Source organism: Pseudomonas sp. A, assembly GCF_056270345.1.
The window spans coordinates 5125044-5180338 of the sequence record NZ_CM149873.1 but is presented as its reverse complement, the minus strand read 5'-3'; the positions used below and the strand labels follow the sequence as shown (position 1 = coordinate 5180338).

The 55295-nt window shown below is 64.8% G+C and carries 51 protein-coding genes (1 of these 51 only partly in view); 31 read left to right on the top strand and 20 right to left on the bottom strand.

The window, feature by feature from the left end; genetic code table 11:
* Positions 1 to 52 precede the first annotated feature (52 nt).
* Both AC0MAZ_RS23035 and AC0MAZ_RS23030 read left to right on the top strand, forming a co-directional pair.
* On the top strand, positions 53 to 988 hold the full coding sequence (locus AC0MAZ_RS23035; RefSeq protein ID WP_203651369.1) for an aspartyl/asparaginyl beta-hydroxylase domain-containing protein: 936 nt from the start codon (positions 53 to 55) through the stop codon (positions 986 to 988).
* A 444-nt stretch (positions 989 to 1432) separates the two neighbouring features.
* A complete protein-coding gene (locus AC0MAZ_RS23030; RefSeq protein WP_203651370.1) occupies positions 1433 to 2314 on the top strand; it encodes a DMT family transporter in 882 nt (293 codons plus the stop codon).
* A gap of 39 nt (positions 2315 to 2353) precedes the next feature.
* On the opposite strand, the gene AC0MAZ_RS23025 is transcribed toward AC0MAZ_RS23030, so the two are convergent.
* A complete protein-coding gene (locus tag AC0MAZ_RS23025; protein ID WP_110739181.1) occupies positions 2354 to 3229 on the bottom strand; it encodes a DMT family transporter in 876 nt (291 codons plus the stop codon).
* 224 nt (positions 3230 to 3453) lie between these two features.
* Between AC0MAZ_RS23025 and aceK the strand changes: the two genes are divergently transcribed.
* Positions 3454 to 5169 carry a bifunctional isocitrate dehydrogenase kinase/phosphatase gene (aceK, locus tag AC0MAZ_RS23020; RefSeq protein ID WP_475859300.1) on the top strand — a complete coding sequence of 572 codons (1716 nt, stop codon included), beginning with the start codon at positions 3454 to 3456 and terminating at the stop codon, positions 5167 to 5169.
* 170 nt (positions 5170 to 5339) lie between these two features.
* Here aceK and AC0MAZ_RS23015 read toward each other — a convergent pair whose 3' ends face one another.
* Entirely contained in the window at positions 5340 to 6200 is an 861-nt protein-coding gene (locus AC0MAZ_RS23015; RefSeq protein ID WP_475859298.1) for a DUF6279 family lipoprotein, read from the bottom strand.
* Positions 6201 to 6330: 130 nt separating this feature from the next.
* On the opposite strand from AC0MAZ_RS23015, the gene AC0MAZ_RS23010 reads away from it, so the two are divergent.
* Positions 6331 to 7167 (top strand): CvfB family protein, encoded by an 837-nt coding sequence (locus tag AC0MAZ_RS23010; RefSeq protein ID WP_110739178.1) that lies wholly within the window; start codon positions 6331 to 6333, stop codon positions 7165 to 7167.
* Here the strand turns inward: AC0MAZ_RS23010 and AC0MAZ_RS23005 are convergent, their stop codons facing one another.
* Positions 7168 to 7548 (bottom strand): hypothetical protein, encoded by a 381-nt coding sequence (locus AC0MAZ_RS23005; RefSeq protein ID WP_050706820.1) that lies wholly within the window; start codon positions 7546 to 7548, stop codon positions 7168 to 7170.
* 212 nt (positions 7549 to 7760) lie between these two features.
* Here AC0MAZ_RS23005 and AC0MAZ_RS23000 point away from each other — a divergent pair, with 212 nt between their 5' ends.
* The 3 genes from AC0MAZ_RS23000 (at position 7761) to def (ending at position 9598) form a co-directional block, all read left to right on the top strand.
* Positions 7761 to 7940: a CsbD family protein gene (locus tag AC0MAZ_RS23000; RefSeq protein WP_050706819.1), complete on the top strand. Its 180-nt coding sequence runs from the start codon at positions 7761 to 7763 to the stop codon at positions 7938 to 7940.
* Positions 7941 to 8105: 165 nt separating this feature from the next.
* Positions 8106 to 9062 carry a YihY/virulence factor BrkB family protein gene (locus tag AC0MAZ_RS22995; RefSeq protein WP_234560267.1) on the top strand — a complete coding sequence of 319 codons (957 nt, stop codon included), beginning with the start codon at positions 8106 to 8108 and terminating at the stop codon, positions 9060 to 9062.
* Positions 9062 to 9598, top strand: a complete 537-nt coding sequence (gene def / locus AC0MAZ_RS22990) for a peptide deformylase (protein ID WP_186733041.1) — start codon at positions 9062 to 9064, stop codon at positions 9596 to 9598. Before AC0MAZ_RS22995 ends, def begins: the two co-directional genes overlap by 1 nt.
* Here def and AC0MAZ_RS22985 read toward each other — a convergent pair.
* Positions 9553 to 10002 carry a GNAT family N-acetyltransferase gene (locus AC0MAZ_RS22985; RefSeq protein ID WP_475859295.1) on the bottom strand — a complete coding sequence of 150 codons (450 nt, stop codon included), beginning with the start codon at positions 10000 to 10002 and terminating at the stop codon, positions 9553 to 9555. The two genes, def and AC0MAZ_RS22985, sit on opposite strands and share 46 nt — an antisense overlap.
* Positions 10003 to 10334: 332 nt before the next feature.
* Here AC0MAZ_RS22985 and AC0MAZ_RS22980 point away from each other — a divergent pair, with 332 nt between their 5' ends.
* On the top strand, positions 10335 to 10592 hold the full coding sequence (locus tag AC0MAZ_RS22980; RefSeq protein WP_028693053.1) for a DUF2790 domain-containing protein: 258 nt from the start codon (positions 10335 to 10337) through the stop codon (positions 10590 to 10592).
* A gap of 39 nt (positions 10593 to 10631) precedes the next feature.
* Here AC0MAZ_RS22980 and AC0MAZ_RS22975 read toward each other — a convergent pair whose 3' ends face one another.
* Entirely contained in the window at positions 10632 to 11993 is a 1362-nt protein-coding gene (locus AC0MAZ_RS22975) for an aminotransferase-like domain-containing protein (protein WP_475859293.1), read from the bottom strand.
* A gap of 75 nt (positions 11994 to 12068) precedes the next feature.
* Here AC0MAZ_RS22975 and AC0MAZ_RS22970 point away from each other — a divergent pair, with 75 nt between their 5' ends.
* The 7 genes from AC0MAZ_RS22970 (at position 12069) to AC0MAZ_RS22940 (ending at position 16694) form a co-directional block, all read left to right on the top strand.
* On the top strand, positions 12069 to 13022 hold the full coding sequence (locus AC0MAZ_RS22970) for a threonine dehydratase (RefSeq protein WP_475859291.1): 954 nt from the start codon (positions 12069 to 12071) through the stop codon (positions 13020 to 13022).
* A 91-nt stretch (positions 13023 to 13113) separates the two neighbouring features.
* On the top strand, positions 13114 to 13311 hold the full coding sequence (locus AC0MAZ_RS22965) for a hypothetical protein (protein ID WP_232857280.1): 198 nt from the start codon (positions 13114 to 13116) through the stop codon (positions 13309 to 13311).
* A 77-nt stretch (positions 13312 to 13388) separates the two neighbouring features.
* A complete protein-coding gene (locus tag AC0MAZ_RS22960; protein ID WP_232857281.1) occupies positions 13389 to 14030 on the top strand; it encodes a LysE family translocator in 642 nt (213 codons plus the stop codon).
* A gap of 24 nt (positions 14031 to 14054) precedes the next feature.
* The gene (gene aac(6'), locus AC0MAZ_RS22955) at positions 14055 to 14507 is read left to right on the top strand and encodes an aminoglycoside 6'-N-acetyltransferase (RefSeq protein WP_232857282.1); all 453 of its coding nucleotides are present in this window, start codon (positions 14055 to 14057) and stop codon (positions 14505 to 14507) included.
* 94 nt (positions 14508 to 14601) lie between these two features.
* Complete coding sequence (locus AC0MAZ_RS22950; RefSeq protein WP_254464638.1) at positions 14602 to 15027, top strand: YybH family protein; 426 nt, start codon at positions 14602 to 14604, stop codon at positions 15025 to 15027.
* Positions 15028 to 15069: 42 nt separating this feature from the next.
* Positions 15070 to 15414, top strand: coding sequence for a YciI family protein (locus AC0MAZ_RS22945; RefSeq protein WP_203651392.1), 345 nt, complete (start codon positions 15070 to 15072; stop codon positions 15412 to 15414).
* Between the two features lie 41 nt (positions 15415 to 15455).
* The gene (locus AC0MAZ_RS22940; RefSeq protein WP_475859288.1) at positions 15456 to 16694 is read left to right on the top strand and encodes an RNA polymerase sigma factor; all 1239 of its coding nucleotides are present in this window, start codon (positions 15456 to 15458) and stop codon (positions 16692 to 16694) included.
* A 150-nt stretch (positions 16695 to 16844) separates the two neighbouring features.
* On the opposite strand, the gene AC0MAZ_RS22935 is transcribed toward AC0MAZ_RS22940, so the two are convergent.
* Together AC0MAZ_RS22935 and AC0MAZ_RS22930 are read right to left on the bottom strand one after the other, a co-directional pair.
* Positions 16845 to 17315, bottom strand: a complete 471-nt coding sequence (locus AC0MAZ_RS22935) for a MaoC family dehydratase (RefSeq protein ID WP_028693061.1) — start codon at positions 17313 to 17315, stop codon at positions 16845 to 16847.
* A gap of 35 nt (positions 17316 to 17350) precedes the next feature.
* Positions 17351 to 18295, bottom strand: a complete 945-nt coding sequence (locus AC0MAZ_RS22930) for an alpha/beta hydrolase (protein WP_110739167.1) — start codon at positions 18293 to 18295, stop codon at positions 17351 to 17353.
* Positions 18296 to 18496: 201 nt separating this feature from the next.
* Here AC0MAZ_RS22930 and fadD2 point away from each other — a divergent pair, with 201 nt between their 5' ends.
* Both fadD2 and fadD1 read left to right on the top strand, forming a co-directional pair.
* Positions 18497 to 20185: a long-chain-fatty-acid--CoA ligase FadD2 gene (gene fadD2, locus AC0MAZ_RS22925; protein WP_203651398.1), complete on the top strand. Its 1689-nt coding sequence runs from the start codon at positions 18497 to 18499 to the stop codon at positions 20183 to 20185.
* A 298-nt stretch (positions 20186 to 20483) separates the two neighbouring features.
* Positions 20484 to 22181 carry a long-chain-fatty-acid--CoA ligase FadD1 gene (gene fadD1 / locus AC0MAZ_RS22920; protein ID WP_028693064.1) on the top strand — a complete coding sequence of 566 codons (1698 nt, stop codon included), beginning with the start codon at positions 20484 to 20486 and terminating at the stop codon, positions 22179 to 22181.
* Positions 22182 to 22331: 150 nt separating this feature from the next.
* Here the strand turns inward: fadD1 and AC0MAZ_RS22915 are convergent, their stop codons facing one another.
* On the bottom strand, positions 22332 to 23639 hold the full coding sequence (locus AC0MAZ_RS22915; RefSeq protein ID WP_475859285.1) for an NAD(P)/FAD-dependent oxidoreductase: 1308 nt from the start codon (positions 23637 to 23639) through the stop codon (positions 22332 to 22334).
* A 29-nt stretch (positions 23640 to 23668) separates the two neighbouring features.
* Positions 23669 to 25033, bottom strand: coding sequence for a glutamine synthetase family protein (locus AC0MAZ_RS22910; protein ID WP_254464641.1), 1365 nt, complete (start codon positions 25031 to 25033; stop codon positions 23669 to 23671).
* A gap of 456 nt (positions 25034 to 25489) precedes the next feature.
* Between AC0MAZ_RS22910 and AC0MAZ_RS22905 the strand changes: the two genes are divergently transcribed.
* The 4 genes from AC0MAZ_RS22905 to AC0MAZ_RS22890 all read left to right on the top strand — a co-directional run bounded on the left by AC0MAZ_RS22905 (position 25490) and on the right by AC0MAZ_RS22890 (position 31600).
* Positions 25490 to 25987, top strand: a complete 498-nt coding sequence (locus tag AC0MAZ_RS22905) for a hypothetical protein (RefSeq protein ID WP_203651403.1) — start codon at positions 25490 to 25492, stop codon at positions 25985 to 25987.
* A 12-nt stretch (positions 25988 to 25999) separates the two neighbouring features.
* Positions 26000 to 26248, top strand: coding sequence for a hypothetical protein (locus AC0MAZ_RS22900; protein ID WP_203651406.1), 249 nt, complete (start codon positions 26000 to 26002; stop codon positions 26246 to 26248).
* 105 nt (positions 26249 to 26353) lie between these two features.
* On the top strand, positions 26354 to 30259 hold the full coding sequence (hrpA, locus tag AC0MAZ_RS22895) for an ATP-dependent RNA helicase HrpA (RefSeq protein ID WP_475859282.1): 3906 nt from the start codon (positions 26354 to 26356) through the stop codon (positions 30257 to 30259).
* Positions 30260 to 30478: 219 nt separating this feature from the next.
* Positions 30479 to 31600 (top strand): beta-ketoacyl-ACP synthase III, encoded by a 1122-nt coding sequence (locus AC0MAZ_RS22890; RefSeq protein ID WP_475859280.1) that lies wholly within the window; start codon positions 30479 to 30481, stop codon positions 31598 to 31600.
* 181 nt (positions 31601 to 31781) lie between these two features.
* Here the strand turns inward: AC0MAZ_RS22890 and AC0MAZ_RS22885 are convergent, their stop codons facing one another.
* The gene (locus tag AC0MAZ_RS22885; RefSeq protein WP_475859278.1) at positions 31782 to 33026 is read right to left on the bottom strand and encodes a putative porin; all 1245 of its coding nucleotides are present in this window, start codon (positions 33024 to 33026) and stop codon (positions 31782 to 31784) included.
* Positions 33027 to 33265: 239 nt separating this feature from the next.
* On the opposite strand from AC0MAZ_RS22885, the gene AC0MAZ_RS22880 reads away from it, so the two are divergent.
* Entirely contained in the window at positions 33266 to 34393 is a 1128-nt protein-coding gene (locus tag AC0MAZ_RS22880; protein ID WP_475859277.1) for a GNAT family N-acetyltransferase, read from the top strand.
* 132 nt (positions 34394 to 34525) lie between these two features.
* Here the strand turns inward: AC0MAZ_RS22880 and AC0MAZ_RS22875 are convergent, their stop codons facing one another.
* The 4 genes from AC0MAZ_RS22875 to AC0MAZ_RS22860 are packed head-to-tail and all read right to left on the bottom strand — an operon-like array spanning position 34526 to position 38710.
* Positions 34526 to 36358 carry an ABC transporter ATP-binding protein gene (locus AC0MAZ_RS22875; protein WP_232857291.1) on the bottom strand — a complete coding sequence of 611 codons (1833 nt, stop codon included), beginning with the start codon at positions 36356 to 36358 and terminating at the stop codon, positions 34526 to 34528.
* 51 nt (positions 36359 to 36409) lie between these two features.
* Positions 36410 to 36967: a peptidylprolyl isomerase gene (locus AC0MAZ_RS22870; RefSeq protein WP_475859274.1), complete on the bottom strand. Its 558-nt coding sequence runs from the start codon at positions 36965 to 36967 to the stop codon at positions 36410 to 36412.
* Positions 36961 to 37773: an alpha/beta fold hydrolase gene (locus AC0MAZ_RS22865; RefSeq protein ID WP_203651430.1), complete on the bottom strand. Its 813-nt coding sequence runs from the start codon at positions 37771 to 37773 to the stop codon at positions 36961 to 36963. The genes AC0MAZ_RS22870 and AC0MAZ_RS22865 overlap by 7 nt, the downstream gene beginning before the upstream one ends.
* Before the next feature lie 13 nt (positions 37774 to 37786).
* Complete coding sequence (locus AC0MAZ_RS22860) at positions 37787 to 38710, bottom strand: LysR family transcriptional regulator (protein WP_028693074.1); 924 nt, start codon at positions 38708 to 38710, stop codon at positions 37787 to 37789.
* A gap of 50 nt (positions 38711 to 38760) precedes the next feature.
* On the opposite strand from AC0MAZ_RS22860, the gene AC0MAZ_RS22855 reads away from it, so the two are divergent.
* The 4 genes from AC0MAZ_RS22855 to AC0MAZ_RS22840 all read left to right on the top strand — a co-directional run bounded on the left by AC0MAZ_RS22855 (position 38761) and on the right by AC0MAZ_RS22840 (position 42056).
* The gene (locus AC0MAZ_RS22855) at positions 38761 to 39075 is read left to right on the top strand and encodes a 3-phosphoglycerate kinase (RefSeq protein WP_110739155.1); all 315 of its coding nucleotides are present in this window, start codon (positions 38761 to 38763) and stop codon (positions 39073 to 39075) included.
* A gap of 111 nt (positions 39076 to 39186) precedes the next feature.
* A complete protein-coding gene (locus tag AC0MAZ_RS22850) occupies positions 39187 to 39786 on the top strand; it encodes an FMN-dependent NADH-azoreductase (protein WP_203651432.1) in 600 nt (199 codons plus the stop codon).
* 337 nt (positions 39787 to 40123) lie between these two features.
* Positions 40124 to 41005, top strand: coding sequence for a carboxylate/amino acid/amine transporter (locus AC0MAZ_RS22845; RefSeq protein WP_475859271.1), 882 nt, complete (start codon positions 40124 to 40126; stop codon positions 41003 to 41005).
* Between the two features lie 166 nt (positions 41006 to 41171).
* Positions 41172 to 42056, top strand: a complete 885-nt coding sequence (locus AC0MAZ_RS22840) for a LysR family transcriptional regulator (protein ID WP_475859270.1) — start codon at positions 41172 to 41174, stop codon at positions 42054 to 42056.
* A gap of 43 nt (positions 42057 to 42099) precedes the next feature.
* Here AC0MAZ_RS22840 and aepX read toward each other — a convergent pair whose 3' ends face one another.
* The 5 genes from aepX to AC0MAZ_RS22815 all read right to left on the bottom strand — a co-directional run bounded on the left by aepX (position 42100) and on the right by AC0MAZ_RS22815 (position 47931).
* A complete protein-coding gene (gene aepX / locus AC0MAZ_RS22835) occupies positions 42100 to 42990 on the bottom strand; it encodes a phosphoenolpyruvate mutase (RefSeq protein WP_475859269.1) in 891 nt (296 codons plus the stop codon).
* A gap of 28 nt (positions 42991 to 43018) precedes the next feature.
* Positions 43019 to 43846 (bottom strand): hypothetical protein, encoded by an 828-nt coding sequence (locus AC0MAZ_RS22830; protein ID WP_475859268.1) that lies wholly within the window; start codon positions 43844 to 43846, stop codon positions 43019 to 43021.
* A gap of 33 nt (positions 43847 to 43879) precedes the next feature.
* Positions 43880 to 45082: a pyridoxal phosphate-dependent aminotransferase gene (locus tag AC0MAZ_RS22825; protein ID WP_475859266.1), complete on the bottom strand. Its 1203-nt coding sequence runs from the start codon at positions 45080 to 45082 to the stop codon at positions 43880 to 43882.
* Positions 45083 to 45125: 43 nt separating this feature from the next.
* Positions 45126 to 46346, bottom strand: coding sequence for an MFS transporter (locus tag AC0MAZ_RS22820; RefSeq protein WP_203651445.1), 1221 nt, complete (start codon positions 46344 to 46346; stop codon positions 45126 to 45128).
* A gap of 292 nt (positions 46347 to 46638) precedes the next feature.
* Positions 46639 to 47931, bottom strand: coding sequence for a mechanosensitive ion channel family protein (locus AC0MAZ_RS22815; protein WP_475859264.1), 1293 nt, complete (start codon positions 47929 to 47931; stop codon positions 46639 to 46641).
* Positions 47932 to 48035: 104 nt separating this feature from the next.
* Between AC0MAZ_RS22815 and AC0MAZ_RS22810 the strand changes: the two genes are divergently transcribed.
* From AC0MAZ_RS22810 to AC0MAZ_RS22800, 3 genes are all read left to right on the top strand, one after another.
* Positions 48036 to 49400 carry a DEAD/DEAH box helicase gene (locus tag AC0MAZ_RS22810; RefSeq protein ID WP_203651447.1) on the top strand — a complete coding sequence of 455 codons (1365 nt, stop codon included), beginning with the start codon at positions 48036 to 48038 and terminating at the stop codon, positions 49398 to 49400.
* Positions 49401 to 49585: 185 nt separating this feature from the next.
* Positions 49586 to 49867 carry a BrnT family toxin gene (locus AC0MAZ_RS22805; RefSeq protein WP_203651449.1) on the top strand — a complete coding sequence of 94 codons (282 nt, stop codon included), beginning with the start codon at positions 49586 to 49588 and terminating at the stop codon, positions 49865 to 49867.
* Positions 49842 to 50078, top strand: a complete 237-nt coding sequence (locus AC0MAZ_RS22800; RefSeq protein ID WP_023631177.1) for a BrnA antitoxin family protein — start codon at positions 49842 to 49844, stop codon at positions 50076 to 50078. Before AC0MAZ_RS22805 ends, AC0MAZ_RS22800 begins: the two co-directional genes overlap by 26 nt.
* Before the next feature lie 11 nt (positions 50079 to 50089).
* On the opposite strand, the gene AC0MAZ_RS22795 is transcribed toward AC0MAZ_RS22800, so the two are convergent.
* A complete protein-coding gene (locus AC0MAZ_RS22795; RefSeq protein WP_203651453.1) occupies positions 50090 to 50359 on the bottom strand; it encodes a hypothetical protein in 270 nt (89 codons plus the stop codon).
* Between the two features lie 248 nt (positions 50360 to 50607).
* On the opposite strand from AC0MAZ_RS22795, the gene AC0MAZ_RS22790 reads away from it, so the two are divergent.
* A complete protein-coding gene (locus AC0MAZ_RS22790; protein WP_475859261.1) occupies positions 50608 to 52254 on the top strand; it encodes a ShlB/FhaC/HecB family hemolysin secretion/activation protein in 1647 nt (548 codons plus the stop codon).
* Positions 52255 to 52286: 32 nt separating this feature from the next.
* A protein-coding gene (locus AC0MAZ_RS22785) for a hemagglutinin repeat-containing protein (RefSeq protein WP_475859259.1) crosses the window boundary here: on the top strand, positions 52287 to 55295 show its 5' end (the start). 10338 nt of this gene lie beyond the right edge of the window; the window shows 3009 of its 13347 coding nt (coding positions 1-3009); its start codon is at positions 52287 to 52289; its stop codon lies off the right edge, out of view.

The window sequence follows — 55295 nt, the reverse complement described above, 5'->3', positions numbered from 1 at the left end:
ATGATGTCCGGCTATCTGGGGATGGCCAGATTTCCCCTCCAAGGAGTGTTGCATGACCTTTTCCTTCGTCGCCAAGGCAGGTGTCCTGCTGGTGTTCTTCGCCAGCGTGCTGTTCGTGCACCTGCGCGGCAAGGCACGCCTGCCGGTGTTGCGCCAGTTCGTCAACCATTCGGCGCTGTTCGCCCCCTACAACAGCCTGATGTACCTGTTCTCCGGCGTGCCTTCCAAGCCCTACCTGGACCGCCAGCGCTTCCCCGAACTGGACGTGCTCAAGGACAACTGGGAAGTGATCCGCGAAGAGGCCATGCGCCTGTTCGACGAGGGTTACATCCGTGCTGCCGAGAAAGACAACGACGCCGGCTTCGGTTCGTTCTTCAAGAAAGGCTGGAAGCGTTTCTACCTGAAGTGGTACGACAAGCCGCTGCCTTCGGCCGAGGCGCTGTGCCCGAAGACTGTCGAACTGGTCAGCAGCATCCCCAACGTCAAGGGCGCGATGTTCGCCCTGTTGCCCGGTGGCAGCCACCTGAACCCGCACCGCGACCCGTTTGCCGGCTCCCTGCGCTACCACCTGGGCCTGTCCACGCCGAACTCGGACAACTGCCGCATCTACGTCGATGGCCAACCCTACGCCTGGCGTGACGGCGAGGACGTGATGTTCGACGAGACCTTCGTGCACTGGGTCAAGAATGAGACCGAGGTCACCCGCGTGATCCTGTTCTGCGACGTCGAGCGCCCGCTCAACAGCCCGCTGATGACCCGCATCAACCGCAAGGTCAGCGCCTTCCTCGGCCGCGCCACTGCGCCGCAGAACACCGATGACGAGCGCGTCGGCGGGATCAACCAGGCCTACGCCTGGAGCAAGCGCTTCAGCAATGTCATCAGCACCCGGGTCAAGCAGTTCAAGCGCGCCAACCCCAAGGCCTACCGCGTGCTGCGGCCGGTGCTGGCGGTTGTCGTCGCCTATGCGCTGTACCGCTGGCTGTTCTGATCGGGGCAGGCATCTTCCCGGGCAGGTCCGGCCTTTTCGCGGGTAAACCCGCTCCAACAAGTACTCCATGGCAGCTAATCCAGCGAGATACTTGTGGGAGCGGGTTTACCCGCGAAGAATCCACCGCTATAGTCCATTCCATTCACTTTCCAGAAGACCTGTTCATGCCCGCCATCCCTTCCACCACCGCTTACGTTCTCGCGCCTGTCGCGGGCGTGGTCGTGCGTGGCAGCCAGCAGCCGGCCATGATCAGTCACTACCCACCACCTGTCAGTGGCGTCGTAGGCGGCGTAGCTCCGCCTCCTTGCGCAGTCGTGGTGCTGGGCTGATCGGCCGCAGGCCGCTCCCCACCGCACTCGCAACCTACTGAACACGGTCGGCTATCCCCGCAAGACGCGATAGGCCCTCCGTACGGCTCATTTGCCCGTATACAGGTGGCAATACATGTCTGTTTTCAACAAAGCATCCGTGGCCTCGGCGGCCACCACCAGCCTGTTCGTCCTGCTGTGGAGCAGCGGGGCGATCGTTTCCAAGCTCGGCCTGGCCCAGGCCAGTCCCTTCGCCTTCCTGCTGCTGCGCTCGGCCCTCGCGCTTTTCGGTCTGTTGTTGATCGGACCGCTGCTCGGCTTGCGCTGGCCACGTACCCGGGGCGGCATTGTTCGCGCTTTGGGGACCGGCTGCGTGTTGCTGGGCGCCTACCAGATCTTCTACCTGCTGGCACTCAATACCCATGTCACCCCCGGCGTCATGGCCACGGTCATGGGCGTGCAACCGATCCTTACCGTGGTGCTGATGGAGCGCCAACGCTCCTGGAGCCGGCTGTTCGGCCTGGGCCTGGGGCTTGGCGGCCTGGTGATGGTGGTCTACCAGGGCATCAACCTTGGCGGGGTATCCCTGACGGGCATGCTGTTCGCCCTGCTGGCGTTGGCCAGCATGACCTTCGGCTCGATCCTGCAGAAGCGCATCACCGACAACCCGATGGGCACCTTGCCGCTGCAGTACCTGGCCGGTTTTGCCCTGTGCGCGCTGTTCGCGCCGTTCCAGCCGCTGCAGGTCGAGTGGAACGCCAGCTTCGTCGGCGCGCTGCTGTGGATGGGGCTAGTGGTTTCGCTGCTGGCCACGCTGCTGCTGTACCGGCTGATCGCCCGTGGCAACCTGGTCAATGTCACCAGCCTGTTCTACCTGGTGCCGGCGGTGACGGCGGTGATGGACTTCGCCATTTTCGGTAACCGCCTGGCGCCGCTCAGCCTGCTGGGAATGGGGTTGATCGTGGTCGGGTTGCTGTTCGTGTTCCGCAAGCCGGCGTTGCGCGCGGCCGAGGCCTGAGTAAAGAAATGCTGGGAGCGGGGCAAGCCCGCTCCCACATCACGACCGTGCAGGGCGCAGCACCAGCCAGAGCGCCGCGGCGATCAGCAGGCCGCCGTACAGGTGCGCCATCGACAGCGGCTCATCCAGCAGCCACGCCCCCCACAGTACGCCGAACACCGGGATCAGGAAGGTCACGGTGCTGGCCTTGACCGGCCCGATTTCGTTCAGCAGGCGGAAGTACAAGATGTAGGCGAACGCCGTGCACAGTAGCCCCAGGCCCAAGAGCGACAGCCATACCTGCCAGCCGCCCCAGCTGGCAGGCGGCTGGGTCAGCGCGCTCCAGGCGAACAGCGGGCTCAGCAGCAGGGTGGCGCCGAGCATGCTGCCCAGGGCAGACAGACGGCTGTCCAGCGTTCCCACCCAGCGCCGCGCGAGGAAACCCGCGAAACCGTAGCAGGTGGTCGCCGCCAGGCACGCCAGGGCGCCTTGCACCAGGGCCATGTCCAGCGCCACCGGGCCGGCGCCGCTGAGGATGCCTACGCCGAACAGGCCGAGGAAGATCCCGCAGAGCTTGGGCAGGGTCATCGCCTCGCGGAAGAACAAGGTACCGATCAGCACGCCCATCAGCGGCGTGGTGGCGTTGAAGATCGCCGAGTAGCCCGCCGGCAGCACCTGCGCCGCCACGGAATAGAACGTGGCCGGAATGCCGGAGTTGATCATGCCCAGCACCAGGCAGGCACCCAGCTTGCCCTCGAAATTCCAGCGCACCCGGGCGGCGGCGAGGATGGCGATCAGCCCCAGGCAGGCGATCGACACGCGGAAAAAGGCGGTCGGCACGGTGCCGAGCTCGGGAGCGATGATGCGCATGAACAGGAAGCTGGCACCCCAGACGGCGGCAAGGGTCAACAGACGGGCAAGGGCGATGGGGCTCACGGGTGGTCTCCGGCGGTGGGGCAGGGGCGCGAGTGTACGTCAGTGGGCAAGCGGGATTCTTGTGCTTTCTTGCTGTGTAAGCCGTATCGCGGGGCAAGCCCGCTCCCACGTGTGGAACACTGGCGGCGTGGGAGCGGGCTTGCCCCGCGATAAGGTCCACACTGCCTGCGAGCCGCTTACGGACGACTAAGCTATCTAACTCAACTTGCCATGAGATCCCGCGCATGACCCAACCCTGGCCCGCCGCCGACATCGCCCGGATGATCCTCGATGGCTTCGACGACTACCGCGAGCATTTTCGCCGCATCACCCTCGGTGCCCGCGAGCGTTTCGAGCAGGCGCGCTGGCAGGACATCCAGCGTGCCGCGGCGGCGCGGATCAACCTCTATGAAGAGAAGGTCGCCGAGGTCAACGGCTGGCTGCGCCAAGGCTTCGAGACCTCCCAACTGCTGGACGTCGAGCAGTGGCCATTGGTGAAGAACGCCTACATCCGCCTGATCGACCCGCGGCTGGACGATGAGCTGTCCGAGACCTGGTACAACTCGCTGTTCTGCAGCCTGTTCAGCCATGACCAGATCAGCGACGGCTGCATGTTCATCCACACCACTCGCCCGTCCATGCGCGGCCACGAGCGCGCGGCGCAGACCCGCACCTATGCGCTGGACGGTGGACTGAAGGGGCTGTTGCGGGCAATCTTCGCCGATTACCGCTTCAACGTGCCCTACGGGGACCTGGAGGGCGACCTGTCGCGGTTGCAGGACCAGCTGCGTGAATGCCTGCCCGACTGGGTGTGCAAGGACCCGGCGCTGGCAGTGGAGCTGTTCACCCCGGTGCTCTACCGCAACAAGGGCGCCTACCTGGTCGGGCGCCTGTACACCCCCGACGAGCAGTGGCCGCTGGTGATCCCGCTGCTGCACCGCGAAGGCCATGGCATCGAGGCCGATACGCTGATCACCGATGAGGCGGAGGTGTCGATCATCTTCTCCTTCACCCGTTCGTACTTCATGGTCGATGTGCCGGTGCCGGCGGAGTTCGTCAACTTCCTCAAGCGCATCCTGCCGGGCAAGCACATCGCCGAGCTGTACACCTCGATCGGCTTCTACAAACACGGCAAGTCGGAGTTCTACCGCGCACTGATCAACCACCTGGCCAACAGCGACGACCGCTTCATCATGGCGCCGGGGGTGCGCGGGATGGTGATGAGCGTGTTCACCCTGCCGGGCTTCAACACGGTGTTCAAGATCATCAAGGATCGTTTCTCGCCGTCCAAGACTGTTGATCGCGCCACGGTGATTGAGAAATATCGCCTGGTGAAGAGCGTGGATCGCGTCGGACGCATGGCCGACACCCAGGAGTTCGCCGATTTTCGCTTCCCCCGCGCCAAGTTCGACCCCGACTGCCTTGCCGAGCTGCTGGAAGTGGCGCCCTCCACCGTGGCGCTGGATGGGGACACGGTACTCATTCGTCACTGCTGGACCGAGCGACGCATGACCCCGCTCAATCTCTACCTTGAACAGGCCAGCGAAGCCCAGGTGCTGGAAGCGCTGGAGGACTACGGGCTGGCGATCAAGCAGCTGGCGGCGGCCAACATCTTCCCCGGTGACATGCTGCTGAAGAACTTCGGCGTTACTCGCCATGGCCGGGTGGTGTTCTACGATTACGACGAGATCAGCTACCTCACCGAGGTCAACTTCCGCCATATCCCGCCGCCGCGCTACCCCGAGGACGAGATGTCGGGCGAACCGTGGTACTCGATCGGGCCGCACGACGTGTTCCCCGAGGAGTTTCCGCCGTTCCTGTTCGCCGATATCGGCCAGCGCCGCTTGTTCAGCCGACTGCATGGCGAGTTGTATGACGCCGATTACTGGAAAGGGCTGCAGGAGGCGATCCGCGCCGGGAAGGTGATCGATGTTTTTCCGTATCGGCGCAAGGGGCGCTGAATGGCGCCCAAACATGTAACCCTGTAGGAGCGGCCTTGTGCCGCGAAAGGGCCGCAACGCGGCCCCGGCATTTTCGCTGCGAAGCTGAAATCCTGGGGCTGCTTTGCAGCCCTTTCGCGGCACAAGGCCGCTCCTACATGGGGGGTATGGCTTGAGCAGCCCAGCTAACTTCAACCTCTCAGGCACTTGAGCTCACTGAAATCCGCCCGCACCTTGCCCAGGCGCTGCTGCAGGAACTGCTTCTGCGCAAGGCTGCTTTGCTTCATCAAGTCGACCAGCAGGCTGCGCGCCTGCTGTTCACTGTTCTCATAGGCCTGGCGGTACTCCGCCGTCCACAAACTTTCCTTGCGCTGCAGCAGTTGCGCCAGGCGCGGTTCGAAGCCGGGCGTGGCGCGCTGGTCCATTGCCAGCACCAGCTGCTGCTGCCAGTGCGCGCGATTGGCGATCGACTGGCGGTTCTGGTCGCCCAGGGCATGGGACCAGCTCATCACCCGCAAGCGTTGCTGGGCGCTGAGTTCACCCAGCCAGGGTTCCAGGCGCTTCTGCATGCGTGCGGCGCGTTGTTCGATCTGTTTGGGCAGCGGGGTTTCGTCGTAGGTTTTGCGGCGCTTGTCGATGTCGGCGCGAAACGCCTGGCGCATCTCGGCGACCTGGGTGTCGCTCATCCCGCGCAGCAGTTCGGTGGCCGAGGGGGTGATCGCCGTGGCCACCCGGCCGATGGCCTGGCGGGCTTCGAGGGTGCGTTGCTCCAGGGCCTGGTCGGTGACTGCGTCTTCGGCCACCATCAGCCGCACCCGGTCGAGCCAGTCGAGGTAGCCGGGCAGCTGCGTCTTGCAGTGCCAGGCCAGTTGTTCTCTGAGCCGTTCGTCGAGCAGCTGTTTCTGCTCGCGGTTCATGTCCAGGTAGTCGTCCAGCGACCAGGGCACCAGGCGGTCAAGGTTGCGGTAGGCCAGGTCGATGCGGCTGCAGGCCACAAGGGCCAGGGCGAAGCCGATGACGAGCAGCAGGGTTTGGGGCAGGCGTCGGGGCATGAGCGAATCCTTGCACAGGCTGGCCAGGCGGTGGACGCAAGGTGGGCCCGAGGGTTCCGGCGCATGCGCGCTCGGGCGGACGGGCGGGTCAAGTGTTAGAATAGCCGCCTTGTCTTGAGGATCTTCGGAAATGGCTCTGCTTGGGCGTTACAACAGTTTGCAAATCGTGAAACACGTGGAATTCGGCCTGTACCTGGACGGCGGTGCCGACGGCGAGATCCTCCTGCCACGGCGCTACTTCCCCAAGGATGCCGAACTCGAGCTGGACGACTGGCTCAACGTGTTCATCTACCTCGACAGCGAGGACCAGCTGATCGCCACCACCGAGAAGCCGAAGATGCAGGTGGGCGAGTTCGCCAGCCTCAAGGTCAAGGACATCAACGGCGCGGGCATCTTCCTCGACTGGGGCCTGTCCAAGGACCTGCTGATGCCCTACTCGGAAGAGTCCCGGCCACTGAAGATCGGTGACTACTGCGTGGTCCACGCCTACCTGGACAAACGCACCCGGCGCATCACCGCCACCGCCAAGCTGGACCGTTACCTGGACCGCACCCCGGTGGACTACCAGGTCGGCCAGCCGGTCGAGCTGCTGGTGGCCGGCGAGACGCCGATGGGCTTCAAGGCAATCATCAACAACCGCCACTGGGGCCTGATCCACAAGAACGAAGTGTTCAAGTTCCTGCGTTCGGGCATGCACGAGAAGGGCTTCATCAAGGAAGTGCGCGCCGATGGCAAGATCGCCCTGAGCCTGCAGCCGGTGGGCCAGGCCCTGGCCGACGGCTTGTCCGAGCAGATCATGCAGCGCCTTGAAGCCAATGGCGGCGTGCTGGCGGTGTGCGACAAGAGCGATCCGGCGCTGATCAGCCAGATGTTCAATGTCAGCAAGGGCAACTTCAAGAAAGCTATCGGCGCACTGTTCAAGCAGGGCCGGATCGTCATCCATGACGATCGCATCGAGCGGGCCTGATCAGGCCTGCACGAAGGTGCTGAAGTCCAGCTGCTCGCCACCCGGGCGGCTGTCGCGCAGCAGCGAGTCGCGGTCGGCGCTCAGGGCCAGGCTGATGGTCGAGCGGCGTTTACCGGCGTTGCGCACTTCCATCTGCTCCTGGTGAGCGCGCAGGAAGTTGGTCGGTACCTTCAGGTGCTGCAGTTCATCGGTTTCCGGGGTGTGCAGCAGCAGGTTGACCCAGTCTGGCTGGCCTTTGCGCAGCAGCGCCACCGGCACCTCGAACCACCACAGGTTGCGCTTCTTGTCGAGGATGGCGAACAGGGTGTTGTCGCGGTTGAGCACCGGCCGGGTCAGTGCTTCGTTGCGCCGGGCGATGGCGGTGGGTTTGTCGAGTTTCATGCAGGTTCCTGCGGGTTGACGCTAGATTGGCCTGATATTGTGCGGGTGGGCTCATCGCGGGGCAAGTCGCATCGGCACGCCGCCGCTCCCACGGGGAAAACGCGAGGCCGTTGGGCTGGGACCAGGCAAACTAATTGAAACTCCTGCGAGCGGCCGTGGGTCGATCAGGTGTCGACACGATTTCCCGTGTCTTTCCGGCAAGGAGACATCCCATGAGCGGCACCAAGGATAAAGCGAAAGGCCTGGCCAACGAGGCCGTGGGCAACATCAAGCAGGGCGTCGGCAAGGTGACCGACAACGACAGGCTGCGCGCCGAGGGCAAGGCCCAGGAGTTGAAGGGCGAGGCGCAGCAGGCCGTGGGCAAGGTCAAGGATGCCGTGAAGAAACCTTGATCGCAGTGGCATAGTCGCGGGGCAGTGCGCTCTCACGCGGTGGGAGTGGGCTTGCCCCGCGATTGCATTGTGCGTTCGGCAACGCGCCAGCGAACAGCACGCTCGCCGCCTGGTCTATTAGACTGGTTGCATTGCCACCCCGATCAAGCGGCGAAAGGAGACGCTATGATTTTCCCCGACCTGCGCGGCCTGCCCCTGCACCGCGTGCTGGTGCGCACCGTCAAGGAGTTCCTCGACGACGAGATGTCCACCTATGCCTCCGCGCTGGCCTACCAGATGCTGTTCTCGCTGTTCCCGTTCCTGCTGTTCCTGATCGCCCTGATCGGTTTTTTGCACCTGCCCGACTTCTTCTCCTGGCTGCGCCTGCAGTCCGAGCTGGTGCTGCCGCCCCAGGCCCTGGAGCAGGTCAACCCGGTGATCGACCAGTTGCAGCAGTCCAAGGGCGGATTGCTGTCGGTGGGTATCGTGATCGCCCTGTGGACCGCCTCGGCGGGCGTGCGCCTGATGATGAGCGCGATGAATGCCGCCTACGACGTACCCGAAGGGCGGCCGGTATGGAAGCGCATCCCGCTGTCGATCATCTATACCGTCGGCGTCGCCGGCATGCTCCTGGCGGCCGCCGCGCTGATGGTGCTGGGGCCGCAGGTCATGGGCTGGATCGCCTCCCAGGTGGGGCTGGAGGAGGCGGTGGTCATCGTCTGGACCATCCTGCGCTGGCCGGCGATCATCATCCTGATGATGGTGGCGGTGGCGCTGATCTACTACGTGATGCCCGATGTGAAGCAGAAATTCCGCTTCATCACCCCAGGCTCGGTGCTGGCGGTAGTGGTGTGGATCGTCGCGTCGCTGGGCTTTGCCTACTACGTGAAGACCTTTGCCGACTACAACGCCATGTATGGCAGTATCGGGGCGATCATCGTGCTGTTGCTGTACTTCTACATCTCTGCCGCGGTGCTGCTGCTGGGGGCCGAGATGAACGCGGTGATCGAGCATATGTCCGCCGAGGGCAAGAACCCCGGCGAGAAGGAGTTCGCCCAGGATAATCCACAACAGACCGTCACCGTGCTCGGCCATGAGCACCCGGTGACACCCGAACCCCAGACCCGCGAGCCGAATACCTGATGATCCGCGACATTCTCAAGATGGGCGATGAACGCCTGCTGCGCATCGCCCCGCCGGTGCCGGAGCACATGCTCGGCAGCCCTGAGCTCAAGCAACTGATCGACGACATGTTCGAGACCATGGCCCATGTCGGTGGCGTCGGCCTGGCCGCGCCGCAGATCGGCATCGACCTGCAACTGGTGATCTTCGGCTTCGAGCGCAGCGAGCGCTACCCGGACGCCGAGCCGGTGCCGCGGACCATCCTGCTCAACCCGGTGATCACGCCGCTGGCCACGGAAGTCGAGGACGGCTGGGAAGGCTGCCTGTCGGTGCCGGGCCTGCGCGGCGTGGTGCCGCGCTACAAGCACATCAGCTATTCGGGCATCGACCCCCAGGGCAACCCGATCAACCGCTTTGCCGATGGCTTTCATGCGCGGGTGGTGCAGCATGAGTGCGATCACCTGATCGGCCGGTTGTACCCCTCACGCATCCAGGACTTCAGCAAGTTCGGCTACACCGACGTGCTGTTCCCCGGGCTCGATGTGGCCGACGACTGATCCCGCACCAGCGCCACCAAGGGCTTGCTGCGCTGGTAACGGGCCAGGCGCGAGGCCAGGGCTTCGGGCAGTGTGGTGGCGGGCGTGAAGGCCAGGCGCTGGTAGAAGGGCGTCAGGTCCGGATGGCAGAACAGCCAGGTCGCGCAGGTGCTGTCGGCCAGCGCGGCCTCTACCAGTTGCGAGGCGATCTGCCGGCCACGCCATTGCGGGGCGACGAACAGGCCGGTCAGCCAGTAGCCGCCCTCTACGGGTGTCAGGTTCATTCCGCCGACGATTCCACCGCTGCGCGCGACCCACTGCTCGCCATCACCGGCGGCGCGCATGCGCGAGCCGTGCTGGCGATAGAACTGCTCCAGCAGGCGGCGCTGGATAGGGGGCAGAAGGGTGCAGGTCAGGGGCGGCATGCGTGGCTCACGCTGTAGGGCTCATCGCGGGGCAAGCCCGCTCCCACAAGGTCGCATACAGCCTGTAGGAGCGGGCTTGTCCCGCGACAGGGCCCGTGCAGGAAAAATGACGGTTCTTTGTCGCAGATTGTTGCAAATCCGGCAAGGGTGAATAACCGACCCAGGGGTTCAACTATTCTGACTGCGGAGTAGACTTTCACTCATCCCCCCGGCAGTACGATAAAGCGGGATCGGTACTTCGTGTCATCTTCGCAGTCGATGACAACTTCTCCGCGCCATTGACGGCATCAGAAGTCACGCGATCAGCTTGATAGCCATCAAGGTCGTTATCCATGAAAGCCTTACTGATTCTTGCATTGGTCGGTATGTCCTCGCTCGCCTTCGCGGACCAGGTCAAGACCGCAGACACCCAACCCGTGGTCGAGCAGTACGACTATTCCACCAACCTCGACATCAAGCGCGTGATCAGCCTGTCGACGATCCCCAACGTCTGTGAAGTGGTGCCCGCCACCATGACCTACGAGGACCATCAGGGACAGGTGCACACCCTTCAGTACCGTGCCCTGGGTGAGGGTTGCCGGCTGAACTGAGCCGCGCACAATCCCTGTAGGAGCGGCACAAGGCCGCTCCTACAGGGGCAGGTGTAAATCCCGGACGAGCTCCAGCCCCTGCTTCAACTGCGCGCGGCTGTGCGCCGCCGACAGGCTGACCCGCACTGCCCGCACACGCTCCGTGCCCACCGCGAACACACTGGCCGGCACGATCTCCACTCCTTGCGCCCGACACCGGGCAACCAGCGTCTCGGCTTCTGCAGACGTGGTCAGCCAGGCATGGGGCGAAGGCACGCTGTCCACCTGCAGTGCATTACCCAGCAACGCCCGCGCCAGGCGCCAACGCTCGGCCAGTTCCTCCCGCTGCCAGGCCAGTCGCCGTGCGGCGGTCCCGTCCGAAATCCACTGGCAAGCGATGTGCAGGTTCAATGGCGACACCGACCAATGGGTGGCCTGGGCATAGGGGTCGATCTGCTCCAGCAACGCTGGCCGCGCCACGATCCAGCCCAGGCGCAGGCCGGCGGCCACGGTCTTGGACAAACTGCTGATCAGCACCCCGCGGCCTTCGAGCAAAGGGTACAGCGGCGGCCGGTCGGTCAAGGCGCCGTACACGTCATCCTCGATCACCAGCAAGTCGTGGCGCCTGGCGACTGCCGCCAGCGCCTGGCGCCGGGCCTCGCCCATGCAGGCCCCGGTCGGGTTGTGCAGGGTCGGGGTGGTCACCAGTACCCGCGCGCCACTGGCCCGCACGACGCGGTCCAGTTCGTCCGGGCGCAAACCCTGTTCATCCAGAGCCACCCCCTGCACCGGCAGGCGCAGCTGTCGACAGGCCGCCTTGATGCCCGGGGCGGTCAACGCTTCGACCATCACCGGCTCGCCTGCCTGGCACAGTGACTGCAGCACCAGGATCAAGGCCTGTTGGGCGCCACCGCAGAGCAGCACCTCCTCGGGTCTCAGGTCCAGGCCGCGATTGGCCAGCCAGCGGGCGCCCTGGATCCGCCCCAGTAGCAATTGCTCCGGCCCCAGGTAATGGTCGAGCAGGGTGGTTTCACCCTGTTCGAGCAGTCTGCGCAGGCTGTGTTCGAGGTCAAGATTGTGCGGATCGGCCACTGGCACGTTGGTCGACAGGTCGATCACCGGGTGCTGGCGGTCGGGCTGCTTGAGGCGGAATAGTGTCGCCTCCTTGCTGCTGGCCAGCACGTAGGTGCCGCGCCCCACTTCACCGGACACCAGGTGCCGCGCCGCAGCCTCGCGGTACGCCTGTTGCGTGGTGCTTGGGTTCAGGCCCAGCGTCCAGGCCAGGCGACGCTGGGGCGGCAGGCGTTCGCCGGCTTTCAGCTCGCCCTGTTCGATGGCGCCGGCAATGGCTTCGACCAGCGCCAGGTAGCGCGGCTGGTCGTTGTCTGGCAGGGAGGGAATCCACACGAAATTGCTACCCATGCAATATATGTTTGGACCCATACAATGACCGGCGCTTAGGATCGGATCAAGCCCTACCGATGAAGGAAGATCGCCATGTTCGACTTGCCCGCCCTGCGTGAAGCCGCCGACTTTGTTCACCAGCACGTTCCGCCGACCCCGCAGCATGCCTGGCCGCTGCTGGCCGAGCGGCTGGGTTGCCAGCTCTGGGTCAAGCATGAGAACCATGCCCCCACCGGTGCCTTCAAGGTGCGTGGTGGGCTGGTCTACGTGCGTTCCCTGCAGGCAGCTGGCGAAGTCCCCCGCGGGCTGGTCACCGCCACCCGCGGCAACCATGGCCAGAGCATGGCCCTGGCGGCGCGCCAGGCGGGCTTGCCGCTGGTGATCGTGGTGCCTGAAGGCAACTCGCGAGAGAAGAATGCCGCCATGCGCGCCCTGGGCGCGGAACTGGTGGAGCACGGCGTGGACTTCGACGTTGCCCGTGAAGAGGCGGCGCGCCTGGCCGAGGAACGCGGCTACCAGATGGTCCCATCGTTCCACCCAGAGCTGGTGCGCGGTGTGGCCACCTACGCCTTGGAGCTGTTCGAGGCGGTGGCCGAGCTGGATTGCGTGTATGTGCCGATCGGCATGGGCTCGGGCATCTGCGGGCTGATCCAGGCGCGCAATCTGCTGGGGCTGTCCACCGAGATCGTCGGCGTGGTATCCGCTGCGGCAGACGCTCATGCCCAGAGCTTCGAGCAGGGTCGCATCATCACCACCGCCAGCGCCAACACCTTCGCCGACGGCATGGCCTGTCGCGTGCCGCACCCCGATGCCTTCGCCCTGGTGCGCGAGCATGCCGCACGCATCGTGCGGGTGAGCGACGACGAGATCGGCGAGGCCATGCGGCTCTACCACGAGACCACCCACAACACCGCCGAAGGTGCCGGTGCCGCTGCCCTGGCCGCATTGATGCAGGAACGTGGGCGTCAGGCCGGCAAGCGTGTGGCGGTGGTGCTCAGTGGCGCCAATGTGGATCGTGGGCGTTATGCGCAGGTGTTGGCGGGGTGATGAAAAATTCTGAATGAATGTCGAGGCAGAAGAGCTTCCCCGGTCTTGGTAGCATTTTTGTCTACCTGCGAGGCATTTCTGGGGATCGACGATGAATCACATTCACTACAGGGGCTACGAGGCCAGTGTCGAATACGATGCGCATGACCAGATCTTCGTCGGACGTGTACTTGGCATGATCGGTATCATCAGTTTTCACGCCAGCACTCTGCATGGGTTGCACGAAGCGTTTCAACAAGCCGTGGAAGACTATGTTTCCGACTGCACAGGCCAGTCGGAATCTGTCTGAGCGAGTGAACTTTCTTTCTGTACGGCAAGCGCACCCTCGGGTTCAATGTGCACCCCTGATTACGTCCAGAGTGCGCCATGCCTTTCTCCAACGGTTTTCTCCTCAGCCTTTCCCTGTGCCTGGACATCGGCATGGCCAATATCGCCATGATCACCCTGGCCATGCAGCGCGGCTTTCTCCAAGGGTTCTGGCTGGGACTGGGTACCTGCGTCGGCGACCTGGTCTATGCAATTGCTGCTCTGGCCGGGATGACCGTGCTGTTGCAGTTCGAAAGCGTGCGCTGGGCCCTGTGGCTGGGCGGTTCGGCACTGCTGGTGTGGTTTGCCGTGAAGATGCTGCTGGCGGCCTGGCGCGGCGGGCACCTGGAGTCGCGGGGCGAAGTGGTGGTGGAGTCTGGCTGGCGCGAGTTCCTGCGCGGGATCTTCCTGGCCATGTCCTCGCCCAGCGCGATCCTCTGGTTCGCGGCGGTGGGTGGGGTGCTGATCTCCAGGTCTGGTGGCGGCAGCCTGCTCGACGCGGGTCTGTTCCTCGGGGGCTTCTTCGCCGCCGGGTTGGTCTGGTGCGTGTCGCTCTGCGCCATCGCCAGCCATGGTGGGCGCTTGCTCGGTGATCGGCTGCTGACGTGGTCCTACCTGCTGTCGGCGGCCATTTTCTGTTATTTCGCGGTGTATGTGATTCTCTCCGGTTATCGTGAGTTCATCTTGTCTACACCCGTTTGAGTCATGGAGTTCCCAGAAGTGGCAATGATCCAACCCTGCACTGACCCGGGCAGCCCGGCCTGGCTGCACTTGCGCAGCGCCTTGTGGCCCGACAGTGCGGCGACTGACCACCTGGCGGAAATGGCCGATATCGCCGGCCGCCCCGCAACCTTCGTGGCCCTGCTGGCGTATGACGAGCAGGGCAGGGCGCAAGGGCTGGCCGAGGCGTCGGTGCGTCATGACTATGTCAATGGCAGCAATACTTCGCCGGTGGCGTACCTCGAAGGCGTCTTTGTTGAACAGGCCTCGCGCGGCCAGGGCGTCGCCCGCCAGCTGATCGCGGCTGTCGAACGGTGGGCCGATGGCAAAGGTTGCCGCGAACTGGCCTCGGACGCCGCGCTGGACAACCTTGGCAGCCAGCGCATGCACGCGGCCCTGGGCTTTGCCGAGACCGAGCGTGTCGTGTACTTCCTCAAGCCAGTCGCGCCCCTCGACTGAAAATTTCCGGGCAGTTGTCGATTTGCCGTTTTCCCGTTCGACCAGTGTTGAAAGCGTCACCACCAACCCTGATGAGTCTTCGGAGGAAACACCGATGAACACTGCAGCCGAGCATGAACTGAAGCAACTGATCGAACAGTGGATGCAAGCCGTGCGCGAGCGTGACGTCGACCGTATCGTCGCCCCCTACGCCGACGACATTGTCGCCTTCGACGCCATCCAGGCCCTGCAATTCAAGGGCAAGGCCGCCTACCGCGCCCACTGGGAAATGTGCATGGGCATGTGCACCGGGCCGATGGTGTTCGAATTGGCGCAGCTGACCGTGCACGCCGACGGCGACCTGGGCCTGGCCCACTGGCTCAACCGCTGTGGCCCGGGCGACGATGAGAGCCAGTGCGGCTTCATGCGCGCCACTGTCGGCTACCGGCGCAGCGGCGGCCAATGGCAGGTCATCCACGAACACTGGTCGGCACCGTTCGACATGGAAACGCAAAAAGCGCTGTTCGATCTCAAACCTTGAACGCCCTCGACCGCCTATCGCCACCTCGCCCCGGAGACGATCATGAAATACCTGTGCCTGGTCTATTGTGATGAAGCGCTGTTGCACAGCCTGCCCGACAGCCCCGAGGACGCCGAATGCATGGCCTACGCCGAGTCCATCCAGGGCTCCGGGCGGATGATCGCCGCCGAGGCGCTCAAGCCCGTGCAGACGGCCACCACGGTACGCGTGCGCGCCGGACACATGAGCCTGACCGACGGTCCGTTCGCCGAGACCAAGGAGCAGTTGGCCGGGTTCTACCTGGTCGATGCCCGCGACCTCAATGAAGCGTTGAACATCGCCAGGGGCATTCCGGCGGCGCGGGTCGGCAGCGTCGAGGTGCGTCCGGTGCGTGAGTTGCAACCCTGACCCAATAAGGAGAGCACGATGACCCAGGTATCGCCGGGCTGATGAATAGCGAAGGGCAAATCCGGGATGAAGTGGCGGCGGTCTACCGCCGCGACTCCCGGCGCATCCTGGCCACCCTGATCCGCCTGCTGGGAGACTTCGACCTGGCCGAGGAGGCCCTGCATGACGCCTTCTTCATTGCCGTCGAGCGCTGGCAGCGCGATGGCATCCCGGACAATCCGCGGGCCTGGCTGGTCTCCGCTGGCCGCTTCAAGGCCATCGACGCCTTGCGTCGGCGTGCCCGTTTCGACCGCTCCCAGGCGGACCTGATCATGCTGCTGGAGGGCGAGGCCCAGGACCCGGGCGAGCAGGAGCTGCTGGTCGACGATCGGCTGCGCCTGATCTTCACCTGCTGCCACCCAGCCCTGGCCTTCGATGCCCAGGTGCCGCTGACACTGCGCGAGGTCTGCGACCTGACCACCGAGCAGATCGCCCGCGCCTTCCTGCAGAGCCCGGCGACCATCGCCCAGCGCATCGTGCGCGCCAAGGCCAAGATTCGCGATGCGCAGATCCCCTACCAGGTGCCGGAGCTGGGCGAGTTGCCGGAGCGGCTGGAGAGTGTGCTGCGGGTGATCTACCTGGTGTTCAACGAGGGCTATTCGGCGTCTTCGGGCGAGGATGTCACCACACGCGCGCTGACCGACGAGGCCATCCGCCTGGGCCGGTTGCTCGCGCAGTTGCTGCCGGATGCCGAGGTGCTGGGGCTGTTGGCGCTGATGCTGTTGCAGGCCTCGCGGCAGAACGCGCGCAGCGATACCAACGGCGAGCTGGTGCTGCTCGACGAACAGGACCGGAGCCTGTGGGACCGGGCACAGATAGAGGAGGGCAGCCAGTTGGTGCGCCAGGCCCTGAGCGGCCGGGAGTTCGGCCCCTACAGCGTGCAGGCGGCGATTGCCGCGCTGCATGCTGAAGCACCCAGCGCCGAGGCCACCGATTGGGACGAGATCGTCGGTCTGTACGATGTGCTGCAGCGTCACTGGCCGTCACCGGTGGTGGAGCTGAACTGGGCGGCGGCACTGGCCCGGCGCGATGGCGCGCAGGTCGGGTTGCGGGCGGTCGAAGCAATTCTCGAGCGGGGCGAACTGGGCGAATACCACCTGGCCCATGCCGCGCGCGCCGAACTGCATCGGCAGCTGGGCAATACCGAACAGGCCCGCGAGGCCTGGCAGCAGGCATTGACGCTGACCCGGCAGGGGCCGGAACGCCGCCATATCGAGCGGCGCTTGCGCGAGCTGGGGTGAGGTCATACCTGTAGGAGCGGCCTCGTGCCGCGAAAGGGCTGCGTAGCAGCCCCGGCGATCTATGCATGGACGCTGAAATCCAGGGACTGCTGCGCAGCCCTTTCGCGGCACAAGGCCGCTCCTACAGTGACCGTGAGAGCCGCAGTGCTTTCAGCTGGCAACGAATTCCGGCGGGCTCACCAGCTCGACGGTCTGCTGTTTGCGCGGCGCGAGGATCTCGGCTTCGCCGGCGACCACCAGCTCGTCGTTCTGGTTGTACACGTTGGTGGCGATACGCACCTTGAACTTGGGCAGCTTCTCGAGGATTTCCAGGCGCACGGTCAGCTCGTCGCCGATCTTCACCGGCTTCTGGAAGCTCATCTGCTGGCCCAGGTAGATGGTGCCCGGGCCAGGCAGGGTGCAGGCCACTGCGGCGCTGATCAGCGCGCCGCTGAACATGCCGTGGGCGATGCGTTCCTTGAACATGCTCTTGGCGGCGAACTCGGCATCCAGGTGCACCGGGTTGTGGTCGCCGGACATGGCGGCGAACAGCTGGATGTCGCGTTCTGCCACGGACTTCTTGTATTCAGCTTTCTGGCCGACTTCGAGGGCTTCGTAAGGCGTGTTGGTGACCTGGGTCATCAGGGGCTTCCTTGTGGAACGGACGAGGCTGCCGATCATTCACTGCGGGCAGGGCGGCCAAGGGCCAGCGCCTGCTCCAGCCAGCCGATGATCTCGGCGGTGACCTCGTCGCGATGGGTTTCGTTGAGCACTTCGTGGCGTGCGCCGGGGTAGATGCGCAACTGTACATGACGGTTGCCGGTCGCGCGCAGGGCGTCGGCCAGGTGGGTGAGACGCTTGCCGGCACTCACCGGATCACATTCGCCGCCCAGCACGAAGATCGGCAGGTTCGGATCGATCTGCGCCAGGTTCTTCTTCTGACTGATCTGCGCCAACCCCTGCAGCAGGTCGAGCCACAGCTGGTTACTGCAGCGAAAGCCGCACAGCGGATCGGCGATGTACTTGTCCACCTCCGCGGCATCACGGCTGAGCCAGTCGAAAGCGGTGCGGTTGGGCTTGAACGCCTTGTTGAACGAGCCGAACGACAGCCAGTCGATCAGCGCGCTCTTGCCCAGCGGGCCCTGGCGCCAGGCCTCGAGACGGGCAATCAGGCGCGCCGCGCGGTACAGCGCCACCGGCTGGAAGTTCGAACCGCTGAGGATCGCGCCCTGCAGGCTGGCGCTGTGGTGCAGCAGGTAGGCCTGGCCGATGTAGCTGCCCATGCTGTGGCCGAACAGGAACAGCGGGGTTCCCGGAAACTGCTGGCCGATGTGCTGGGCCAGCAGGCCCAGGTCGTTGAGCACGGCATTCCAGCCATTTTGCCGGGCGAACAGGCCCAGGCTGCCCAGTTCAGCGGTGCGGCCGTGGCCGCGCAGGTCGGGGGCGAGCAGCCCGTAGCCGGCCGCGTTGAGCGCATGGCCCAGGCGCTGGTAGCGCCCGGCATGCTCGGCCATGCCATGGGCCAGCAGCACCACGGCCTTGACCGGTGTGGCCGGCAGCCATTGGTGGACATAAAGGCTGCAATGCTCGCTGGCGGGGAGCCAGAAGGCGTCGTGGGGCATGGCGGGTCCTTGCGCGCGGAGGTTGCCCAACAGTGTATGCGCAAAGCCATCGATTGCAGGAAGGGCGGAAAAGAGATTCACAATGTTAATGGCGGCACTTGGCGTATTTGCCACCTTCGACAGAGCTGCTAACGTCGGCTGAACACCTTTTTGCCAGCAGGCGAACAGGTCAGGAATGTCCCGGTAGAGGAACAACAATAAATGCAAGCCGATTTCTGGAACGACAAGCGCGCCGCGGGCGTACCTTCCACCATTGACATGAATGTCTACACGTCCGTCGTCGACGTCTTCGAGCGCTGCTGCAAACGCTTCGCCGACCGCCCGGCGTACAGCAACCTCGGGGTCACCCTTAGCTATGCCGACCTCGAGCGTCATTCGGCCGCCTTCGCCGCCTGGCTGCAACAGCACACCGAACTGGTGCCGGGCGACCGCATCGCGGTGCAGATGCCCAATGTCCTGCAATACCCCATTGCGGTGTTCGGCGCCATGCGCGCCGGCCTGATCGTGGTCAACACCAACCCGCTGTACACCGAGCGCGAGATGCGCCATCAGTTCAAGGACTCCGGCGCCCGAGCCCTGGTGTACCTGAACATGTTCGGCAAGCGCGTGCAGGAGGTGCTGCCCGATACCGGCATCGAGTACCTGATCGAGGCGAAGATGGGCGACCTGCTGCCGACGGCCAAGGGCTGGCTGGTCAACACCGTGGTCGACAAGCTGAAGAAGATGGTGCCGGCCTACCAGTTGCCCCAGGCCGTGTCGTTCAAGCAGGTGCTGCGCCAGGGGCGCGGGCTCACTCACAGGCCGGTGGCACAAACCCTGGAGAACATCGCGGTGCTGCAGTACACCGGCGGCACCACCGGGCTGGCCAAGGGCGCCATGCTCACCCACGGCAACCTGGTGGCCAACATGCTCCAGGTGCTAGCCTGCTTCGGTCAGCACGGCCCCGATGGCCAGCCGCTGATCAAGGAAGGGCAGGAGGTGATGATCGCGCCGCTGCCGCTGTACCACATCTATGCCTTCACCGCGAACTGCATGTGCATGATGGTGACCGGTAACCACAACGTACTGATCACCAACCCCCGGGATATTCCCGGTTTCATCAAGGAGCTGGGCAAGTGGCGGTTCTCGGCGCTGGTGGGCCTGAACACGCTGTTCGTCGCGCTGATGGACAACCCGGGCTTCAAGTCGCTGGATTTCTCCGCGCTGAAGATCACCAACTCCGGTGGCACCGCGCTGGTCAAGGCCACCGCCGAACGCTGGGAGGCCCTCACCGGTTGCCGCATTGTCGAAGGCTACGGCCTGACCGAAACCTCGCCGGCGGCCAGCACCAACCCCTATGGCCAGCTGGCGCGCCTGGGCACCGTGGGGCTGCCGGTGCCCGGCACGGCGTTCAAGGTGATCGACGATGAAGGCCACGAGCAGCCGCTGGGCGAGCGTGGCGAGTTGTGCATCAAGGGGCCGCAGGTGATGAAGGGTTACTGGCAGCAGGTTGAGGCCACCACCCAGGTCCTGGATGCCGAAGGCTGGCTGAAGACCGGCGATATCGCCGTCATCGATCCGGACGGTTTCACCCGCATCGTCGACCGCAAGAAGGACATGATCATCGTCTCGGGCTTCAACGTGTATCCCAACGAGATCGAGGATGTGGTGATGGGCCATCCGCAGGTGGCCAGCTGCGCGGTGATTGGCGTGCCGGACGAGCGCACCGGCGAGGCGGTGAAGCTGTTCGTGGTGCCGCGTGCGGGTGGGGTGAGCGTCGATGAGCTCAAGGCGTTCTGCAAGACCAACTTCACCGGCTACAAGGTGCCCAAGCACATCGTGTTGCGCGAATCGCTGCCGATGACTCCAGTGGGCAAGATCCTGCGCCGGGAGTTGCGCGACATCGCCTAACGGTGGCTAATCCAATCCTGTGGGATCAGCGCAACGCCGTTCCCGCAGGCCCTCTCTAGGGCAGGGCTTTCAGGCGGATTCGCGACATTTTGTATAATTACTCTAAAAATGACCTGTATTGTTCATTGAGTCATTTTTGTGACCTGTCGGCCCATTTCGACCTCTAGGCGACCCCTTGCAAAGCTGTTACTCTCGGCGCGCTTTCAGAGGATCCGGTTTGCAATGAGCCGGCCTCTCATATCAATAATAAGCGCATCGACGCGTACCGAATTCGCTGTTGCTGAAGGAGCGGGCTTCCATGATCGAACATTTTTGGAAGGATAAGTACCCAGCCGGGGTCACGGCGGACATCAATCCTGACGAATTCCCCAATATCCAGGCGGTACTCAAGCAATCCTGCCAACGCTTTGCCGACAAACCTGCCTTTAGCAACCTGGGCAAGACCATCACCTACGGCGAGCTATACACCCTGTCCGGCGCCTTCGCCGCCTGGCTGCAGCAGCACACCGACCTGAAGCCGGGTGATCGCATCGCGGTCCAGCTGCCCAACGTCTTGCAGTACCCCGTCGCCGTGTTCGGCGCCATGCGCGCCGGCCTGATCGTGGTCAACACCAACCCGCTGTACACCGCGCGGGAGTTGGAGCACCAGTTCAACGATTCCGGAGCCAAGGCCCTGGTGTGCCTGGCCAACATGGCGCACCTGGCGGAAAAGGTGGTGCCCAAGACCCAGGTCAAACACGTCATTGTCACCGAAGTGGCCGACCTGTTGCCACCTCTCAAGCGCCTGTTGATCAACAGCGTCATCAAGTACGTGAAGAAAATGGTGCCGGCCTACCACCTGCCGGGCGCCGTGCGCTTCAACGACGCGCTGGCGCTGGGCAAGGGCGGCGCGGTGACCGAGGCCAACCCGCAGTCCGGCGATGTCGCCGTGCTGCAGTACACCGGCGGTACCACCGGCGTGGCCAAGGGGGCGATGCTCACCCACCGCAACCTGGTCGCCAACATGCTGCAGTGCCGCGCGCTGATGGGCTCGAACCTGCACGAAGGCTGCGAGATCCTCATCACCCCGCTGCCGCTTTACCACATCTACGCCTTCACCTTCCATTGCATGGCCATGATGCTCATCGGCAACCACAACGTGCTGATCAGCAACCCGCGCGACCTGCCGGCCATGGTCAAGGAACTGGGCAAGTGGAAGTTCAGCGGCTTCGTCGGCCTCAACACGCTGTTCGTCGCCCTGTGCAACAACGAGACGTTCCGCAACCTCGACTTCTCGGCGCTGAAGATCACCCTGTCCGGCGGCATGGCCCTGCAACAGAGCGTGGCCGAGCGCTGGAAGACGGTGACCGGCTGCGCCATCTGCGAAGGCTACGGCATGACCGAGACCAGCCCGGTGGCGGCGGTCAACCCGACTTCGGCCAACCAGCTGGGGACCATCGGCATCCCGGTGCCGTCCACCCTGTGCAAGATCATCGACGACAACGGCCAGGAACTGCCCCTGGGCGAGGTGGGCGAGCTGTGCATCAAGGGGCCGCAGGTGATGAAGGGCTACTGGCAGCGTGAAGACGCCACCGCCGAAATCATCGACAGCAATGGCTGGCTGAAGACCGGCGACATCGCCCTGATCCAGCCGGACGGCTACATGCGCATCGTCGACCGCAAGAAGGACATGATCCTGGTGTCAGGCTTCAATGTGTACCCCAACGAGCTCGAAGATGTGCTCGCCGCGCTGCCGGGCGTGCTGCAGTGCGCGGCCATCGGCATCCCGGACGAGAAGTCCGGCGAGGTGATCAAGGTGTTCATCGTGGTCAAGCCGGGCATGACCCTGACCAAGGAGCAGGTGATGGAGCACATGCGCGCCAACGTCACCGGCTACAAGGTGCCCAAGGCCATCGAGTTCCGCGACGCGCTGCCGACCACCAACGTCGGCAAGATCCTGCGCCGCGAGCTGCGCGACGAAGAGCTGAAGAAGCAGGGTCTGAAGAAGATCGCCTGATCCGCAGCGTGCGCGATCGATGTAGGAGCGGCCTTGTGCCGCGAAAGGGGTGCGAAGCACCCCCATCGATTGATGCATTGTCGCTGAAATCCCGGGGCTGCTTTGCAGCCCTTTCGCGGCGCAAGGCCGCTCCTACAGAGAGGTTGCGGCTCAGCGCAGCTTTTCCAGCATCTGGTAGTACCACATCCCCGCCGCCAGCAGCGGATTGCCCAGCAGGTCGCCCATCGGCACCTTGATGTGCCTGCACCCGGCAAAGGTATCGAACTTCTCCAGCGTCCCGGTCAGCGCCTCGGCCATGATCTCCCCCATGATATGGCTGGTGGCGATGCCGTGCCCGGAATACCCCTGGCAGTACCAGACGTTGTCCGACAGCTTGCCCAGCTGCGGGATGCGGTTGACCACGATGCCCATGGCGCAGCTCCACTGGAACTCGATCGGCACGCCCTTGAGCGCCGGGAAGGTGCGCTCGATGCACGGGCGCAGCTCGCCTTCGATGTCCCGTGAATCACGCCCGGAGTAGTTGGCGCCGCCGCCGAACAGCAGGCGCTTGTCGGCGGTCAGGCGGTAGTAGTCGAGGACGAAACGGCAGTCGTACACCGCCAGGTCCTGCGGGTTGATCTGCTCGGCCAGCTCGCCCAGCGGCGCGGTGGCGACGATGCCGCCCATGGCCGGGAAGATCTTGCCCTTGAGCTGGCGCTTTTCCAGCTTGTGATAGACATCGCCGGCCAGCATCACCTGGCGTGCCTCGATCCGTCCCTGGGCGGTGACCACTGCCGGGCGCGGGCCGTGGACGATCTCCAGCACCTCGGAGTTTTCGAACACCAGCGCGCCCAGCCCGTGGGCGGCGCGAGCCTCGCCCAGGCACAGGTTGAGCGGGTGCAGGTGCAGGTTGCGGCGGTTCTTCAGCGCGCCAAGGTACAACGGGCTCTGCAGGTGGCGCTGCATGGCGCTGCGGTCGAGCAGTTGCACCTGGTCGCCCATGCCGCGGCGCTGGGCCTCGGCCTCGAAGGCGCGCAGCTCGTTCATGTGCGACGGTTTCATTGCCGCGTGCAGATGGCCGTGCTTGAGGTCGCACTGGATGCCGTAGCGCTCGACGCGCTGCTCGATGATCTGGTGGCCGCGCCAGCGCAGATGCCAGATGAAATCGTCCACCTCGGCGCCCAGCCGGTCGCGCATCTGCGTGCGCATGGCCTCGTCGCCCGACAGGCTGCCGGTGACCTGGCCGCCGTTGCGCCCGCTGGCGCCCCAGCCGATGCGGTTGGTCTCGACGATGGCCACTTTCAGGCCGCGCTCGGCCAGTTCCACGGCGGTGGCCACGCCGGTGAAGCCGCCGCCGATGATCGCCACGTCGACCTGCACCGTGCCCTTTAGCGTGGGGTATTCGGTGGTGTCGTTGAGGGTGGCGCTGTAATAGGACGGCGCGCGCTGGGCCGGGCCGTTGTTCACTGCTGCGTTCATGCTTGTTCCTTCTTGTAATCTCGTGGGCATCAGGCCTGGTGCAGGTACCAACGCCAGTCCTGCTCGCCGACCTCGGCCATGAACTGGCGGTACTCGGCGCGCTTGACCTTCAGGTAGACGCCGAGGAAGGTTTCGCCCAGCGTCTCCCGGGCCCAGGTCGAACGCTCCAGGGCCTCGAGGGCGGTCAGCCAGTCGGTGGGCAGGTGTTCGGTGGCCTGGGCGTAGCCGTTGCCTTCGACCGGGGCGCCGGGATCGAGTTGTTCACGGATGCCCTGGTGGGTGGCGGCGAGGATCGCGGCGGCGGCCAGGTAGGGGTTGGCGTCGGCGCCACAGATGCGGTGCTCGATATGCCGGCTGGCTGCCGGGCCGCCGGGCACGCGCAGGCTGACGGTGCGGTTGTCCACGCCCCAGGTCGGCGCCAGCGGTGCATAGCTGTTGGCCTGGAAGCGGCGGAACGAGTTGGCGTTGGGGCAGAACAGCAGCAGCGATTCGCGCAGGTGACGCAGCATGCCGGCCACCGCCTTGCGCAGCAGCGGGGTGCCCGCCTTGTCCTCGCTGGCGAACAGGTTGTTGCCGGCGGCGTCCGCCAGGCTCAGGTGCATGTGCATGCCGGTGCCGGCCAGCTGGGCGAACGGCTTGGCCATGAAGCAGGCCTGCATGCCATGGGCGTTGGCGATGCCCTTGACCAGGCGCTTGTAGCGCACGGCCTGGTCCATGGCCTGGAGCGCGTCGCCGTGCTCCAGGGTGATCTCCACCTGGCCGGGCGCGTACTCGGAGATCGCCGTGCGGGCCGGAATGCCCTGGGCCTTGCAGGCGGCATAGAGGTCTGCGAGGAAGGGTTCGATCTGCTCCAGCTCGCGCAAGCCGTAGACCTGGGTACCGCGTGGGCGGCCGCCGTCGCTGTCCAACGCCGGCTGCGGCCGGCCATGGGCATCACGCTGCTGGTCGAGCAGGTAGAACTCCAGTTCGCAGGCCATCACCGGGTGGAAGCCATCGGCCTTGAGTGCGTCGATCACCCGCAGCAGCACATGGCGCGGATCGGCCACGCTGGCCGGCAGGCCTTCGCTGGGGTGCATGCTGACCTGCACGGCGGCGGTCGGCACCCGGCGCCAGGGTAGGCGCACCAAGCTGCCGTCCAGCGGGTAGGCGCGGCAGTCGATGTCGCCGACGTCCCAGACCAGGCCCGAGTTTTCCACGTCGTCGCCATTGAGGGTCAGGCCGAGGATGGTGCTGGGCAGCGGGCGGCCGCTTTCGAACACCGCCAGCAGCTCCTCGCGGTGCAGCAGCTTGCCGCGGGGGACGCCGTTGGCGTCGAGGATGAACAGCTCGATCAGGTCTATATCGGGGTTGTCGGCCAGGAAACGCCTGGCTTGCTCTGCGGGGGCAAAGTGCATGGTGGATTCGCTCTGGGGCACACGTGACCGCCGCGCAGGCGAGCGGTCAGGCTGAGTCAATCGGCCAGAGGATGGCCGGGTCGGGTCAGGAGTGCGTGAGCGACGTGTCCGGTGGGCGCGCGTGACGGCAATGCCACAGCGCCCAGAACGCCAGGATGATATGGACCAGCGGATTTTCACCGGCACGGGCCCGGGCCTTCGGCAGCGAAGGGTAGGGCAGCGGGCGGGCAATCATCGGGTCGAGAAGCATCCCTGGATACTCACATGGCCTGTAAGGTTGATTAAAGCAGTGAATGGCGACGTTCATTCCGGTGGCAGCTAAACATTGGCAAGGTCTGCCCGCCGCGTTGCAGCAGCTTAGGAAGCTTCCCACAGTTTTATCGGACCTAGGCTAGTTGGCAGGTGGCGCGCCAGCGGTGAAAGTCCCTTTCTTTGTAAGAATGGTCAGGGATCGCCATGCAAGCGCAAAGGACTTATCAGGTAATCGCCCATCACGCGATCGTCTTCGATGTCAGCGAGTTCATCATCCAGCCAGGAGAATGTTGCCAAATCCGGCAAACGGGCCTGCCATGGGTGCATGCCGGGCACTATCGGGTCGTTGAAAAAATGGCGGAGCTTTACGACCGGATGCTGGCAGGGCAGCGGCCTTGCCTGATGACGGTTGCGGTATCGCGGCCGTTAACTCGCCAGCAGGGGGACAGCCTCAATCAGCAGAGGTACAGGGTTTCGGGCATTTTCAGTACCGCAGCGGGTAAAGCGACGGCGGATGTCGCGCTAGCAATGGCAGGTGGGCCTGCGGCGGCGGTCGCAGGGATCGCCGCCACCGGAGCTGTGGCGTGGTTGATTCAGAATAAGATTCCTACTTTTCATGCTGGGGATGTACTGGCATCGCTGTCAGCAACCGTGAAAGGCGGTATTGGTCCCCAATCCAGCAGCCTGATGTTGATTATCTGAAGGGGAGCGGATATGTGGGTACTTTATGGTATTTGCTATGCCCTCGTGGTCGGCACGTTGGTCGACTGGGCATGCCGGTCAAGGTGCATCAGGTTTCTTCTCTATATCGTCTTCAACGTCACGGGGATTACCGCCTGTAATCAACTGGGTGAAGAGCAGTTCCTGCAACTTGATGGTATTGGCTGGTCAGCTTTTTTCGTGGCAATTGCTACCCCGTTGTTGTTCAAGCGCTCCCGCTATTTCGAGCGTGACCGCGACTGAACGGCGGGCACAGGCAGCATCGATTTCGCAAATCTGCGACAATCCCGCCTCTTACGCCTGCCGATCATGAAAAAGCAGCACTCGCCTGCATCATTAAAAAGCCCCATGACAGACCACGCCATCGACCAACTGCTGAAGAACCTCGACCACGCCATGATCGCCGACCGCCATCGGTTGCGCCGGCAATTGCACGAGCTGCGCAAGCGCCCCGACGAGGGCAAGCTCGCGCAGTGGGTGGAAAAGGTCCAGGCCTCCTGCGCCCAGGTCACCGCGCGCCAGCAGAGCGTGCCGAGCATTCGCTACGACGACAGCCTGCCGATCGCCGCCAAGCGCGACGAGATCAAGAAGGCCCTGGCCGAGCACCAGGTGCTGGTGATCGCCGGCGAGACAGGTTCCGGCAAGACCACCCAGCTGCCGAAGATCTGCCTGGAGCTGGGCCGCGGCAGCCATGGCCTGATCGCCCACACCCAGCCCCGGCGGATCGCCGCGCGCAGCGTGGCGGCGCGGGTCGCGGAGGAGCTGGGCACGCCGTTGGGGGCGCTGGTCGGCTACCAGGTGCGTTTCGAGGACCAGAGCGATTCGAACACCCTGGTCAAGCTGATGACCGACGGTATCCTGCTGGCCGAAACCCAGCACGACCGTTTCCTCGAGCGCTACGACACGATCATCGTCGACGAGGCTCATGAGCGCAGCCTGAACATCGACTTCCTGCTCGGCTACCTCAAGACCCTGCTGCACCGCCGCCCGGACCTGAAGTTGATCATCACCTCGGCGACCATCGACCTGGAGCGCTTCTCCAAGCACTTCGACGGCGCGCCGATCATCGAAGTGTCCGGGCGCACCTACCCGGTGGAAACCTGGTACCGGCCGCTGACCAGCGAGCACGACGAGGAGGGCAACCAGGTCGAGGAGGACCTGTCCGTCGACCAGGCGATCCTCGCCAGCCTCGACGAGATCGCCCAGCATGAGCGCAGCCAGGGCAAGGGTCCGGGCGATGTGCTGGTGTTCCTGCCCGGTGAGCGCGAGATCCGCGACGCCGCCGAGATCCTGCGCAAGGCGCAGCTGCGCCACACCGAGATCCTGCCGCTGTATGCGCGGCTGTCGCCGGCCGAGCAGCAGCGAATCTTCCAGTCCCACAGCGGCCGGCGCGTGGTGCTGGCGACCAACGTCGCCGAAACCTCGCTGACCGTGCCGGGCATCCGCTACGTGATCGACAGCGGCACCGCGCGCATCAGCCGCTACAGCTACCGCGCCAAGGTCCAGCGCCTGCCCATCGAGGCGGTGTCCCAGGCCAGCGCCAACCAGCGTAAAGGCCGCTGCGGGCGTGTCGAGCCGGGCATCTGCATCCGCCTGTACAGCGAGGACGACTTCAACGGCCGCCCGGCGTTCACCGATCCGGAGATCCTGCGCACCAACCTGGCCGCGGTGATCCTGCAGATGCTGCACCTGCGCCTGGGCGCGATCGACGCCTTCCCGTTCATCGAGCCGCCGGATGGCAAGGCCATCAGCGACGGCTTCAACCTGTTGCAGGAGCTGTCGGCGGTCAACCGCGAGAACCAGCTGACACCACTGGGCCGCCAGCTGGCGCGCCTGCCGATCGATCCACGGTTGGGTCGCATGCTGCTCGAAGGCGCCCGTCAGGGCAGCCTGCAGGAAGTGCTGATCGTCGCCAGCGCGCTGTCGGTGCAGGACCCGCGCGAGCGCCCGCCGGAGCGCCAGCAGGCTGCCGACCAGGCGCACGCGCAGTGGAAGGATGTCGATTCCGACTTCGCCGCGCTGGTCAACCTGTGGCGCGGTTTCGAGGAGCAGCGCCAGGCGCTGACCGCCAGCCCGCTGCGCAACTGGTGCCGCAAGAACTTCCTCAACTACCTGCGCCTGCGCGAGTGGCGCGACGCCCATCGCCAGCTGGCGCTGATCTGCCGTGATCTGCAATTGGCGGTCAACAAGGACGCCTGCGACTACCAGCCCCTGCACAAGGCGATTCTCAGCGGCCTGCTCAGCCAGATCGGCCAGAAGACCGAGGAGGGCGACTACCAGGGCGCGCGTCAGCGGCGTTTCTGGGTTCACCCCTCGTCGGGCATCGGCCGCAAGCGCCCGCAGTGGGTGATGGCCGCGGAACTGGTGGAGACCACCAAGCTGTACGCGCGCATGGTGGCCAAGATCGAGCCGGACTGGATCGAGCCGCTGGCCACCCACCTGATCAAGAAGAACCACTTCGAACCGCACTGGGAGAAGAAGCGCGGCCAGGTGGTGGCCTACGAGCAGATCACCCTCTACGGGCTGATCCTGGTCGGCCGTCGGCCGGTGCATTTCGGCCCGATCGACCCGGTCACTTCCCGCGAGCTGTTCATCCGCGACGGCCTGGTCGGTGGCGAGATCCAGTCCCGGGCCAAGTGCCTGGCGGCCAACAAGCGCCTGCTCGAGCAGCTCGACGAGCTGGAGGCCAAGGCCCGACGGCGCGATATTCTGGCCGACGAGGAGACGCTGTACGCCTTCTACGAGGCGCGCCTGCCCGAAGAGATTCACCAGACCGCGACCTTCGACAGCTGGTACCGGATGAACAGCCAGAAGGATCCGAACCTGCTGATCATGCGCGAAGGGGACGTGCTCGCCCGCGAGGCCAGCGAGGTCACCGCCGCGCAGTATCCGGACCACCTGCAGGTGGGCGATCTGCGCCTGTCGCTGAGCTATCACTTCGAACCGAACCACCCGCGTGACGGCGTGACCGTGCGGGTGCCGGCGCCGTTGTTGCCGAACCTGCCGGGCGAGCGCCTGGAATGGTTGGTGCCCGGCCTGCTGGAGGCCAAGTGCATCGCCCTGGTGCGCAACCTGCCCAAGGCCCTGCGCAAGAACTTCGTGCCGGTGCCCGACTTCGTCAAGGCGGCCCTGTCGCGCCTGGCGTTCGGCCAGGGGGCATTGCCGCAGGCCCTGGGCCAGGAGTTGCTGCGCATGACCGGGGCGCGGGTGTCGGACGAGGCCTGGGCGGAAGCGGCCGGGCTGGTCGAGGGCCATTTGCGCATGAACATCGAAGTGGTCGATGCCCAGGGCAAGTTCCTTGGCGAAGGCCGCGACCTCGCCGAGCTGACCGCCCGCTTCGCCGCCGCCAGCCAGGCGGCGCTGGCCCTGCCGCGCAGCGAGAAGGCCGAGCAGCCGGTACAGGCCAAGGCCTTCGCGCAGGTGGCGCAGACCGCCCAGCAGAAGATCGCCGGGCTGTCGATGACGGTCTACCCGGCGCTGGTCGAGGACAACGGCACGGTACGCGAAGGGCGTTTCTCGACCCAGGCCGAAGCCGAGTTCCAGCACCGTCGCGCCTTGCAGCGCCTGTTGCTGCAACAGCTGGCGGAACCGGCCAAGTTCCTGCGTGGCAAGCTGCCGGGGCTGACCGAGCTGGGGCTGCTGTACCGTGAACTGGGCCGGGGCGAGGCGCTGGTCGAGGATATCCTCCTGGCCAGCCTCGACAGCTGTGTGCTGGAAGGCGAAGACCCACTGCCGCGCGATGGCGCGGGCCTGGCCTCGCTGGCCGAACGCAAGCGCGGCAACTGGACCGAACACGCCGAACGCCTGGCCCGCCTGACCCTGGAGGTGCTGAAGCTGTGGCATGGCCTGCAGAAGCGCTTCAAGGGCAAGATCGACCTGAGCCAGGCGGTGGCGCTCAACGACATCAAGCAGCAGCTGGCCAACCTGGTGTACCCGGGCTTCGTGCGGGAGACGCCGGGTGCCTGGTTCAAGGAGTTGCCGCGTTATCTCAAGGCGGTGGAACTGCGTCTGGAGAAGCTGGGTTCGCAGGTGCAGAAGGACCGGGTGTGGAGCGCCGAGCTGGCCAATTGCTGGGCGCAGTACCAGGCCCGCGCCGACAAGCATGCCCAGGAAGGCAAGCGCGATGAGCAGTTGACCCTGTACCGCTGGCTGCTGGAGGAATACCGGGTGTCGTTGTTCGCCCAGCAACTGGGGACGAAGGTGGCGGTTTCCGACAAGCGACTGAGCAAACAGTGGAGTCAGGTGGAAGCCTAAGCTCCCCAAGTTGTGGCAAACTTGGTGGAATTTGCGGTCGCTGTGCGGCCGATCGCGGCACAAGGCCGCTCCTACAGGCGAACGCCGATTCTGTAGGAGCGGCCTTGCGCCGCGAACGAGGGCTCAGCCCTCGCCTCAAAATTGGTACCAAGGTGCCATTAAGTTGCCCTTATTCCGGCCAGCGCCTTGTGGCGATGGCCCCAGACCAGAGGAACGACCGTGCACAACGTCGTCATCAGCGGCACCGGCCTGTACACCCCGGCCCAAAGCATTTCCAACGAAGAACTGGTGGAATCCTTCAACGCCTGGGCACAGCGTTTCAACCGTGACAACGCCGCCGCCATCGAGCGTGGCGAGGTCGAGGCGGCGCCGCTGTCCGATGCCGCCTTCATCGAGAAGGCCTCGGGTATCAAGAGCCGCTTCGTCATGGACAAGGACGGCATTCTCGACCCGCAGCGCATGAAGCCGCGCTTGCCCGAGCGCGCCAACGACGAACAATCGATCCTCTGCGAAATGGGCGTGGCCGCCGCCCGCCAGGCCCTGGAGCGTGCCGGGCGCACCGCCGCCGATGTCGACGGGGTGATCGTCGCCTGTTCCAATCTGCAGCGCCCATACCCGGCCATCGCCATCGAAGTGCAGCAGGCACTGGGTATCCAGGGCTTCGCCTTCGACATGAACGTGGCCTGCTCGTCGGCCACCTTCGGTATCCAGACCGCCGCCAACAGCGTGCAGCTGGGCCAGTCGCGCGCCGTGCTGGTGGTCAACCCGGAAATCTGCACCGGCCACCTGAACTTCCGTGACCGCGACAGCCACTTCATCTTCGGCGATGCCGCCACCGCCGTGCTGGTCGAGCGTGCCGACCTGGCCACCTCCGAACACCAGTTCGACATCGTCAGCACCAAGCTGCTGACGGCGTTCTCCAACAACATCCGCAACAACTTCGGCTTCCTCAACCGCGCGGCGGAAGAGGGCATCGGTGCTCGCGACAAGCTGTTCGTGCAGGAAGGCCGCAAGGTGTTCAAGGAAGTCTGCCCGATGGTCGCCGAGCTGATCGGCAAGCACCTGGCCGAGAACGATCTGCAACCGTCGGACGTCAAGCGCTTCTGGCTGCACCAGGCCAACCTGAGCATGAACCACCTGATCGTCAAGAAACTGCTGGGGCGTGAAGTGGCCGAGGAAGATGCGCCGGTGATCCTGGATCGTTATGCCAATACCAGTTCGGCGGGGTCGGTGATTGCCTTCCACCTGTATCAGGATGACCTGGTCAAAGGATCGCTGGGCGTACTGAGTTCGTTTGGTGCGGGGTATTCGATCGGTAGCGTGGTTTTGCGTAAACGCTGATTCCTGTAGTACCTGCACTGGCTTCTTCGCGGGTAAACCCGCTCCCACAGGTACCGCGGTGCCTGTGGGAGCGGGTTTACCCGCGAAGAGGCCAGGTGGCATTTCCGGCAGGCAAAAAAAGCGGGAAATGCCGGATGGGGTCGGCATTTCCCGCTCAGGGTGGAGCAAGGGAGCGTAGCGCTTAGAACTTGGCTTCCAGGTCGACCTGCAGGGTGTCGACGTCAGCATTGTTGTTCGGCAGCTGCGACAGGTCGGTCTTGGCCATCAGGTAGGCCGCGCCCAGCGAGAAGTTCTTGTCGATCTCGTAGCCGACCTTGAACTTGTGGCCACGGGACCCGGTGAAGCCGGCACCGAAGTCGGAGTCGGTGAACAGGCTGACCACGGCGTTGCGCTGCACGTCGCGGTAGTTGTAGTCCAGGCTCCAGGCGCCCAGCTTGGTCTTCAGACCCGCCAGCCAGGCCTTGTCCTCGCCGTCGGTGCTGTCGGTGTTCTTGACGAACTGGCCATAGGCCGACAGCGGGATGGCGAAGCCGGTGAAGTCCACCTGGCCAAAGCCTTCAGCCAGGTTGAACTCGGTGGTGGTGTTGCCGAAGCTGCGCAGCACGGCCGACTTCTTGTCGTTGTCGAAGCCGTAGAGGCTGCCGCCGACGGTGACCTTGACTCTGTCAGCCAGGTTGAACTTGGTGCCCAACTGGCCGTGGTACAGCTGCGCGTCGTGCTTGAACTGCACGCCGTCGCCGTCGACGTTGTCCTTGAGGGTGTAGTGACCGGCGCTGCCGAACACTTCGGCGCCGCCCAGGTTGGTCTTGTAGGTGACGGCCACGCCTTCCGGGTTGATGTCGCTGTCCCAGATGATGTCGCCCATGCTCACCCACGGCTGCAGCATCTTGCCGCCGATCAGGTGCAGGTTCGGCACGGCGGTCGGGTGCCAGTCGAGGTAGGCAAGGTCCACCCACAGCGATTTCTTGTCGAAGTAGTTGTCCAGGCTCTGGTTGGTCGAGCGGGCGTCCGAGCTGCTGCCGGTGGCCACGCGAATGCCGGCGTCGACCTGCGGGTTGATCTCGCTGTAGAAACCGACGCGGGCACGCACACGCTCGCGGTCCTGGTTGCCGCTGCGGCTGTTGGGGTTGTCGACGTTGACGTCTTCGTAGCGCAGGCGCACGTCGCCCTTGATCTGGGTCTTGGCGGCCCATGCCACTTTTTGTTCGAAGGAGCTCAGGCGCTCGGACTGGGCTTTCTGGTCGGCCTTTTCCTTGGTTTCCTTTGCCAGGTCGCCCTGCAGTTCGGTGTACTGCGCCTGGTTGATCGAGCCGTTGGCGCGGAGTATTTCGAGCAGCTTGGCGTCGACAGCAGCACTGGCCGGAGTACTCAGAGCCAGCATCATGCCGGTGAGGCTCACTCCAGTAAGTGTAGAAACAAGACGCATAAGGTTCTCCCTGTTGGAAAAAGTGGGGAGGCTCAAGCGCCCGCCCCCGAGTTGGCATGTCTTCGGAAAGGGCCTGACTAGACAGGTTCTGGGGTTCCGGAAAACAGGCGCAAGTATTGCGGGGGGGAATGACAGAATAATGTCTGAATAGTGGCACTGTTGTTAAGTAAACAGGCCGTCATTTGTGTGTCACGGCGGCTTTGGCAATACTGGCGCCCTGTCCATAGCGAGTTGCAACCGTGATCAGCCTTCACAGCCTTGCCCACCTGCGCGACCTGCCGGCGACCACCTGGGACGCGCTGGTGCCCGACGGTCAGCCGTTCCTGCGCCACGCCTTTCTCAGTGCCATGGAAGACAGTGGCAGCGTGGTACCCGACACCGGCTGGGCCGCCGAACACCTGGTGCTGGAGCGCGATGGCGAGGTGCGGGCGCTGCTGCCGGCGTACCGCAAATGGCATTCGTTCGGCGAGTACGTGTTCGACCATGGCTGGGCCGATGCCTGCGAGCGCGCGGGCATCGCGTATTACCCCAAGCTGCTCGGCGCGGTGCCGTTCAGCCCGGTCGCCGGGCCGCGCCTGCTGGCGTCTGACCCTGCTGATGGCCTGCTGTTGTTGCAGGCGATTCCCGAGTACCTGGGCAAGGGTGGGCTGTCGGGGGCGCACATCAATTTTACCGACAGCGTGCTGGACGAAGCCATTGCCGGCCAGCCGGGCTGGCTGGAGCGCCTGGGCTGCCAGTTCCACTGGCGCAACCGGGGTTACCGGGACTTCCAGGATTTTCTCGACACCCTCAGCTCACGCAAGCGCAAGCAGATGCGCAAGGAGCGCGAGCAGGTGGCGGGGCAGGGGATCGACTTTGCCTGGTACCGCGGTGATGAACTGAGTGAGGCGCAGTGGGACTTCGTCTACCGCTGCTATGCCAACACCTATGCCGTGCGCCGCCGGGCGCCGTACCTGACTCGCGAGTTCTTCAGCCTGGTGGCCGAGCGCATGCCCGAGGCGATTCGCGTGGTCATTGCCCGGCAGCAAGGGCGCGAGGTGGCGATGGCCTTCAGCCTGGTGGGGGGCGATAGCCTGTATGGCCGCTACTGGGGTTGCCTGGACGAATTCGACCGCCTGCATTTCGAGACCTGTTTCTACCAAGGCATGGACTTCGCGATCGGCGAAGGCCTGCAGCGCTTCGATGCCGGTGCCCAGGGCGAGCACAAGCTGATTCGCGGGTTCGAGCCTGTGATCACGCGGTCGTGGCATTACCTGCTGCACCCGGGGTTGCACCGGGCGGTCGCTGACTTTTTGCGTCAGGAGCGCGAAGGAGTACTGGCCTATGTCGAGGAGGCACGGGGATTATTGCCGTATCGCCAGGTTTGATGGCGTCGTTCCGCCTGTAACGGCCTCTTCGCGGGTAAACCCGCTCCCACAGGAGAACCACTGTTTCTGATGGCAGTGATCCCCCTGTGGGAGCGGGTTTACCCGCGAAGAGGCCGGCGAAGGTGTTACAGGTCAATCGACGCCGACGAACCCCCCGGTCTGGTGATGCCACAACCGCGCATACAACCCACGCTGGGCCAGCAGCTCGGCATGGCTGCCGCTTTCGACGATATGCCCCTTGTCCAGCACGATCAGCCGGTCCATGCGGGCGATGGTCGACAGGCGGTGGGCGATGGCGATTACCGTCTTGCCCTGCATCAGCGTCTCCAGGCTTTCCTGGATTGCCGCCTCGACCTCCGAATCCAGTGCCGAGGTCGCCTCGTCCATGATCAGGATCGGCGCGTTCTTCAGCAGCACCCGGGCAATGGCGATGCGCTGGCGCTGGCCGCCGGAGAGCTTGACGCCACGCTCGCCGACATGGGCGTCGAAGCCGGTGCGGCCCTGGGCATCGGACAGCTGCGGGATGAACTCGTCGGCCCGGGCCCGGCGCACCGCCTCCCAGACCTCCTCGTCGCTGGCCTGCGGCCGGCCGTACAGCAGGTTGTCGCGGATCGAGCGGTGCAGCAGCGAGGTGTCCTGGGTGATCATGCCGATCTGCGCACGCAGGCTGGCCTGGTTGACCTCGGCGATGTCCTGGCCGTCGATGAGGATGCGCCCGCTGTCGATGTCGTACAGGCGCAGCAGCAGGTTGACCAGGGTCGACTTGCCGGCGCCGGACGGGCCGATCAGGCCGATCTTCTCGCCAGGGCGGATGTCCAGGTTCAGGGCATCGATCACCTTGCCGCCTTTGCCGTAGTGGAACTCGACATGGTCGAAGCGCACCGCGCCGCGGCTGACCTTGAGCGCCGGGGCATTGGGCCTGTCGCTGACGGTGACCGGCTGGGCGATGGTCTGCAGGCCGTCCTGGACCATGCCGATGTTCTCGAAGATGCCGTTGACCACCCACATGATCCAGCCGGACATGTTGACGATGCGGATCACCAGGCCCGTGGCCAAGGCGATGGCGCCGACGCTGATCAGCGACTGGCTCCACAGCCACAGGGCAAGGCCAGTGGTGCTGACCACCAGCAAGCCATTCAGCGAGGTGATGACCACGTCCATGCTGGTGATCACCCGTGAGGCCAGCTGGGTCTTCTCGGTCTGCTCGCTGATCGCCTCGCGGGCGTACTGCTGCTCGTAGTCGGTGTGGGCAAACAGCTTGAGCGTGGCGATGTTGGTGTAGCCGTCGACGATGCGCCCCATCAGCTTGGAACGGGCGTCGGAAGAAATCACCGAACGCTCCTTCACCCTGGGCACGAAGTAGTACAGCGCACCGATATAGCAGGCGATCCACACCAGCAGCGGCAGCATCAGCCGCCAGTCGGCCTCGGCGAACAGCACCAGCGCACTGATGGCGTAGATCAGCACGTGCCACAGTGCGTCCACCGCCTGCACCGCCGAATCGCGCAGGGAGTTGCCGGTCTGCATGATGCGCTGGGCGATGCGCCCGGCGAAGTCGCTCTGGAAGAAATTCAGGCTCTGCTTGAGCACGTAGGTGTGGTTCTGCCAGCGGATCAGGCTGGTCATGCCCGGGCTGATGGTCTGGTGCACCAGCAGGTCATGCAGGCCGAAGAACACCGGCCGCAGCACCAGCACCACCACCAGCATCCAGATCAGCTCGCCACTGTGCTCGCTGAAGAAATTGGCGTTGGGCGTGCCCTGGGCCAGGTCGATGATCCGGCTCAGGTAGCTGAACAGCGCCACTTCGATCAGCGAGGCGATCAGGCCGACGATCAGCAGGGCGAGGAAGCTCGGCCACACCTGGCGCAGGTAGTAGAGGTAGAAGGGCCAGACCTTGCCGGGAGGCGCCTCGCTGGGCGCCTCGCGGAAAATGTCGATCAACTGCTCGAAACGACGGTACAGCATGGGTGACGACACTCCTGTTCGACCCGACTCACGTCCCTGTGCGGCGCGGGATCAGTCGATGCGTTTGGCCGACTTGATGTAGACCGGATCCACCGGGACATCGCTCATGCCTTTCTTGACGGCTCTCGGCGAGTTGACGATCTGGTCGACCACCTCCATGCCCTTGGTGACCTTGCCGAACACCGCGTAGCCACGGTCGCGGCCCGGGTTGAGGAAATCATTGTCGGCGACGTTGATGAAGAACTGGCTGGTGGCCGAGTTCGGGTCGGAGGTGCGGGCCATGGACAGGGTGCCACGGGTGTTCTGCAGGCCGTTGCTAGCCTCGTTGCGGATTGGATCCTTCGTCTGCTTCTGCTCCATCTGGGCGGTGAAGCCACCGCCCTGGACCATGAAGCCCGGGATCACGCGGTGGAAGATGGTGTTGTTGTAGAAGCCGCTGTCCACGTACTGGAGGAAGTTCTTGGTACTGATCGGTGCTTTTTCTGCGTTCAGCTCGATCTCGATCTTGCCGAAACTGGTGACCAGCTCAACGTGCGGGGTCTTGTCGGAGGCCATGACGCTGGTGGCGAAGGCGACCGAGCAGGCGGTGAGCAGAAGTTTTTTCAGCATGGGCTCAAAGATCCTTGAGAGGTGGAAGCGGCTGCGAGGAACTGCAGCACGGTACGGTTGAAGACTTCAGGTTGATCCAGGGGCGTAGCGTGCCGCGAATCGTCGATGACCGCCAGTCTGGCATTGGGCATCAGGGCGACGTAACGCTCCTTCAGTTGTATCGGTGTGTAATCGTGGTCGGCGGCGATCACCAGGGTGGGACAGCGGATCTGGCCGATGCGTTCCTGCACGCCCCAGTCGACGATGGCGTCGAAGCTTTTCAAATAGGCACGTTTGTCGTTGCGCGCCCAGCGCTCGGCCATCTTGCGCCGCAATTCGGCCTGCTCCGGCTTGGGGAACAGCCGTGCGGCCAGGCCCTTGCCGACGGTCTCGACGCTGAGCAGGCGCGCCAGGCTCCAGCGCTTGAGCCACCAGATCCAGTCGCTACGGGTGCGGCGCTTGACCTCGGGGGCGCTGTTGACGATGCACAGGCTGCGCAGCCAGTCGGGGTGGTCGACGGCGAACTGGAAGCCGAGCATGCCGCCCATGGACAGGCCGACGAAGTGCACCGGGCCGGTGTCCAGATGGCGCAGCAAGGCCAATAGATCCTCGCTGAAGGTCTTTATCTGGTAGCCCTTGCGTGGCTTGGACGATTGCCCGTGGCCGCGGATGTCCATGAGGATCACCCGGTACTGGCGGCTGAGCTCGGGTACCTGCAGTTCCCAGTCCTGGCTGCTCGAGCCCAGCCCGTGCAGCAGCACCAGGGGCTCGCCCTGGCCGTGTTCCTGGTAATGCAGCAGGCATCCGTCATGTTCGAAACAGGCCATGGGCGCGGTCCTCTCAGGCTTGCGGGGGGGCTGCGAAGGGCACGTCCAGCGGCGCGGTGTCGAAGTTGCGCAGCAGTTCGATGAGGATCTGCGTGGCCGGGCCCAGGGTCTTTTCCTTGCTCGAGTAAAGGTAGAACAGTGGATGGCGGCTGCCACCCTGATCCAGCGGCAGGGGCTTGAGCACGCCTTCGCGCAGCTCGCGCTCGATCATGTGCCGGGGCAGCCAGGCAAAGCCCAGGCCGCTGCCGACGAAGGTCGCCGCAGTGCCCAGGCTGCCGACCGTCCAGCGCTGCTCGGCGCCGAGCCAGCCGACATCGCGCGGCTGGGCCCGGCCCGAGTCGCGGATCACCACCTGCAGCTGGCTTTCCAGGTCCTGGAAGGTGATCTCGCGGCCCATGCGGTGCAGGGCGTGCTCGGGGTGGGCGACGGCGATGAACTCCACCGGGCTCAGCTCGGTGCCCAGGTAGCCGCCGATGTTGAAGCTGCTGATGGCAAGGTCGGCGATGCCTTCGTGCAGCACTTCCTCGACCCCGGACAGCACCTCTTCGCGCAGGCGTACCCGGCAGCCGCGGCTCTGCGGCATGAAGGCGGCCAGGGCGCGCACCAGGCGGGCGCTGGGGTAGGCGGCGTCGACCACCAGGCGCACTTCGGCCTCCCAGCCCTGTTCCATGTGGTGGGCCAGGTCTTCCAGCTGGCTGGCCTGCTTGACCAGTTGCCGCGAACGGCGCAGCAGCACGCTGCCGGCCTCGGTCAGCACCGCCTTGCGTCCATCGATGCGCAGCAATGGCACGCCCAGTTGCTCCTGCATCCGCGCCACGGTGTAGCTCACCGACGACTGCGAACGGTGCAGGGCCTCGGCGGCCTGGGCGAACCCACCGTGGTCGACCACTGCCTGCAGGGTCCGCCACTGATCCAGGGTAACGCGCGGTGCTTTCATCCAGGGCTCCTGTTGTCCTAAGCTGCGCTCTTCCCAAGGAGAGCGCCCGTATGAAGAAATGTTGTGCGGCTTTGCTGTTGTGCCTGCCCCTCGGGGCCATGGCATACCCGATCGACGTGGAAAAGGACCTGACCGGGGTCAAGGTCGACTACACCGCCTACGACACGGCCTACGACATTGGCTCGATCAGCCTCAACAACTATGGGCAGGTACCGGCGGCGTGCAAGGTCACTTTCCGCAACGGCCCCGAGGCGCCACGGGTGCGCCGGGTCAATGTGCCTGCCGGCAGGAGCGTGGATGTCACCGCCAAGTTCAACCGGCAGATCATCAAGCTGCGCATCGTGCTCGACTGCAAAGCGCAATAAAACAGATTAATCGATAGGTTGATCCCATTTTTTACGCTTTTTTATCGATAGGTCAACCACTAATCTCACCTCCATCGAATCGCCACCCTTTACCGCCGATGGAGGCACCCCATGTCCCGCGTACTGATCATCGAAAGCAGCGCCCGCCAGCAGGATTCCGTTTCCCGTCAACTGACCCTGGACTTCATCCAGCAATGGCAAGCGGCGCATCCGGCTGACGAGATCAAGCTGCGCGACCTGGCCGTGAACCCCGTGCCGCACCTGGACGCCAACCTGCTCGGCGGCTGGATGAAGCCCGAGGAGCAGCGTAGCGCCGCCGAGCGTGACGCGCTGGAGCGTTCCAACGCGCTGACCGACGAACTGCTGGCTGCCGACGTGCTGGTGATGGCCGCGCCGATGTACAACTTCACCATCCCCAGTACCTTGAAAGCCTGGCTGGACCACGTGCTGCGCGCCGGCATCACCTTCAAGTACACCCCGACCGGGCCGCAGGGCCTGCTCAACGGCAAGCGCGCCATCGTCCTGACCGCCCGCGGCGGCATCCATGCCGGTGCCAGCAGTGACCACCAGGAACCCTACCTGCGCCAGGTGATGGCTTTCATCGGCATCCATGATGTGGACTTCATCCACGCCGAGGGCCTGAACATGAGCGGCGAGTTCCACGAGAAGGGCCTGAACCAGGCCAAGGCCAAGCTGGCCGCGGTGGCCTGAGCCGCGACGAATTCCCAACCCTGACACCTTGTTGCTCCTTTGGGTGTGCCTGCCCGGCCAAGTGATGGCCGGGCTTTTTTTATGCCTGTGAGGACGGCACGCCTCCTGTAGGAGCGGCCTTGTGCCGCGAAAGGGCCGCAAAGCGGCCCCGGCGATTTCTGCTCGATACTGAAATCCTGGGGCCGCTACGCAGCCCTTTCGCGGCACAAGGCCGCTCCTACACGGGGAAGCGCGCGAAGAGAAAGGGGAGACGTCCACGAGCACCCCCAAAATCCCATGGTTGAACTGCCCAGGCCCAACCCGCTAAGGTCCCCGCCTTGATCCACGAGGGCCAATCATGGGCTATCTGATAATCGTCGCGCTGATCCAGGCGTACTCCTTCAACCTGATCGGCGAATACCTGGCCGGCCACGTCGACAGCTACTTCGCCGTGCTGGCCCGCGTTGTCCTGGCCGGCCTGGTGTTCCTGCCGCTGACCCGCTGGCGCCAGGTCGAGCCGCGCTTCATGCGTTCGATGCTGCTGATCGGCGCGTTGCAGTACGGCATCACCTATGTCTGCCTGTACCTCAGCTTCCGCGTGCTGACGGTGCCGGAGGTGCTGCTGTTCACCATCCTCACCCCGCTGCATGTCACCTTGATCGAGGATGCCCTGAACCGGCGCTTCAACCCCTGGGCGCTGCTCGCCGCCCTGGTGGCGGTGGCCGGCGCGGCGGTGATCCGCTTCGACACGGTCACCGGCGAGTTCTTCATGGGCTTCCTGCTGCTGCAACTGGCCAACTTCACCTATGCCGCCGGCCAGGTGCTGTACCGCCACCTGGTGGCCCGTCACCCCAGCGACCTGCCGCACTACCGCCGCTTCGGCTATTTCTACCTGGGCGCGTTGTTGGTGGTGTTGCCGGCCTTCCTGCTGTTCGGCAATACCCAGCACCTGCCGAGCACCGACACCCAGTGGCTGGTGCTGCTGTTCCTTGGCCTGTGCCCGACGGCGCTGGGGCTGTACTGGTGGAACAAGGGCGCCTGCCTGGTCTCCGGCGGTACCCTGGCGGTGATGAACAACCTGCATGTGCCGGTGGGCTTGCTGCTCAACCTGCTGATCTGGAATCAGGACGAACCGCTCGGGCGCCTGGCCATTGGCGGTACGGTGATCCTGGCGTCGGTGTGGTTGAGCCGCTTGGGCGGTCCGCGTGCAGGGCTGCCGGGGACTGCCTCGTCGCGCTAGAGGTATCTGCGCAAGACGAAGGCGCCCGCATGGGCGCCTTCGTCATTCACGGGGGCAATACCAAGGCAGGCTTTGCCCGGCCGACGGTGGCAGGCAAGATGGACACAGGCGGCTCAAGATCGCCCGTTCCGACAATGGATTTGCCTGACACTACAAGGAAGAGACCGTGAACCTTGACCTGACCGACCTGAAACTGTTCATCAAGATTGCCGAGTCCCCTAGCCTGACCCAGGGCGCCAAGCGTGCATGCCTCTCGCCTGGAGCTGCCAGCATGCGCATCAAGTCGATGGAAGCCGAGCTTGGCGAGGGACTTTTTCATCGCCAGCACAAAGGGCTGGTGCTGACCCTGGCAGGTCAGCGGTTGTTGATCCATGCCCGCAAGATCCTGCGCCAGCTGGAAGTGCTCAAGGCCGAATTCGACCACCGCGAAGAGCCTGACGGGGCAAGCATGCGCATGTATGTCGCAGGCTTCAGCGCATTCGAGTCGACCCAGCGCCGGCTGGTGCGCTATCTCGCCGATCACGCCAATGTCGCCATCGACCTGCAGCAACGCACGACCGGGGATATCGTTCGCGGCATTCGCGAGGGCGCCGTTGACATGGGCGTGGTGCTCGGCAGCGACCCTGTGGAGGGTTGCGCCTCGATCGCCCTGCCGGTGCTCAACTATGTGGCGGTGCTGCCCAGGCATCACGCATTGGCCGCCAGCGCCTCATTGCGCCTGGGCGATGTGCTGCGCCACCCGCAGGTCGGGTTGGCGACCGACAGTGCACTGTGCCGTCTGATCGAGCAGCAGGCCGATATCGATGGTGTCGCGGCCCAGTTCAGGATCAAGGTGTCCGGCGCCGAGTCGCTATGCCGGATGATTGCCGAAGGCGTCGGTATCGGTATCGCATCGGATGCAGCGGTGCAGCCTTATCTCGATGGCTGTGGCCTGGTGGCCCGACGCCTCGATGAACCCTGGGCGCGCCAGCAGCACATGATGCTGGTCAGGCATTTCGAGCGCATGCCGCGGCATGTCACCGAACTGGTTTCCTACCTGAGCGCCGCCTGAGCAAACCCGGCAAAGGGGCCGCGTTGCGGCCCCGATGGGTCGGTCATCGTGTGCCGGGCACCAGGTTGAGGATTTCATCGATGGGCATGCAGGCCGGCTCGATCTCATAGGCCCGGTCGTGCTCGAGGATGCTGGTGGCGACCTGGCGCATGGCCGAGTAGGCGCCGCGCAGCATGTGGTTGGCGTAGATCACCGCATTGAAACCGGCATCGGCCAGGCACGAGAAGGTCAGTTGCGGGTAGCTGGTCGGCACGCAGACCAGGGGTGTGTGCGGGTGGGTCTGCTTGAAGCGGCGGGCGAATGCGAGGATCTCCTCGCCCGTGCTCTTGCGGCTGTGGATCATGATGCCGTCGGCGCCGGCCTCGGTGTAGGCGCGACAGCGTGCGAGGGCGTCATCCAGGCCTTTTTCCAGGATCAGGCTCTCGCAGCGGGCGAAGATCATCATCGAGCCCCCCAGGCGATGCTGGGTGCCGGCCCTGATCTTGTCGCAGAAGAGTTCGACGGTTTCCTGCTCCTGATGCACGCTCAGGCCCAACAGCGAGTTCTTCTTCAGCCCGCATTTGTCTTCGATGACGATCGCCGACACCCCGGCGCGGGCCAGCCACTGCACATGGATGGCGAAATGCTCGATCTTGCCGCCGGTGTCGGCGTCGTAGATCAGCGGCAGGTCGCAGACCGTGAGGATTTCGTTCAGCCGTTCCAGGCGGTCGCTGGGCGAGAGGATCTCGATATCCGGCAGGCAGCGCTGGGTCGAATCGGTCAGCGAGCTGGACCAGATGGCATCGTAGCCCAGGCTGGTGTCGCCGGCGCCGAGGCGCACGCTCTTGGCCAGCATGGCCGAGATCGGGCTGTGTGCCTCGAGTACCCGCAGGCAGGCTTTTTCACTGAACAACTGGCGCAGGTCGATGCGCGCGTCACGCTTGATCACGTTCATATGCCTCATCCCTGTTGTGAGGTATCGGTCAGGCAGCGAGCACCGACTCCATTTTGTCCAGGTGCTCGCAGGCTCTTTTCACGTATTCGCAGGACAGCGCCTCGATGCGCGTGTGGTCCAGTGCCTGGCGCGTGGCGCGGCAGTAGAGTTCGAGGGCGCTGGTGGCATGGAAGAAATGCTGCGCCTCGACCGCGCCGCAATGCACGCTGAGGAACGAGGCGATGCGATGCGCCTCGCCTGGAGTCTTGCCTTGCGCCTCCTTGAGCCAGTCCTTCCACAGGGGCGTCATCACGTTGTATTCCCCGGTATTGAACAGCTCGGTCATCGCCATCATCTCGATGGCCTCGACCAGTTGCGGGGCGAGCGGCCGCTTGCTGCCCACCCAGGTGGAGAATTCCTTGGTCACCGGGTTCAGGTAGCGGTCCTGCAGGCGCCAGTCCTCCGAGCCGCAGATGGCGGTGGCCATGCGCGCATACAGCTTGGAATGGTGCGGGTGGCCGTGCATCTCGCCCAGGCCGATGTCCTCGACGATGATCTCGCCGCAGTGACGGGCGGCGTCCTGCAACAGCAGCCGGGCCTGGGGATCGTCGATGGCCTCGGACTCCTGCAGCAAGCGCACGATGATGCTTGAAACCGCATGGGCGGCACCGTCCGGGCTGCGCCAGCCGCAGAAGAAGGTGCACAGGCTTTCCCGTGACCAGGGCCTGGCGGTGATGCGCTGGTAGGTGTCGAGGTAGTCCTCCAGCAGGTCGGCGTGCACCTCGAAGCCTTTTTTCAGGGCGCTGGCCAGCCGTTTGTCCTGCACATCGGTCAGGGCCTGGTCGACGAATGACAGCATGAAATCCGTTTTCTTCATGTCATGTTCTCGCGGGTTGTGGGAAGTCCGGGGTCAGGCAAGCATTGCAATGAAGTCGGTGAAGCGGCCCAGGCCCTCCTCGAGGTCCTGCGGGCTTACCGAGTAGGACAGCCGCACGGCGCTCGGGTCGCCATTGCTGCAGCCGGGCACCAGGGCGATGCGCGCCTCGGTCAGCAACAGCTCGCAGAGGTGGCTGGCGTCGCGGATCGCCTCGCCCTGGTAGCGTTTGCCGAGCAGGCGGGTGATATCCAGGTAGAGGTAGAACGCGCCCTGTGGTGGCGAAAAGCGGATCGCCTCGAGCTTGCCGAGCAGCGCCGTGGCGATGGCCAGCTGCCGATCGAGCTGGGCATTGACCTGGGCACCGAACCGCCGCGCGCCGTCGCCATCCAGTGCGTTGAGCGCCGCGTACTGGGCCAGGCTGCTGGGATTGGAGGTGGTGTGGGCCTGCAGGTTGTGCATGGCCGCGACCACCGCCTTCGGCGCACAGGCATAGCCCAGGCGCCAGCCGGTCACTGCCTGGCTCTTGGAGAACGAGTCGATGATGACGGTCGAGGCCTTGAGCTCGGGCAGCAGCGCGACCAGATTGTGGTGCTGCTGGCCAGTGCGCAGCAGGCTGCGGTAGCACTCGTCGAAGATCACCCAGAGCTTGTGCTCCAGGGCCAGCTCACCGATGGCGAGCAGTTCCCGTGGGTCATAGACCACCCCGGTGGGGTTGTTGGGGGTATTGATGATGATCGCCTTGCTGCGCGGCGACAGCGCGGCCTTGACCGCCGCGCCGCGCAGGCTGTGGTTGTCGCCCTTGGTGTCGACGAACACCGGACGTGCACCGGCCAGTTCGACCTGGGTGGGGAAGGTTTCCCAGTAGGGCCGCGGGATGATCACTTCATCACCCGGATCGAGCAGCACCATGGCGCTGTTGAACAGGGCTTGCTTGGCACCGCTGGACACCGCGATCTCGTCGGCGCCGTAGTCGACGCCCAGGCGCTGGCTGACGCTGCTGGCCAGGGCTTGGCGCAGCCGCGGATTGCCCAGGGGCGGGGTGTAGCGGTTCCACTGTTCGTGGACCGCCGCGATGGCGCCGTGGCGCATGTCCGGTGCGGCGTCGCTGGACAGCTCGCCGGCGGCGAAGTTGATGACCTTGATGCCGGCGTCACGCAGGGCGTTGGCCTTGCTGCGCATGCTCGAGGTGCCGGGCGCGCTGATACGCGCGGATCGTTGCGACAGTCCGTTGCTCATGGTTGACGTCCTTGTTGTTCTTGATCTGGACCGATGTTGCGGATCAGCGGCGCGGCAGACCTTTCATGCCGTTGTAGATCACCAGGCACAGCGGCAAGGTCAGCAGCAACACGCAGGCCAGCACTACCAGGCCTTCGACGACACCGGCCTGGTCGGATATCGCGCCGATCAGCACCGGGGCGAGGGCGCCGCCACCCACGGTGCCGGTGTAGAACCAGGCAAAGACCCGGTCGCGTCGGTCCCGTGGGGCGAAATCCGGAACCAGGCCGCCGAGCACCGACGAGGTGCCGTTGAGTGCCACGCCGATCAGCGGCATCACCAGCATCAGGGCGCCATAGGGCAGTACCAATGCCAGCAGGATCAGCAGCGCGGTCAGCACCTCCGTGCAGATCACCGTGCGCACCGGCCCCAGGCGTGCGCCGAGGTAGCCGCAGAACAGCTTGCCGAAGGCGCCGCCGATGAACAGCAGGGCCAGGGCCAGGCCGATGTGCTCGGTGTTGGCGCCCTTGCTCTGCAGCAGGAACGGCAGGAAGGTCAAAAAGCCCATGCGCACGCCGCTGTCGATGCTGCCGGTGGCGATCAGCGCCATCAGGCCGGCTGGCGTGCCGGTCGCGTCGGCGACCTTGGTCTTCTTGCTGGCGGTTTCGTGGGCCTGGTTCTTTGGCATCAGCCACCACAAGGCGAAGGCGGCGGCGATGCCGAGCACGCCAAGCAGGGTGGCGTTGGTCTGCCAGGAGATGTAGACCAGCACCAGCCCGGTCAGGCCGGGGATGACCGCCTTGCCGATATCCCCGGCGAAGTTGTACTGGGCCAGCGCCTGCTTGACCCGCCCGCTACCCTCGTAGGCGTCGGATACCAGCGCCGAAGCCAGCGGGTGCTGGGTGCTGGCGCCGAGGCCACCGATCATCAGCGCCAGCAGCAGCAGATTGATATCCGTGGCCTGGGCCGCCAGCAGGTAGGCGAAGCCGGCGAGGGCGGTGCCCCTGACAAGCAGGGTTTCGCGCCCCCATTTGCGCGCGCCGCGGCTGGCCAGCAACTGGAAGCCGGCCATCATCCCGGCGTAGGCGCCGCGCAGCAGGCCGACCTGGGCATAGCTCAGGCCGAAGGCGGCCTGCCAGATAGGCAGCAGCACATAGATAACGTCGGTCAGGCCATCGTGCACGCCATGGGCCAGGCTGCCGGCGGCCAGTGCCTTGCGGCGGTTGGCCGGATCGCTGCGGTCCGGTTCGTCGAGTGGTTTTTCCAGGGAGATGTCCTGACGCATCGCTTGCTCGCAGTCCTTTGGCCGATACCGTGCCGCCTGTCATTGGGGCGACCTGTTCGCTGCAGGTTAGGAGAAGCGGGGAGAGGCGGGTATTCGTATTTCTCGAAGGCTGGCGTTTAATAATTCTGAAATACTTGTAACTAATTGTTTCTTTGTGCTTTGTGAGAATACAAGGCCATTGTGCACAGCTGAAAAAACTTTCCGTTCGTCAGCGATCCGTGGGAGCGGGCTTGCCCCGCGATGGCAGTGCCAGCCTTTTCGCGGGGCAAGCCCGCTCCCACGCATCCCTAAATCAGGCTTCGTCGAATTCCCGCATCGAGGTCACCAAAGGTGGCCTGGCCGCCAGCCCCGCACGCATGTCGTTGCCACTCGGCTGCTGGTACAGGCTCAGCCCGAATTCCGGCAGCACCGCCAGCAGGTAGTCGAAGATATCGCCCTGGATGCGCTCGTACTCGGCCCACACCGTGGTGGTGGTGAAGCAGTAGATCTCCAGCGGCACGCCCTCGGCGGTGGTCTGCATCTGGCGGACCATGCAGGTCATGTTCGGGTGCACGTTGGGGTGGCTCTTCAGGTACGCCAGGGCGAAGGCGCGGAAGGTGCCGATGTTGGTCAGCTGGCGGCGGTTGGCCGACAGCTCCGCCACCGGGCCCAGGGCCTCGTTCCAGTGATGCAGTTCCTGGCGCTTCTGCGCCAGGTAGTCGCCCAGCAGGCGTACCTGGCCCAGGCGCTGTTCTTCGTCCGGGCTGAGGAAGCGCACGCCGGCGGCGTCGATGAACAGGCTGCGCTTGATCCGACGCCCGCCGGACTGCTGCATGCCGCGGTAGTTGCGGAACGACTCGCTCATCAGGCGCCAGGTGGGGATCGAGACGATGGTCTTGTCGAAGTTCTGTACCTTGACCGTGTGCAGGGTGATGTCCACCACATCGCCGTCGGCGCCGGCCTGGGGCATCTCGATCCAGTCGCCGACGTGCAGCATGTCGTTGCTGGTCAGCTGCACGCTGGCGACGAACGACAGCAGGGTGTCCTTGTACACCAACAGCAGCACCGCCGACATGGCGCCCAGACCCGACAGCAGCAACAGCGGCGAGCGGTCGATCAGGGTGGCGACGATGACGATGGCGGCGAAGATCCACAGCATCATCTTGGCCAGCTGCATGTAGCCCTTGATCGAGCGGGTGCGGGCGTGTTCGCTGCGGGCGTAGATGTCCAGCAGCGCGTCGAGCAGGCAGGACAGGGCGCGGGTCATGAACAGCAGGGTCACCGCCAGGGCGACGTTGCCGAGGAAGTGCTGGGTGGTGGCCGACAGCTCCGGCACCAGCTTCAGGCCGAACTGCACCACCAGCGACGGGGTGGTCTGCGCCAGGCGGTGGAACACCTTGTTGTGACGCAGGTCGTCCAGCCACCTGAGTGCCTGTTGGCGGCCGAGCAGGCGGGTGGAGTGCAGGATCAGGAAGCGTGCCAGGCGGCCGACCAGCAGCGAGACCAGCAGCAGCACGATCAGGCCGAGGGCTGCATGCAGCAGTGGGTGTTGATCGAGCGTGCCCCAGAGGTCGAGGGCGTCGCGCCAGAAGCGTTGGATGTCCATGGGCGTGGAAGCGGTCTGTGTTGCGGTATGAAGGGGTATTAGAGCGTGGATCGGCGCAAAGTTGCCAAAAGAAATTCGGTTCTGGCCACGGAAAACGTTACCCTATGCAACTGAATTTTTCGCACTTGCCCGAGGTTACCCCCGTGTTTTCCCAATTCGCCCTGCACGAACGCCTGCTCAAAGCCGTGGCCGAGCTGAAATTTGTCGAGCCGACGCCGGTGCAGGCAGCGGCCATTCCCCTGGCCCTGCAAGGGCGTGACCTGCGGGTGACGGCGCAGACCGGCAGCGGCAAGACTGCCGCCTTCGTGCTGCCGCTGCTCAACCGCCTGGTCGACCGCAAAGGTCCAAGCGTGGAGATCCGTGTGCTGATCCTGCTGCCGACCCGCGAGCTGGCCCAGCAGACCCTCAAGCAGGTGCAACTGTTCTCCCAGTTCACCTACATCAAGTCGGGCCTGGTCACCGGCGGTGAAGACTTCAAGGAGCAGGCCGCCATGCTGCGCAAGGTGCCGGACGTGCTGATCGGCACCCCCGGCCGCCTGCTCGAGCAGCTCAATGCCGGCAACCTGGACCTGTCGCACGTGGAAGTGCTGATCCTCGACGAAGCCGACCGCATGCTCGACATGGGCTTTGCCGAAGACATGGAGCGCCTGTGCAAGGAGTGCGAGAACCGCAAGCAGACCCTGCTGTTCTCGGCCACCACGGGCGGTGCGGCCCTGCGCGATATCATCGGTAAAGTGCTCAAGGACCCTGAGCACCTGATGCTCAACAGTGTCTCGCAACTGGCCGAGGGCACCCGTCAGCAGATCATCACCGCCGACCACGACCAGCACAAAGAGCAGATCGTGCAGTGGCTGCTGGCCAACGAGACCTACCAGAAGGCAATCATCTTCACCAACACCCGTGCCCTGGCCGACCGTATCTATGGTCACCTGGTGGCCAAGGAGGTCAAGGCTTTCGTCCTGCACGGCGAGAAGGACCAGAAGGATCGCAAGCTGGCCATCGACCGCTTCAAGGATGGCGGTTCCAAGGTCCTGGTGGCCACCGATGTCGCCGCCCGCGGCCTGGACATCGACGGCCTGGACCTGGTGATCAACTTCGACATGCCACGCAGCGGTGACGAATACGTGCACCGTATCGGTCGCACCGGCCGTGCCGGTGGCGAAGGCCTGGCGATCTCGCTGATCACCCACAACGACTGGAACCTGATGTCGAGCATCGAGCGCTACCTCAAGCAGCAGTTCGAGCGCCGCGTCATCAAGGAGGTCAAGGGCACCTACAGCGGGCCGAAGAAGGTCAAGGCCTCGGGCAAGGCTGCCGGCAGCAAGAAGAAAAAGGGTGAGAAGAAGGCCGGTGCCGACAAGAAGGGCGCGGCCAAGAAAAAGCCTACCGCCAAGCCGAAGGCCAATGCGCCTCTGGCCAGCTCCGACGGCCTGGCACCGCTGAAAAAGCGCAAGCCGGCGGCTGAGTAAGCCCCTCCGGTCATGAGCCCGCCACTGCAACGGTGGCGGGTTGCTTCACCTCTTTCCCCAGGGCGCGTAGCCCGTTTCCCAAACCGTATTCCAGCCCGGGCATTTTGCCGCCCGACCGCCACACTCCTCTGGCATCTGCAGTCAAGGAGGAGTAGTGTATGTACAGCTGTAAATACGATTGTCCCGTGCGATTTGAATGGGACGAGGACAAGAACCTGCTCAACATCCGCAAGCACGGTATCGACTTCAATGACGTGCCCGAGATGTTCCGCCAGCCGATGCTGGCGTTGCGCGATGAGCGATTCGAGTACCCGGAGGCACGCTGGATAGGCATGGGCTGGATCAACGCCTGGGTCAGCGTGGTCGCCTACACCGAACGGCAGGGTGATGTGATCCGCATCATTTCCGCCAGAAGAGCCACACGACGTGAGGTAACGCGCTATGTCGAAACCGTCCAGAAGCTGTGAGCAAGACCAAGCCCCGGTCGATACCTCGGACATCCCCGAACTCGACGATGACTTTTTCCGCCGCGCCGAGCTGCGAGTTCCGGCCAAGCAAACGGTGACCATCCGCCTGGACGCCGACGTGCTGGCCTGGTTCAAGGAACAGGGGGCCGGCTACCAGACCCGCATCAACCAGTTGCTTCGCCAGTACATGCAAGCCCAGCAGCGGCGCTGACACTGGCGCGGTCAGGTTTTCCTTTCCGCTTCTTTAAGCTCCTGGATGCGCTTGTCGATCAACTGGCATTTGTCCGGCAAGTCCTTGCTGGCCGTTCCGAGCTGCATGTGCTGGAGCTCGTCGTTTATCTCCTTGGCCTTGCGCGGGTTCTGTTCGGTCAACTGGCTGACCAGCCCTGCCAGTTCTTCTCTTTTCTGCGTGGCCTCTTCCGGTGTGCAGGCCCAGATGGGCTGTGCACAGAGCAGGGTGGCCGCGCAGATAAGGCATGGCAACGGTTTCATCCCTCGACTCCTTGTTACCAGTGGATTCAGTCCGGTGGAGGCGTCTGGCTGCCTGGAAGTTCAGTCCAGGTGATTGCTGGAGGGGTCCTTTGACGATTTCACGGTTTTTTGACGATATTAATTTGACGCCATGATGATGGCCAAATAATATCCCGCGCTCTTTTCCGTGGTCCAGGGACTGGATGATGTCTATGCGTTTTAACCGGGGGCGAGCTTGCATACTTGCCGCCTTGCTGGCCTGCACGACCATGGGTACGGCCCGTGCTGCCTCACCCGGCGACCAGGACCTGATCCGCGACCGCCAGGACCGTCTGCTCGAAGAGCAGCAGCGCCGCCTCGAAGAGCTGCGCAACCTGCCCGGCAAGGCCGCTGAACCCGGTGAGTCGCAACCGGCGACCGACAGCCGCTGCTTCACCATCCACACCATCGAACTCAAGGGCGCCGACAGCCTGTCCGCCGCCGACCGCGACCGCCTGCTCAAGCCCTTCATCGACCAGTGCCTGGGCGTCACCCAGCTCAACGCCCTGCTCAAGGCCATCACCGACCATTACCTGGGCCGCGGCCTGGTCACCAGCCGCGCCTACCTGCCGCAGCAGGACCTGTCCTCGGGCCACCTGCAGGTATTGGTGGTGGAAGGGCGCCTGGAAGGGCTGCGCCCGGACCCGGCCAGCGGCCTGAGCGACCGCGAACTGGCCATGGCCTTCCCCGGCGATATCGACCAGCGCCTGAACCTGCGCGAGATCGAGCAGATGGTCGACCAGCTCAACCGCCTGCCGTCGAACAAGGCGCAGATGGAGCTGACCCCGGGCAAGGCCGTCGGCGGCAGCGAAGTGCTGGTGCGCAACACCCAGCAGAAACCCTGGCGCGCCTCGCTGTCGCGCAACAACGAAGGCCAGCGCAGCACCGGCGAGCAGATGCTCAACCTTGGCCTGGAATGGGACAGCCCGCTGGGCCTGGCCGACCAGCTGATGCTGCGCGGCGGCCACGACGTGGTCAGCGATCACACCCAGGGCTCGAAGAACGGCGTGCTGTTCTACAACCTGCCGTGGGGCTGGTGGAACTTCACCTACAGCTACAGCGAGAGCGAATACCGCTCCCTGGCCCAGGCCAACGGCTTTACCTTCAAGCAGACCGGCGACAGCCAGAACCACCAGCTGCGCGCCGAGCGCGTGGTGCACCGCGACGCCACCAGCAAGACCTCGCTCAATGCCGGCATGGCCCACCTGCGCACCAACAACTACATCGAGGACAGCCGCCTGGCCGGCAGCAGCAACCGCCTGAGCGAGGCGCAGTTCGGCATCAACCATGGCCGGCGCCTGGGCAATGCCTTCGTCAACCTCGACCTGGGCACCCAGGAGGGCATCGGCGCCTTCGACGCCCAGGACAATGGCCATCCACGCCCGGGCCAGCCGGTGGCGCGCTACCGCAAGTACAGCGCCACGCTCAGCTACGTGCAGGGTTTCCAGCTCTTCGGCGAGCGCCTGAGCTTCAGCAGCCTGGCCACCGGCCAGCGCAGCGAGGACGTGCTGTTCAGCCCGCAGCGCATCAGCCTGGGCGGGTTGTCGTCGGTGCGCGGCCTCAAGGACCAGTCACTGTCCGGCGACAGCGGCGGCTACTGGCGCAACGACCTGCGCTGGACCCGCCCGGTGAACTGGCCGCTGCTGCAGCCGCTGGTGGCCGAGTACGGCCTGGGCCTGGGCTACGACCTCGGGGTGATCCGCAACGATCGCTACAACGGCGAGTACCACGGCCGTGCCAGCAGCCATTCGCTGGAGCTGTTCGCCCGCGGCCAGCACATGGCCGCCAGCGTGACCTTCGCCCACAGCCTGGAACGCCCCGACGTGCTGACCGAGAAGGAACGCCCGGTGTATTTCCGCCTGGATTTCTTCCTCTGATCCACCTGATCCCCTGACTTACGAGACCTGACATGGACGTCCGCCTGTTCGCCTTCCTGGCCCGCCAACGCTCGGCCGCCATTCAGCCTCGTGAGCGTTTCTGCGGGTTGCCCAAGCGGGGCCTGGCGTTCCTGCTGGCCAACGCCATGTTCTGGCAGCCATTCTGGGCGCAGGCCGCCGAAGGCGTGGTGGTCAGCGGGCCGGGCACCCGGCTGGACCAGGCGGGCAATGGCGTGCCGATCGTCAACATCGCCGCGCCCAATGGCAGCGGGCTGTCGCACAACCAGTTCAGCGACTACAACGTCGGCCAGCAGGGGCTGATCCTCAACAACGCCACCGAGCGCACCCAGGCCACCCAGCTGGGCGGGATCATCCTTGGCAACCCGAACCTGCAGGGGGCGGCGGCCAATGTCATCCTCAACGAGGTCAACGGCGCCAACGCCAGCCAGCTGCGTGGCTACACCGAGGTCGCGGGGCATGCGGCGCATGTCATCGTCGCCAACCCCCACGGCATCACCTGCGATGGCTGCGGTTTCATCAATACGCCACAGGCCACGCTGAGCACCGGCAAGCCGGTGATCGAGAACGGCCAACTGACCCGTTACCAGGTCGACCAGGGCCACATCGCCATCGAAGGCGCGGGGATCAATGCCAGCAACATCGACAGCTTCGAGCTGATTGCCCGCAGCACCAAGATCAATGCCGAGATCCAGGCCCGCAACCTGGCCATCGTCGCCGGGCGCAACGATGTCGATGCCCGCACCCTGGCGGCCACTGCGCGTGCTGACGACGGCAGCGCCAAGCCGAGCCTGGCGATCGACTCCAGCGCACTGGGCGGCATGTATGCCGGCGCGGTCAGGCTGGTCGGCACCGAGGCCGGTGTCGGTGTGCGCCTCGACGGGCGGATGATCGCCAGCGGTGGCGATATCCAGCTCGATGCCAATGGCCAGCTGAGCATGGCCCAGGCCAGCGCCGGGGGCGATGTGCGCATCCGGGCGACCGGTATCGAAACCCAGGGGCCGGTGCATGCCGGCAAGCAACTGCAGGTGGAAAGCCGTGGTGACCTGGTCAACCGTCAGGGGCTGACCGCGGCAGGTTCGGTGCAACTGGACGCGTCAGGCCAACTGAGCAACCTTGGGGGCATCCAGGCCGGCATCCAGGCCGATGGCAGCCGCGCGGCCGACGCCGACCTGAAGATCAACGCCGGTGCCGTGGACAACCGCAACCAGCGCCTGATCGCCAGCGGTGACCTGACGCTGACCACGGGCGGTCGCCTGGATAACCAGGGCGGCAGCCTCAGCGCCGGGCGCCATGTCGACATCAACGCGGCAACGCTGGACAACCGCCAGCAGGGCAAGGTTGTCGCGGACGGGCGCATGACCCTGGCCGGTGGGCAACTGCTCAACAGCGACCGTGGCCAGATCACCAGCCAAGGGGCGCTGAACGCCACCTGGGCGCACCTCGACAACCAGGCCGGTGAGTTGTCCAGTTTCGATGCGCTGACCGTGCATCTCGACCAGGCGCTGCTCAATGTCGATGGCGTGGTTTCTGGTGCTGGCATGGAGATCCATGCCCTGACGCTGAACAACCTGCGTGGCGTGGTGTCCAGCAGTGCCGGCCTGGAGCTGGTCAGTGGCGAGGATATCGACAACCAGCACGGTGAGATCTCCAGCGCCGGTGCCAGCCAGCTGCGCGCCGCCAGCCTCGACAACCGTGGCGGCAGGCTCAGTGCCGATCAGGCGCTGACGCTGACCGTCGGCCAAGCTCTGGATAACCGCAAAGGCGTGTTGGCCTCGGGTACGGCACTGACGCTGAACGCCGCCAGCCTCGACAACCGCGAGCAGGGCAAGCTGCTCAGCGATGGCACGCTGACCGCCAAGGTCAGCGGCGTGCTCGACAACCAGGACAAAGGCTTACTCAGTGGTACTGGCGCGACGCACATCGAGGCCGGCCAGCTGGACAACCGCGGCGGGCGACTGGTTGGCAAGGACTTGCTGACCCTGCAAGGCCAGCGCTGGGACAACCGTGGCGGCAAGATCGAGGGCGATGGCGCGATGACGCTGACCCTCGACCAGCTCGACAACCGTGACCAGGGCCTGGTCAGTGGCCAGGCTGGGGTGCGCTTCAATGGCACCGAGCTGCTCAACCAAATTGGTATCTTCGGCGCTAAGGGCAACCTGGATCTGGTCGCTGCGCACCTGGACAACAGCGGCGGCAGCCTGACCAGCGGTGGTGATCTCGATGGGCAGGTCACGCGCCTGGAACAGCTCGGCGGCAAGCTGTCCGCCGACGGCAAGCTGACCCTCAAGGGCAATTCGCTGGTCAACCGCCAGGGCGCCGTGCTGGGCGCCGGGCAGGGCATGCGCCTGACCGTGGGCAACGTCGACAACCGTGGCGGCGAGCTGTCCGCGGCCAAGGCGCTCAGCCTGACCGGCCAGCACCTGGACAACACCGGTGGCCAGGTCCTGGCCGACACCGACCTGTCGCTGACGGTGGCCGAGGTCATCAACCAGGCCCAGGGCCTGCTGCGCGGCAAGGGCCAACTGACCCTCGACGGCCAGACCCTGGACAACCGCGACGGGCGTGTTTCCGCCGAGCAGGGCGCGCGCCTGCGCCTGGGCCAGGCGCTCGACAACGGCAAGGGGCTGCTGACCAGCGAGGGTGACCTCGATATCGGCGCCGCCAGCCTCGACAACAGCGACGCCGAGCTGAGCAGCGCCGGCAAGCTCATCCTGGCCACCACTGGCAAGGTAGACAACCAGCGCGGTTCGATCACCGCCGACGGCACCCTCGACCTGCGCAGCGCCAGCCTGGACAACCGTGCCGGCGAGATCGGCGCCCAGGGGGCCATGGATATCGCCACCGGCACGCTGGACAACCGCGACAGCGGGCACGTGGTCGGCAACGACCGCCTGACCATCAAGGCCGGCCAGGTCAACAATGCCGGCAGCGATAGCCGCATCGACAGCGATGGCGCCATGCAGCTGACCGCCACGGGCTTCGACCAGCAGGCCGGGCGTCTGCTGAGCAAGGCCTCGATC

Excerpts from the sequence above, each read along its gene's own strand:
- AC0MAZ_RS22795 (WP_203651453.1), bottom strand. The coding sequence starts at position 50,359 with ATGAAACCGTTGCCATGCCTTATCTGCGCGGCCACCCTGCTCTGTGCA.
- AC0MAZ_RS22850 (WP_203651432.1), top strand. The coding sequence starts at position 39,187 with ATGTCCCGCGTACTGATCATCGAAAGCAGCGCCCGCCAGCAGGATTCC.
- AC0MAZ_RS22910 (WP_254464641.1), bottom strand. The coding sequence starts at position 25,033 with ATGCACTTTGCCCCCGCAGAGCAAGCCAGGCGTTTCCTGGCCGACAAC.
- AC0MAZ_RS22855 (WP_110739155.1), top strand. The coding sequence starts at position 38,761 with ATGAAGAAATGTTGTGCGGCTTTGCTGTTGTGCCTGCCCCTCGGGGCC.
- AC0MAZ_RS22885 (WP_475859278.1), bottom strand. The coding sequence starts at position 33,026 with ATGCGTCTTGTTTCTACACTTACTGGAGTGAGCCTCACCGGCATGATG.
- AC0MAZ_RS22860 (WP_028693074.1), bottom strand. The coding sequence starts at position 38,710 with ATGAAAGCACCGCGCGTTACCCTGGATCAGTGGCGGACCCTGCAGGCA.
- AC0MAZ_RS22980 (WP_028693053.1), top strand. The coding sequence starts at position 10,335 with ATGAAAGCCTTACTGATTCTTGCATTGGTCGGTATGTCCTCGCTCGCC.
- AC0MAZ_RS23010 (WP_110739178.1), top strand. The coding sequence starts at position 6,331 with ATGGCTCTGCTTGGGCGTTACAACAGTTTGCAAATCGTGAAACACGTG.
- def (WP_186733041.1), top strand. The coding sequence starts at position 9,062 with ATGATCCGCGACATTCTCAAGATGGGCGATGAACGCCTGCTGCGCATC.
- aepX (WP_475859269.1), bottom strand. The coding sequence starts at position 42,990 with ATGAACGTGATCAAGCGTGACGCGCGCATCGACCTGCGCCAGTTGTTC.
- AC0MAZ_RS22870 (WP_475859274.1), bottom strand. The coding sequence starts at position 36,967 with ATGCTGAAAAAACTTCTGCTCACCGCCTGCTCGGTCGCCTTCGCCACC.
- AC0MAZ_RS22935 (WP_028693061.1), bottom strand. The coding sequence starts at position 17,315 with ATGACCCAGGTCACCAACACGCCTTACGAAGCCCTCGAAGTCGGCCAG.
- AC0MAZ_RS22975 (WP_475859293.1), bottom strand. The coding sequence starts at position 11,993 with ATGGGTAGCAATTTCGTGTGGATTCCCTCCCTGCCAGACAACGACCAG.
- AC0MAZ_RS22825 (WP_475859266.1), bottom strand. The coding sequence starts at position 45,082 with ATGAGCAACGGACTGTCGCAACGATCCGCGCGTATCAGCGCGCCCGGC.
- AC0MAZ_RS22940 (WP_475859288.1), top strand. The coding sequence starts at position 15,456 with ATGAATAGCGAAGGGCAAATCCGGGATGAAGTGGCGGCGGTCTACCGC.
- fadD1 (WP_028693064.1), top strand. The coding sequence starts at position 20,484 with ATGATCGAACATTTTTGGAAGGATAAGTACCCAGCCGGGGTCACGGCG.
- AC0MAZ_RS22875 (WP_232857291.1), bottom strand. The coding sequence starts at position 36,358 with ATGCTGTACCGTCGTTTCGAGCAGTTGATCGACATTTTCCGCGAGGCG.
- AC0MAZ_RS22845 (WP_475859271.1), top strand. The coding sequence starts at position 40,124 with ATGGGCTATCTGATAATCGTCGCGCTGATCCAGGCGTACTCCTTCAAC.
- AC0MAZ_RS22900 (WP_203651406.1), top strand. The coding sequence starts at position 26,000 with ATGTGGGTACTTTATGGTATTTGCTATGCCCTCGTGGTCGGCACGTTG.
- AC0MAZ_RS22985 (WP_475859295.1), bottom strand. The coding sequence starts at position 10,002 with ATGCCGCCCCTGACCTGCACCCTTCTGCCCCCTATCCAGCGCCGCCTG.
- aceK (WP_475859300.1), top strand. The coding sequence starts at position 3,454 with ATGACCCAACCCTGGCCCGCCGCCGACATCGCCCGGATGATCCTCGAT.
- AC0MAZ_RS22995 (WP_234560267.1), top strand. The coding sequence starts at position 8,106 with ATGATTTTCCCCGACCTGCGCGGCCTGCCCCTGCACCGCGTGCTGGTG.
- AC0MAZ_RS22950 (WP_254464638.1), top strand. The coding sequence starts at position 14,602 with ATGAACACTGCAGCCGAGCATGAACTGAAGCAACTGATCGAACAGTGG.
- fadD2 (WP_203651398.1), top strand. The coding sequence starts at position 18,497 with ATGCAAGCCGATTTCTGGAACGACAAGCGCGCCGCGGGCGTACCTTCC.
- AC0MAZ_RS23030 (WP_203651370.1), top strand. The coding sequence starts at position 1,433 with ATGTCTGTTTTCAACAAAGCATCCGTGGCCTCGGCGGCCACCACCAGC.
- AC0MAZ_RS23000 (WP_050706819.1), top strand. The coding sequence starts at position 7,761 with ATGAGCGGCACCAAGGATAAAGCGAAAGGCCTGGCCAACGAGGCCGTG.
- AC0MAZ_RS22945 (WP_203651392.1), top strand. The coding sequence starts at position 15,070 with ATGAAATACCTGTGCCTGGTCTATTGTGATGAAGCGCTGTTGCACAGC.
- AC0MAZ_RS23035 (WP_203651369.1), top strand. The coding sequence starts at position 53 with ATGACCTTTTCCTTCGTCGCCAAGGCAGGTGTCCTGCTGGTGTTCTTC.
- hrpA (WP_475859282.1), top strand. The coding sequence starts at position 26,354 with ATGACAGACCACGCCATCGACCAACTGCTGAAGAACCTCGACCACGCC.
- AC0MAZ_RS22830 (WP_475859268.1), bottom strand. The coding sequence starts at position 43,846 with ATGAAGAAAACGGATTTCATGCTGTCATTCGTCGACCAGGCCCTGACC.
- AC0MAZ_RS22815 (WP_475859264.1), bottom strand. The coding sequence starts at position 47,931 with ATGGACATCCAACGCTTCTGGCGCGACGCCCTCGACCTCTGGGGCACG.
- AC0MAZ_RS22930 (WP_110739167.1), bottom strand. The coding sequence starts at position 18,295 with ATGCCCCACGACGCCTTCTGGCTCCCCGCCAGCGAGCATTGCAGCCTT.
- AC0MAZ_RS22960 (WP_232857281.1), top strand. The coding sequence starts at position 13,389 with ATGCCTTTCTCCAACGGTTTTCTCCTCAGCCTTTCCCTGTGCCTGGAC.
- AC0MAZ_RS22790 (WP_475859261.1), top strand. The coding sequence starts at position 50,608 with ATGGGTACGGCCCGTGCTGCCTCACCCGGCGACCAGGACCTGATCCGC.
- AC0MAZ_RS22800 (WP_023631177.1), top strand. The coding sequence starts at position 49,842 with ATGTCGAAACCGTCCAGAAGCTGTGAGCAAGACCAAGCCCCGGTCGAT.
- AC0MAZ_RS22905 (WP_203651403.1), top strand. The coding sequence starts at position 25,490 with ATGCAAGCGCAAAGGACTTATCAGGTAATCGCCCATCACGCGATCGTC.
- AC0MAZ_RS23015 (WP_475859298.1), bottom strand. The coding sequence starts at position 6,200 with ATGCCCCGACGCCTGCCCCAAACCCTGCTGCTCGTCATCGGCTTCGCC.
- AC0MAZ_RS22820 (WP_203651445.1), bottom strand. The coding sequence starts at position 46,346 with ATGCGTCAGGACATCTCCCTGGAAAAACCACTCGACGAACCGGACCGC.
- AC0MAZ_RS22915 (WP_475859285.1), bottom strand. The coding sequence starts at position 23,639 with ATGAACGCAGCAGTGAACAACGGCCCGGCCCAGCGCGCGCCGTCCTAT.
- AC0MAZ_RS22865 (WP_203651430.1), bottom strand. The coding sequence starts at position 37,773 with ATGGCCTGTTTCGAACATGACGGATGCCTGCTGCATTACCAGGAACAC.
- AC0MAZ_RS22970 (WP_475859291.1), top strand. The coding sequence starts at position 12,069 with ATGTTCGACTTGCCCGCCCTGCGTGAAGCCGCCGACTTTGTTCACCAG.
- AC0MAZ_RS23005 (WP_050706820.1), bottom strand. The coding sequence starts at position 7,548 with ATGAAACTCGACAAACCCACCGCCATCGCCCGGCGCAACGAAGCACTG.
- AC0MAZ_RS22810 (WP_203651447.1), top strand. The coding sequence starts at position 48,036 with ATGCAACTGAATTTTTCGCACTTGCCCGAGGTTACCCCCGTGTTTTCC.
- AC0MAZ_RS22965 (WP_232857280.1), top strand. The coding sequence starts at position 13,114 with ATGAATCACATTCACTACAGGGGCTACGAGGCCAGTGTCGAATACGAT.